Source organism: Nitrococcus sp., from assembly GCF_059432795.1.
Genome location: NZ_JBXWZQ010000116.1, coordinates 1 through 57494 on the forward strand (window position 1 = coordinate 1; position 57494 = coordinate 57494).

Annotated in this window: 55 protein-coding genes and 1 riboswitch (1 of these 56 running past the window's edge); of the genes, 25 read left to right on the forward strand and 30 right to left on the reverse strand. The window is 62.7% G+C overall.

All coding sequences use genetic code 11. The features are described from left to right. Positions 1-65: 65 nt before the first annotated feature. Positions 66-239 (reverse strand): hypothetical protein, encoded by a 174-nt coding sequence (locus AC52Q4_RS08780; protein WP_495536415.1) that lies wholly within the window; start codon positions 237-239, stop codon positions 66-68. Here AC52Q4_RS08780 and AC52Q4_RS08785 point away from each other — a divergent pair. Together AC52Q4_RS08785 and AC52Q4_RS08790 are read left to right on the forward strand one after the other, a co-directional pair. After that, a complete protein-coding gene (locus AC52Q4_RS08785) occupies positions 220-426 on the forward strand; it encodes a hypothetical protein (protein ID WP_495536416.1) in 207 nt (68 codons plus the stop codon). The two genes, AC52Q4_RS08780 and AC52Q4_RS08785, sit on opposite strands and share 20 nt — an antisense overlap. A 258-nt stretch (positions 427-684) precedes the next feature. Then, complete coding sequence (locus tag AC52Q4_RS08790; protein ID WP_495536417.1) at positions 685-972, forward strand: GYD domain-containing protein; 288 nt, start codon at positions 685-687, stop codon at positions 970-972. Positions 973-1020: 48 nt separating this feature from the next. Here AC52Q4_RS08790 and AC52Q4_RS08795 read toward each other — a convergent pair whose 3' ends face one another. Further along, on the reverse strand, positions 1021-2043 hold the full coding sequence (locus AC52Q4_RS08795; RefSeq protein ID WP_495536418.1) for an AIR synthase family protein: 1023 nt from the start codon (positions 2041-2043) through the stop codon (positions 1021-1023). A gap of 225 nt (positions 2044-2268) precedes the next feature. On the opposite strand from AC52Q4_RS08795, the gene AC52Q4_RS08800 reads away from it, so the two are divergent. Continuing rightward, positions 2269-2394 carry a hypothetical protein gene (locus AC52Q4_RS08800; protein ID WP_495536419.1) on the forward strand — a complete coding sequence of 42 codons (126 nt, stop codon included), beginning with the start codon at positions 2269-2271 and terminating at the stop codon, positions 2392-2394. Here the strand turns inward: AC52Q4_RS08800 and AC52Q4_RS08805 are convergent. Next, positions 2383-3402 carry a hypothetical protein gene (locus AC52Q4_RS08805; protein WP_495536420.1) on the reverse strand — a complete coding sequence of 340 codons (1020 nt, stop codon included), beginning with the start codon at positions 3400-3402 and terminating at the stop codon, positions 2383-2385. The genes AC52Q4_RS08800 and AC52Q4_RS08805 overlap by 12 nt on opposite strands. 437 nt (positions 3403-3839) lie before the next feature. On the opposite strand from AC52Q4_RS08805, the gene AC52Q4_RS08810 reads away from it, so the two are divergent. Continuing rightward, complete coding sequence (locus AC52Q4_RS08810; protein ID WP_495536421.1) at positions 3840-4178, forward strand: arsenate reductase; 339 nt, start codon at positions 3840-3842, stop codon at positions 4176-4178. A gap of 180 nt (positions 4179-4358) precedes the next feature. On the opposite strand, the gene AC52Q4_RS08815 is transcribed toward AC52Q4_RS08810, so the two are convergent. Next, entirely contained in the window at positions 4359-4541 is a 183-nt protein-coding gene (locus tag AC52Q4_RS08815; protein ID WP_495536422.1) for a hypothetical protein, read from the reverse strand. A 433-nt stretch (positions 4542-4974) separates the two neighbouring features. On the opposite strand from AC52Q4_RS08815, the gene AC52Q4_RS08820 reads away from it, so the two are divergent. The 7 genes from AC52Q4_RS08820 (at position 4975) to AC52Q4_RS08850 (ending at position 12620) form a co-directional block, all read left to right on the forward strand. Beyond that, positions 4975-8283, forward strand: coding sequence for a M20/M25/M40 family metallo-hydrolase (locus tag AC52Q4_RS08820; RefSeq protein WP_495536423.1), 3309 nt, complete (start codon positions 4975-4977; stop codon positions 8281-8283). Positions 8284-8302: 19 nt separating this feature from the next. Next, positions 8303-9385, forward strand: coding sequence for a TolB family protein (locus AC52Q4_RS08825; protein WP_495536424.1), 1083 nt, complete (start codon positions 8303-8305; stop codon positions 9383-9385). Positions 9386-9397: 12 nt separating this feature from the next. After that, entirely contained in the window at positions 9398-11335 is a 1938-nt protein-coding gene (locus AC52Q4_RS08830) for an OPT family oligopeptide transporter (protein WP_495536425.1), read from the forward strand. Between the two features lie 122 nt (positions 11336-11457). Next, positions 11458-11829, forward strand: coding sequence for a YidH family protein (locus AC52Q4_RS08835; RefSeq protein WP_495536426.1), 372 nt, complete (start codon positions 11458-11460; stop codon positions 11827-11829). A 54-nt stretch (positions 11830-11883) separates the two neighbouring features. Beyond that, positions 11884-12018: a hypothetical protein gene (locus AC52Q4_RS08840; RefSeq protein ID WP_495536427.1), complete on the forward strand. Its 135-nt coding sequence runs from the start codon at positions 11884-11886 to the stop codon at positions 12016-12018. Between the two features lie 49 nt (positions 12019-12067). Further along, a complete protein-coding gene (locus AC52Q4_RS08845; protein ID WP_495536428.1) occupies positions 12068-12454 on the forward strand; it encodes a DUF1264 domain-containing protein in 387 nt (128 codons plus the stop codon). After that, positions 12405-12620: a hypothetical protein gene (locus AC52Q4_RS08850; protein WP_495536429.1), complete on the forward strand. Its 216-nt coding sequence runs from the start codon at positions 12405-12407 to the stop codon at positions 12618-12620. The genes AC52Q4_RS08845 and AC52Q4_RS08850 overlap by 50 nt, the downstream gene beginning before the upstream one ends. Before the next feature lie 179 nt (positions 12621-12799). Here the strand turns inward: AC52Q4_RS08850 and hmpA are convergent, their stop codons facing one another. Continuing rightward, positions 12800-13972, reverse strand: a complete 1173-nt coding sequence (hmpA, locus tag AC52Q4_RS08855) for an NO-inducible flavohemoprotein (RefSeq protein WP_495536430.1) — start codon at positions 13970-13972, stop codon at positions 12800-12802. Positions 13973-14334: 362 nt separating this feature from the next. Between hmpA and AC52Q4_RS08860 the strand changes: the two genes are divergently transcribed. Together AC52Q4_RS08860 and AC52Q4_RS08865 are read left to right on the forward strand one after the other, a co-directional pair. Continuing rightward, positions 14335-15243, forward strand: a complete 909-nt coding sequence (locus tag AC52Q4_RS08860) for a cytochrome c oxidase assembly protein (RefSeq protein ID WP_495536431.1) — start codon at positions 14335-14337, stop codon at positions 15241-15243. A 7-nt stretch (positions 15244-15250) separates the two neighbouring features. Then, positions 15251-15841 carry an SCO family protein gene (locus AC52Q4_RS08865; RefSeq protein WP_495536432.1) on the forward strand — a complete coding sequence of 197 codons (591 nt, stop codon included), beginning with the start codon at positions 15251-15253 and terminating at the stop codon, positions 15839-15841. Between the two features lie 89 nt (positions 15842-15930). Here the strand turns inward: AC52Q4_RS08865 and ilvD are convergent, their stop codons facing one another. The 5 genes from ilvD to AC52Q4_RS08890 all read right to left on the reverse strand — a co-directional run bounded on the left by ilvD (position 15931) and on the right by AC52Q4_RS08890 (position 23207). After that, positions 15931-17622: a dihydroxy-acid dehydratase gene (gene ilvD, locus AC52Q4_RS08870; RefSeq protein WP_495536433.1), complete on the reverse strand. Its 1692-nt coding sequence runs from the start codon at positions 17620-17622 to the stop codon at positions 15931-15933. A 638-nt stretch (positions 17623-18260) separates the two neighbouring features. Then, a complete protein-coding gene (locus AC52Q4_RS08875; RefSeq protein WP_495536434.1) occupies positions 18261-19184 on the reverse strand; it encodes a histone deacetylase family protein in 924 nt (307 codons plus the stop codon). A 107-nt stretch (positions 19185-19291) separates the two neighbouring features. Next, a complete protein-coding gene (gene metW / locus AC52Q4_RS08880) occupies positions 19292-19894 on the reverse strand; it encodes a methionine biosynthesis protein MetW (protein WP_495536435.1) in 603 nt (200 codons plus the stop codon). After that, a complete protein-coding gene (gene metX, locus AC52Q4_RS08885) occupies positions 19891-21045 on the reverse strand; it encodes a homoserine O-succinyltransferase MetX (protein WP_495536436.1) in 1155 nt (384 codons plus the stop codon). The genes metW and metX overlap by 4 nt, the downstream gene beginning before the upstream one ends. A 182-nt stretch (positions 21046-21227) precedes the next feature. Next, positions 21228-23207, reverse strand: coding sequence for a PhoX family protein (locus AC52Q4_RS08890; RefSeq protein ID WP_495536437.1), 1980 nt, complete (start codon positions 23205-23207; stop codon positions 21228-21230). Between AC52Q4_RS08890 and AC52Q4_RS08895 the strand changes: the two genes are divergently transcribed. Beyond that, entirely contained in the window at positions 23206-23391 is a 186-nt protein-coding gene (locus AC52Q4_RS08895; RefSeq protein ID WP_495536438.1) for a hypothetical protein, read from the forward strand. The two genes, AC52Q4_RS08890 and AC52Q4_RS08895, sit on opposite strands and share 2 nt — an antisense overlap. Before the next feature lie 300 nt (positions 23392-23691). Here AC52Q4_RS08895 and AC52Q4_RS08900 read toward each other — a convergent pair whose 3' ends face one another. From AC52Q4_RS08900 to proC, 10 genes are all read right to left on the reverse strand, one after another. Then, a complete protein-coding gene (locus AC52Q4_RS08900) occupies positions 23692-24993 on the reverse strand; it encodes an RNA polymerase sigma factor (protein ID WP_495536439.1) in 1302 nt (433 codons plus the stop codon). Positions 24994-25197: 204 nt separating this feature from the next. After that, entirely contained in the window at positions 25198-25668 is a 471-nt protein-coding gene (locus tag AC52Q4_RS08905; RefSeq protein ID WP_495536440.1) for a VOC family protein, read from the reverse strand. A 91-nt stretch (positions 25669-25759) separates the two neighbouring features. Next, positions 25760-26116, reverse strand: a complete 357-nt coding sequence (locus tag AC52Q4_RS08910; RefSeq protein ID WP_495536441.1) for a YciI family protein — start codon at positions 26114-26116, stop codon at positions 25760-25762. Between the two features lie 45 nt (positions 26117-26161). Continuing rightward, positions 26162-26698, reverse strand: coding sequence for a YciI family protein (locus AC52Q4_RS08915; protein ID WP_495536442.1), 537 nt, complete (start codon positions 26696-26698; stop codon positions 26162-26164). A gap of 43 nt (positions 26699-26741) precedes the next feature. After that, positions 26742-27095, reverse strand: a complete 354-nt coding sequence (locus AC52Q4_RS08920) for a DUF1428 domain-containing protein (protein ID WP_495536443.1) — start codon at positions 27093-27095, stop codon at positions 26742-26744. Positions 27096-27242: 147 nt separating this feature from the next. After that, positions 27243-27812: a VOC family protein gene (locus tag AC52Q4_RS08925; protein WP_495536444.1), complete on the reverse strand. Its 570-nt coding sequence runs from the start codon at positions 27810-27812 to the stop codon at positions 27243-27245. Positions 27813-27926: 114 nt separating this feature from the next. Next, positions 27927-28361 (reverse strand): YybH family protein, encoded by a 435-nt coding sequence (locus AC52Q4_RS08930; protein WP_495536445.1) that lies wholly within the window; start codon positions 28359-28361, stop codon positions 27927-27929. Positions 28362-28810: 449 nt separating this feature from the next. Then, entirely contained in the window at positions 28811-29101 is a 291-nt protein-coding gene (locus tag AC52Q4_RS08935) for a DUF167 domain-containing protein (protein ID WP_495536446.1), read from the reverse strand. Positions 29102-29122: 21 nt separating this feature from the next. After that, complete coding sequence (locus tag AC52Q4_RS08940) at positions 29123-29698, reverse strand: YggT family protein (protein WP_495536447.1); 576 nt, start codon at positions 29696-29698, stop codon at positions 29123-29125. Beyond that, a complete protein-coding gene (gene proC / locus AC52Q4_RS08945; protein WP_495536448.1) occupies positions 29699-30526 on the reverse strand; it encodes a pyrroline-5-carboxylate reductase in 828 nt (275 codons plus the stop codon). It lies immediately after the preceding gene. A gap of 547 nt (positions 30527-31073) precedes the next feature. Between proC and AC52Q4_RS08950 the strand changes: the two genes are divergently transcribed. Together AC52Q4_RS08950 and AC52Q4_RS08955 are read left to right on the forward strand one after the other, a co-directional pair. Then, positions 31074-32111, forward strand: coding sequence for a type IV pilus twitching motility protein PilT (locus AC52Q4_RS08950; RefSeq protein ID WP_495536449.1), 1038 nt, complete (start codon positions 31074-31076; stop codon positions 32109-32111). Positions 32112-32149: 38 nt separating this feature from the next. After that, positions 32150-33277 carry a PilT/PilU family type 4a pilus ATPase gene (locus AC52Q4_RS08955; RefSeq protein WP_495536450.1) on the forward strand — a complete coding sequence of 376 codons (1128 nt, stop codon included), beginning with the start codon at positions 32150-32152 and terminating at the stop codon, positions 33275-33277. 68 nt (positions 33278-33345) lie between these two features. Here AC52Q4_RS08955 and AC52Q4_RS08960 read toward each other — a convergent pair whose 3' ends face one another. The 8 genes from AC52Q4_RS08960 to gshA are packed head-to-tail and all read right to left on the reverse strand — an operon-like array spanning position 33346 to position 40386. Further along, positions 33346-34635, reverse strand: coding sequence for a dihydroorotase (locus AC52Q4_RS08960; protein ID WP_495536451.1), 1290 nt, complete (start codon positions 34633-34635; stop codon positions 33346-33348). Further along, a complete protein-coding gene (locus AC52Q4_RS08965) occupies positions 34632-35600 on the reverse strand; it encodes an aspartate carbamoyltransferase catalytic subunit (protein ID WP_495536452.1) in 969 nt (322 codons plus the stop codon). Before AC52Q4_RS08965 ends, AC52Q4_RS08960 begins: the two co-directional genes overlap by 4 nt. Beyond that, positions 35597-36109 (reverse strand): bifunctional pyr operon transcriptional regulator/uracil phosphoribosyltransferase PyrR, encoded by a 513-nt coding sequence (gene pyrR, locus AC52Q4_RS08970; RefSeq protein WP_495536453.1) that lies wholly within the window; start codon positions 36107-36109, stop codon positions 35597-35599. The genes AC52Q4_RS08965 and pyrR overlap by 4 nt, the downstream gene beginning before the upstream one ends. Then, on the reverse strand, positions 36109-36537 hold the full coding sequence (ruvX, locus tag AC52Q4_RS08975; protein WP_495536454.1) for a Holliday junction resolvase RuvX: 429 nt from the start codon (positions 36535-36537) through the stop codon (positions 36109-36111). The genes pyrR and ruvX overlap by 1 nt, the downstream gene beginning before the upstream one ends. A 13-nt stretch (positions 36538-36550) precedes the next feature. Further along, on the reverse strand, positions 36551-37114 hold the full coding sequence (locus AC52Q4_RS08980; protein ID WP_495536455.1) for a YqgE/AlgH family protein: 564 nt from the start codon (positions 37112-37114) through the stop codon (positions 36551-36553). Positions 37115-37164: 50 nt separating this feature from the next. Then, complete coding sequence (locus AC52Q4_RS08985; RefSeq protein WP_495536456.1) at positions 37165-38103, reverse strand: energy transducer TonB; 939 nt, start codon at positions 38101-38103, stop codon at positions 37165-37167. Between the two features lie 5 nt (positions 38104-38108). Continuing rightward, a complete protein-coding gene (gene gshB / locus AC52Q4_RS08990) occupies positions 38109-39071 on the reverse strand; it encodes a glutathione synthase (protein ID WP_495536457.1) in 963 nt (320 codons plus the stop codon). 4 nt (positions 39072-39075) lie between these two features. Then, on the reverse strand, positions 39076-40386 hold the full coding sequence (gene gshA / locus AC52Q4_RS08995) for a glutamate--cysteine ligase (RefSeq protein WP_495536458.1): 1311 nt from the start codon (positions 40384-40386) through the stop codon (positions 39076-39078). Positions 40387-40637: 251 nt separating this feature from the next. Between gshA and AC52Q4_RS09000 the strand changes: the two genes are divergently transcribed. From AC52Q4_RS09000 to AC52Q4_RS09025, 6 genes are all read left to right on the forward strand, one after another. Then, a complete protein-coding gene (locus AC52Q4_RS09000; RefSeq protein WP_495536488.1) occupies positions 40638-40997 on the forward strand; it encodes a response regulator in 360 nt (119 codons plus the stop codon). Between the two features lie 130 nt (positions 40998-41127). Next, positions 41128-41511: a response regulator transcription factor gene (locus tag AC52Q4_RS09005; protein ID WP_495536459.1), complete on the forward strand. Its 384-nt coding sequence runs from the start codon at positions 41128-41130 to the stop codon at positions 41509-41511. Beyond that, positions 41504-42058: a chemotaxis protein CheW gene (locus AC52Q4_RS09010; RefSeq protein WP_495536460.1), complete on the forward strand. Its 555-nt coding sequence runs from the start codon at positions 41504-41506 to the stop codon at positions 42056-42058. The genes AC52Q4_RS09005 and AC52Q4_RS09010 overlap by 8 nt, the downstream gene beginning before the upstream one ends. 99 nt (positions 42059-42157) lie before the next feature. Continuing rightward, positions 42158-44251: a methyl-accepting chemotaxis protein gene (locus tag AC52Q4_RS09015; protein ID WP_495536461.1), complete on the forward strand. Its 2094-nt coding sequence runs from the start codon at positions 42158-42160 to the stop codon at positions 44249-44251. A gap of 141 nt (positions 44252-44392) precedes the next feature. Beyond that, positions 44393-50173, forward strand: a complete 5781-nt coding sequence (locus AC52Q4_RS09020; RefSeq protein WP_495536462.1) for a hybrid sensor histidine kinase/response regulator — start codon at positions 44393-44395, stop codon at positions 50171-50173. A gap of 19 nt (positions 50174-50192) precedes the next feature. After that, on the forward strand, positions 50193-50666 hold the full coding sequence (locus AC52Q4_RS09025) for a chemotaxis protein CheW (RefSeq protein WP_495536463.1): 474 nt from the start codon (positions 50193-50195) through the stop codon (positions 50664-50666). A gap of 189 nt (positions 50667-50855) precedes the next feature. Here the strand turns inward: AC52Q4_RS09025 and ahcY are convergent, their stop codons facing one another. After that, complete coding sequence (ahcY, locus tag AC52Q4_RS09030) at positions 50856-52277, reverse strand: adenosylhomocysteinase (protein WP_495536464.1); 1422 nt, start codon at positions 52275-52277, stop codon at positions 50856-50858. Positions 52278-52292: 15 nt separating this feature from the next. Continuing rightward, a riboswitch (S-adenosyl-L-homocysteine riboswitch) is annotated at positions 52293-52382 on the reverse strand. Positions 52383-52545: 163 nt separating this feature from the next. After that, the gene (gene metK / locus AC52Q4_RS09035) at positions 52546-53706 is read right to left on the reverse strand and encodes a methionine adenosyltransferase (RefSeq protein WP_495536465.1); all 1161 of its coding nucleotides are present in this window, start codon (positions 53704-53706) and stop codon (positions 52546-52548) included. A 628-nt stretch (positions 53707-54334) separates the two neighbouring features. Here metK and tkt point away from each other — a divergent pair. The 3 genes from tkt to AC52Q4_RS09050 form a co-directional block, all read left to right on the forward strand. Then, complete coding sequence (tkt, locus tag AC52Q4_RS09040) at positions 54335-56329, forward strand: transketolase (protein WP_495536466.1); 1995 nt, start codon at positions 54335-54337, stop codon at positions 56327-56329. A 43-nt stretch (positions 56330-56372) separates the two neighbouring features. Then, entirely contained in the window at positions 56373-57383 is a 1011-nt protein-coding gene (gap, locus tag AC52Q4_RS09045; protein ID WP_495536467.1) for a type I glyceraldehyde-3-phosphate dehydrogenase, read from the forward strand. A 104-nt stretch (positions 57384-57487) separates the two neighbouring features. Then, positions 57488-57494: the start of a phosphoglycerate kinase gene (locus AC52Q4_RS09050; protein WP_495536468.1), read on the forward strand. 1169 nt of this gene lie beyond the right edge of the window; the window shows 7 of its 1176 coding nt (coding positions 1-7); its start codon is at positions 57488-57490; its stop codon lies beyond the right edge, outside the window.

Sequence of the window (57494 nt, forward strand, 5' to 3'; positions counted from 1 at the left end):
GGATTTCCTCTGTCAGGAGGCGTTCCTCCGGCTTGGGCTCTGACTGTGCAGGCTCCCTATCTCATTTAGGCATGGAACCACTGAAGCACAAGAGCGGAGCTTTGCTTGACAAGTGCTGGCTCCCGGCACCGCAGCCAGGTGCTGGGGTTGTAACCCCGGCCGCCGGCGATGCGGCGAATATTATGAATCTGCAGAGGTCTCCCGCTCAGCAGCGCCAGGGTGAGCGAGGAACGCAGCACCTGCCCGCCACCCGAGCTGCGCCTGGGCGATATCCGCCATGAAGCGCCGGCGGGACCATTCCAGCTGGTGCTGTGCCGCTACCTCGCGTTCACCTACTTCGATCGGAGTCTGCAGCAGCGCATACTGGGCCGCATCCGTGAGTGTCTGACGCGGGACGGCGCCCTGGTTGGTCGTGGGCAATCATGAAGCACTGCCGCCGTACGCACAGCCCGACTTTCAGCAGTGGCTGCCGGAGATTCCGACTTATCGCTACACGCCCGGCGGGTTGAGAAGTCGGATCGGTGAACGGCGGACCAGTGAATCTTGTCAACATCTTATCGGCTGTGGTGCTTGAGCCGCGCATCCAAACGGCACCCGATGCTGCGGCGTCTGGTAAGACCTGGTCCCGGGCATCCGGCCGGAGCCCGGCGAGAGAGCTCAGCAGAGCATGCAGGAGGTGACCCCATGGCGACCTATGTAATCCTCAGCCACATTGCACCGGATTCCTTCTCCGACCCGTCGGAGTTTCCGAACATCGCCCATACGGTGTCGCAGAAGATCAAGGAGCAGTGCCCGGGCATCACGTGGAAGGAGAGCTACGCGACCCTGGGTCGCTATGATGTGGTGGACGTGATCGAGGCCAGCGACCCCAAGGAGGCCGAAAAGGCGGCCATGATCATACGCGCCTACGGACGGGCAACGACGGAGACGCTCCTCGCCACCCCGTGGAAGGAGTTCCTGGACGCTTTATAGGCAATGGCCGAGGTGGCATGGGCAAGGCCACACGGGGCTGCCCGCAGCCTAACCGTCCTCGAACAGGCGGGCGATTTCATCCCGCTGGGGCACCACAAGCGCCTCAATTGCGCTTGCATCGGACCGTTCCAGCCGCGGCGTTCCGAGGCAGACCTCACCGATGTCCGCACACGGGATGGACTCTGCCTCGAGCGCCGAACGGATGGCTTTGCTGTCCTCGGGCGCTGCCGTGATCAGGAGTGCCCCGGAGGCCATCGTCGCCAGCGGATCAATGCCAAGCGCGATGCAAAGCCGTGCCGAGACCTCGGGAACGGGAATCGCATCGGGGTCCACCCGCAGGGTGTGGCCGCAGGCCTGTGCCAACTCCCAGAGTGCTGCCAGCACACCTCCTTCAGTCGGATCGTGCATGGCCGTCACACGCCCGGCCGCGAGCGCCACGCGGGCATCCCGCACGACGCTGATTCCCGGCTTCCACAGGAATGCTTTTGCGCTCGCCAGATCTGCCGGGTCGATCACTCCTTGGAGCCGCCCGGCAAGCTCGCTGGCGATGATCGCCGTGCCCTCTATGGGAACACCCTTGGTGATCAGCACACGATCACCGGGGCGCGCTCCTCTGGGGGTGACCAGCTTGTCCCGGCCAACCTGACCCAGCAGGCAAGCCATCGCAATCGGACGGTCGAGTCCGTGGGTGATTTCCGTATGCCCGCCAATCAGCGTGGCTCCGATCCCACGGCAGGCCTGGTCGATCTGCCCCATGATGGAGTCCACCAGTTCACGATCCGCCTGTGCCTGCGGCAACAGCAGGGTGACCAGCAGCCAGCGGGGTGTGGCTCCGGTGGTGGCCAGGTCATTGGCATTCACCTGCACCAGATACTCGCCGAGAGAATCGCTGACGAAGGTGATCGGATCGGATTTGCAAACCAGGAGGCCCGTGCCGGTGTCCACCACGGCGCAGTCCAGGCCGACACCGGGTCCCATCACGACGCTGGGATCCTCCTGCGGGAGACGGGCGAGCAGATCTGCCAGCACCGGCGCCGGCAGCTTTCCGACGGGGAAGCGATCTTTGCTCATCGCTCAGCCATCTCCTGCTAATCAAGCCATTGATTCCGAATGGACGTTGAGTCCTATGAAGGAGGTTGCGGTATCGGCCTGTGTGGTCAAGGTGCAGCGCAACCGCTGAGGGCACACGTGAGCGACGCCGCCGTGATGCGTCCTGCTCTCGTGCCGCGCTACGCCTCGCCTCCTAAGCGCTTCAGGTCATATGCCAGGGCATCCACTCCATCCGAAGAGCGAACCATGAAACGCGCCTTGCCCGCGGCGGTGCGCGACAAGCTGATCCGGCTCGGCGCTGCCTCCCTGTTCGCGCGGGCGATCCGGCGGGTGCATCGCGGCGAGTCGCTGGTGGAGCTGCTAACCCAATAACCGGCTGTATTGCTCGGCTAGATCCAGATATCCCTGGGCGCGGCTGATCCAGCGCGGATGTTCCGAGTCGCCGTGATCCTTCAGGTGCCAGATGGCCAGCTGGGCCCTGAGGGCGGCGCGGCAGGACTTGTAGAAGGCGACCAGCCGTTTCGTGGGCGTATCACCGGTGATCGCTTTATAGGTATCGAAGACGATCGGGCCGATGAAGTGGGCGCCGGCGAATTCGCATTCCATGGCAAGAAAGGCGAGCTCATCGACCGGATCGAGCAGACGGAAGGCGCGGTTGAACTCCAGGCAGTCGATGAACGCGGGTTCCGGCGTCAGGCAGATGTGTTCGGGGCGCAGGTCCCCGTGGGCCTCGATGATGCGCCGCTGCCGGGTGCGCGCCTCCAGCACCTCCGGCGCGCCGTCCAGTAGCTTGAGCTGGGCGGCGATGACGCGCCGCACTTGTTCCTGGGGCAGGCGTGACCCCACGGCGGCGAGTTCCCGTCGATTAGCCTCGATGTCCTGCCGAGAGCGACTGCGGTATGCCGCCAAGTCCATCGGCACCGGTTCGGCCTGACGGTAGAAGCCGGCGAGCACCTGAGTGAAGCGGACCACGTCCGCCGCTTCGACCGTCCCGTCGTGGATGGCATGGTCCAGCATCCGCTCCACCGGTAGGCGTCGCATCCGCACCAGCCATTCAACCGGGATACCGCTGCCATCGAGCTGCAGCTGTCCCTCGCTGTTTAGCCGCAGTGCCTGGATGCCCAGATAGACATCGGGCGACAGCCGCTGGTTTAGCCGCATTTCCTCCAGGCAGTTCCGATGCCGGGCCTCCAGGGTACTGAAATCGAGAAAGCTGAACCGCACCGGCTTCTTCAGCTTATAGACCTCCCGGTCGGTCATGAAGACCCAGGACATATGGGTCTGGATGACCTCCACGCCGGTTGGGCAGTCGGGTCTGCAGTAATTGCGGGGCTGGCTCAGGAAGGCGATCTTGGCGTCGAGCCCGATGTCAAAATTCACAGGTTTGGGACTGTCTTCGAGGGGCGGCCATCAACATATAGAAGATACGACATAGAAGATACGACTGCAGGTGTCCCATTTACACCGTCCACAATTGCAAGGAAACTGCTCCCAGGTTACCAAAATCCGGCAATTCCAGAACGCGGGAAAACCCCAATAGCACCAGCCCATCAACGCGTTAGGCGTTTTTCAGGATCGACTCCATACTCTCAAGGTTTGGAGCCTCCGGGAATCCCGGGGCGGTTCAATTTTCGGGGACGAGGGCGGAGGGGCAAGGACCAGTCGATTGTGTGTGCTGTCCCGCGCCGAAGCGACGTGGGTAGCGGATCTTCTCGCTACACGCCCAATCCACTCGGAGCGGCAGCCGGTGACATAGCCTCACGGCATATACGTTTTTTGAAGAAAAGAGTGAAGTGGAGGGGGCGACCACGCGGTGCATGCTGATTCTCTACGGTCTCAAGAGCTGTGACACTTGCCGTAAGGCGCGCCGGTTGCTGGATAGCCGCGGCGCCGGGTACCGCTTCCACGACCTGCGTGTCGATGGTCTGGCGGAGGCGAGGGTGCGTGCTTGGGCCGATCAAGTCGGCTGGGAAGTCTTGCTTAATCGGCGCAGCACCGCTTGGCGCCGGCTGCCGCAAGCCGACAAGGCGAGCGATGCCGGGGGCGTGATCGCCCTCATGACGCGTCACCCCGAGCTCATCAAACGCCCTGTGCTCGAGGTGGGCAGTCGCCTACTGGTCGGTTTTCACGAGGCGCAGTACCAAAGCCTGCTCTGAAAAGACGCCCTCCCGAATGCGGGTGCGCAGTAGGGTCGAGCGCTGCGTCCATGCCGCTGACTAAGGCTGGAGTTGAGCTTGTGTTTCGTTGCCGGACTCAGGAGGAGGTTGGTCGAAAAGGCCGGTGCAACGCCCGCCCCGACTCAACGCCGAGGCGGTCGCTGCAACGCCTCAGGGCGTCTATTTATAGGTCACCTTGCCTTGCATACCCAAAGTGAACAGTTGCCATTCCGTTATGATAACACGGGTGGGTCCACCGTCGAGGGTACCGACGACGCCGCGAGCGCCGCCGGCAATCGCCGTCCTGGCTTTCCGATCGAGAGTCGTGTCCTGGTGAAGGTCGCGGATTACGATTCTGCGCATGATAGTGCTCCCGGGTTTTCGATTGCGAATAAGATTGGTCACGAGAACGCATGAGAGACATGTTCCGGTGCTTGACCGTCCCGTCTGAACATCGCGCTCACTATTGTACAAAGCAAATAATGGGCCAAATTCCAGGGGCCACCGTTAGGGTCGCGCAATCGGCAGAAAAATAGGCAAATTCTGCGCAGGCTCAGTCGTTGAACGGGTTCGGTTGAAGTGTTGAGAGGCGTTGCCTGGCTGGAAATAAACAACTCCACTCTATGGCTTGGTTGGTGTTTGCACGACAGCGTTTGTGGCGAGAGCGGGGCGCGGCGGTCGTGGCAAGGACCGCGCGTGGAAAAGCCGCTTCAAACATGAATCGCCCCGCCGCCCTGCCTGCCGTTGATCGCGGTTTCGTATAGGATTCATTAATCGCTCAAAGAACGACAACCTCATGAAATCCCTGCTCGGGCCAAAATCGTTGATCGTCGCCCTGGTTTGGCTGCTTGCCGAGTCGGCGGCCGCGCGAATCCATCACGAGTTGCGAATCACGCTGGACCCGGATAGCCATCGCCTCGAGGCCACGGATACGGTCAGCTTACCCGCGCAGCGTTCGTCCGGGGTGACGTTTCACCTGCATGCCGGCCTAGATCCGCACGTTCAGGAATCGGGGATGCAGCTACGCCGGCTTCGGCGGACGGGTATCAGCCAGACCTATGCATTGGAGGCCGAGGAGCCGGTGCGACGCTTCACTTTGTCCTACGGCGGTAAGATCTTCCATCCGATCGCTGCGGAGAGCGGCGAATATGCACGCAGCTTTCGCGGCTCGCCCGGCGTGATCGCCCCGGATGGGGTCTTCTTGGGCGGCGCGAGCGCCTGGTACCCGCAGGTGGATAGTGAGCTCGTCACCTTCTCGCTCGAGGTACGGTTGCCGCCGGGCTGGCGCTCGGTCAGCCAGGGGGCGCGTACGCGGTCTTCGGCCGCCGGCGAGCATCGCGCGGAGGCCTGGTCGATCGATCACCCCCAGGAGGAAATCTATCTGATCGCGGGTGAGTATACGGAATACCGCGAGCGGGCCGGCGAGGTGACGGCGAATGTCTTCTTGCGGCAGCCGGACGCCGCGCTTGCCGGCAAGTACCTCGATGCCACCGCGCGGTATATCGAGATGTACCGCAGGCTGATCGGTGCCTATCCCTATCAGAAGTTCGCATTGGTGGAGAACTTCTGGGAGACCGGCTATGGCATGCCCTCCTTTACCCTGCTCGGGCCCCGCGTCATTCGCTTTCCCTTCATCGTGCATTCCTCCTACCCGCACGAAATCTTGCATAACTGGTGGGGCAACGGGGTTTATGTCGATCCGTCCTCGGGAAACTGGTCCGAAGGGTTGACGAGCTACCTGGCCGATCATCTGCTCAAGGCGCAGCGCGGCGAGAGCGTCGCCTACCGGCGGGAGACGTTGCAGAAGTACACCGATTACGTGCGCGACGGCGGCGACTTCCCGTTGGCCGAGTTCCGCAGCCGCCACGGGGGCCGTTCCGAGGCCGTCGGCTACGGCAAGTCCATGATGCTCTTTCATATGCTGCGCGAGCGGCTCGGTGATGCGACCTTCATCAAGGGGCTGCGGGAATTTTATCGCGAGCACCGCTTTCAGCGTGCTGGCTTCGATGACTGGGCCGCCACGTTCACCAAAGTGAGCGGTCAGCCGTTAGGCTCGTTCTTCGAGCAATGGGTGAGGCGACCGGGCGCTCCCTCGCTGCGGGTCCGTGATGTTCGGGTAACGGCGGCGGACGACGGTTACCGGCTGACTGGGACGATCGAACAGACCCAGCCCGGGCCGGTTTTTCGGCTCGACGTACCGCTTGCCGTGCACCTGGAAGGCCGCGACGAGGCGTTTCAAACCCGTCTCCCCATGGCTGAGAAAACCCACCGGTTCACGTTTCGCTTGCCGGCTCGCCCCCTACGCCTGGACGTCGACTCTCAATTCGATCTCTTTCGCCGGCTCCATCCCGGGGAAGTTCCGCCGGCGCTCAGCCGCGCCTTCGGCGCCGAGCGGGTGCTGGTCGTGCTGCCTGACGACGCCCCCCAGGCGTTGCAGGAGGGGTATGCGGCACTCACCCGCACTTGGCAGCGCGGACGTAAGGAGCCGCTGGAGGTGACCACGGACGCGGCACTGGATGAGCTTCCCACGGATCGCTCGGTATGGCTGTTCGGATGGGAGAACCACTTCCGCCCAGTGCTGGATCGAGCACTCGAACAGGCACCTTTCAGCGCGGATAGCGAGCGTGCGAAGATCGCGGGCACCGAGCTGGAGCGGGACCGGCATTCGGTGGTGGCCGTCGCCCGTCGCGCCCAGCATCCCACTCATGCCTTGGCGTGGCTGGCGACCGAGGATGTCGCGGCCATGCCGGGGTTGGCCCGTAAGCTGCCTCACTATGGGCGGTACAGCTATTTGGGCTTCACGGGCTCGGAGCCCGAGAATATGGTCAAGGGCCGTTGGCCGGTCGTGGACTCGCCCCTCTCGGTTGCGCTCGATAAGGCACGCGGCGCCAGCACTGCCAAGCTGGCGCCGCGCGAGCCGCTCACGAGGCTGCCTTCTCCGTTCGAGCCACAACGCATGATGCGCGACATAAGGTATCTCGCCGATCCGAGCATGGCCGGGCGGGGATTGGGCACGCCGGCCCTCGATCGGGCGGCGCGCTACATCGCCGAACAATTGCAGGACGCCGGGCTCGAACCGGCCGGGCAGAACGAAAGCTATTACCGCCGCTGGACACGCCGGGTGGCTGGGCTCGGGGACAGCGTGACCCTGCGCAACGTTGTGGCTCGCCTGCCAGGTAGCCACCCGGAGCGCCCGAAGGTGATCGTGGGGGCGCATTATGATCATTTGGGGCGGGGTTGGCCGGATGTCCATCAGGGCGACGAGGGCAAGGTGCACCCCGGTGCCGATGACAATGCCAGCGGCATTGCAGTGATGCTGGAGCTTGCCCGCGTCCTGGGGGCTTCATGGCATCCCGCGCGCGACGTCGAATTCGTGGCGTTTACCGGCGAGGAAGCCGGCCAGCTCGGTTCGACTCACTACGTCGACGAACTCTCCGGGAGCCCCGAGAGCCGCCCCATGGCGATGATCAATCTGGATACGGTCGGCAGGCTCGACGGCGGCGAGCTCATCGTGCTCGCCACCGGCTCGGCCAGGGAGTGGTCGCCGATCTTCCAAGGCGCGGGTTTCGTGACGGGGGTCGCCATCAAGACCGTTCCGCACGCCATCGATTCGAGCGATCAAGGCCCTTTTCTGCGGGCCGGTATCCCTGCGGTGCAGCTCTTCACCGGAGCGCATGAGGACTATCATCGTCCCACGGATACCGTCGACAAGATCGATTCGACCGGTTTGCCCCGCATCGCCGCCGTGCTGAAAGAAGTGCTCGCGTATCTCGCCGACCGCGGCGAGTCGCTGCATGCCGGCGGGATATCCGCCACGCACTCGCCGCGCTCCGGCCATGGCAGGCGCGTGCAATTGGGCACCGTGCCGGATTTTGCATGGACAGGGCAAGGCGTGCGATTGTCGGGCATTACGCCCGATACACCGGCCGAAGCGGCGGGGCTGCGCGCCGGCGACATCATTATCCGGCTCAACGACACGGCTATCGAATCCCTGGCGGATTTCGCCCGTGTCCTGGACACCCTTGAACCGGGCAGCTCACTGGTCATTGAGGTGTTGCGCGATGACAGCTCGCGAACGGTCACGGCCCGAGTGGTGGAACGCTGATAAAAGAGGAGGTGGGGGAATGCGGACGATCAACGGCCTGGCGTTACGGCTGCTGGCCGCAGTACTCGGGACAGCCGCAGGCGTGGCCGTTGCCGGGCAAGCCACGGACCGGGATACGCCATCCGGGCAGACACTGCGCTATTCGGGTGAGAGCCGTTTCGAGGACATCCGTCAGCTCACCTTCGGCGGTCAGAATGCCGAGGCTTATTTTTCCTTCGACGGCACCGAGCTCATTTTCCAGTCGACCCGCGATGGCCGCGCCTGCGACGCCATTTATCGCATGGATACCCAAGGTCGCGACGTGCGCATGGTCTCATCCGGTAACGGCGCGACGACGTGCTCGTTCATCGCGCCGGACGGCGAGGCCATCATCTACGCTTCCACGCATCTCGCGGGCAAGCAGTGTCCGGCCGAGCCGGATCGCTCGCAGGGTTATGTATGGCCCTTGTATCCGAGCTACGACATTTTCCGTGCCGGCCCCGAGGGAGGGGATCCGGTCCGCTTGACCGACACGCCGGGCTACGACGCGGAAGGCGTCTATTCCCCCTCGGGGGAGAAGATCGTATTCACCTCGGTGCGCACCGGTGATCTGGAACTCTTCATGATGAATCCCGACGGCAGCGGCGTCGAGCAACTCACCGACCAGCCCGGCTACGATGGCGGGGCCTTTTTCTCCCGGGACGGGCAATGGCTGGTCTGGCGCGCCTCGCGCCCCCAAGGCAAGGCGCTCGAGGATTACCGGGATTTGCTTCAGCAGGGCTTGGTCCGGCCGGGCAAGCTGGAGATTTACGTCATGAAGCTGCACGAGCGCAAGCCGATTCAGCTCACGGACAACGGCGCGGCCAATTTCGCGCCGTATTGGCATCCGGACGGCAAGCACATCGTCTTCTCGTCCAACATGCGCGATCCGCAAGGCCGTAATTTCGACCTCTACCTGATGGATGTGGATACGCGCGACATCGAGCGGCTTACCTACTATCCGGGCTTCGATGGCTTCCCGATGTTTTCGCATGACGGCAAGAAGCTGGTATTCGCCTCGAATCGCAATGGCGAGGTCCCCGGTGAGACCAATGTGTTCATAGCGGATTGGAAGTCGCGGTAAGCAGCGCTGCGCGTGTCGCCCCAGCTTACCCCCAAAGCCGTGATCCTCGGCGTGCTGCTGGCGATGGTGATGGCGGCCGCCAACGCCTATCTCGGATTGTTCGCCGGCATGACCGTCTCCGCGTCCATCCCGGCCGCTGTCGTCTCAATGGGCATCCTGCGTTTGTTTCGCCACTCCAATATCTTGGAGAACAACATCGTACAGACGGGCGCATCCGCTGGAGAGTCGCTTGCCGCAGGCGTGATCTTTACGCTGCCGGCGCTGATCCTGATGCACCACTGGCACGACTTTCCTTACTGGTGGGTCGTCGGGGTCGCCGGTATTGGTGGGCTGCTTGGCGTGCTGTTCACGATTCCGCTGCGGCGCACGTTGATCGTCGATCAGGAATTGGCGTTCCCTGAAGGCGCGGCGACCGCGGAAGTGCTGAAGGTGGGCGACAAGCCGAAGGAAGGCCTGAAGACGCTCACAACCGCCGCGCTGCTCGGTGCAATGGTCAAATTCGCCACGACCGGTTTGCAGCTCTTCCCCGGTGTTGCGGCCGCCGGCGCGTATCTGGGCCGCCGTGCGGTGGGCTACGTCGGCTTTCACATTTCCCCGGCGCTGATTGGCGTGGGTTACATCGTCGGGCTGAATATCGCGGTACTGGTATTCCTCGGTGGCGCACTCTCATGGTTCGTCGCCATTCCGCTGTTCAGCGCGTATTTTCTCGGCACAGATTCGCATCTCGCGACGATGGCGGCAAGGCACCCGGCCGCGGTCGACCTCGCCCATGAAATCTGGTCGACCCAGGTTCGCTATCTCGGGGTCGGCGCCATGCTGCTCGGCGGTATCTGGGCATTGATTTCGCTGCGCGCCTCGCTTTTTGCCGGCATCAGGAGCGGTCTCAGCCAATATCGCGACGAGTGGCAAGCGCTCGCCAACCGGCCGGAAACCGAGAAAGACGTACCGATGAAATGGGTGCTCGTCGGAACCACGGCCTTCGTGGTGCCGGTATTCGTTTTGTTCCAGAAGATTACCGGAGCGCTTGCCGTCAGCCTGCCGATGACCGGCATCATGGTCCTTGCGGCGTTCTTGTTCTCCAGCGTCGGCGGCTACATGGCCGGCATCGTCGGTTCGTCGAACAACCCGATCTCCGGTATCACCATCGCGACGATCCTGTTCGCCGCACTGATGTTGCTGTGGCTGATGGGCGCGCAGTCGGCACTCGGCCCGGCCGCGGCAATCCTGATCGGCGCGGTGGTTTGCTCGGCCGCGGCGATCGCGGGCGATAACCTGCAGGATCTGAAAGCCGGCCATCTGATTGGCGCCACCGCCTGGAAGCTTCAGCTGATGCAGGGCATCGGCGTCATTTCGGCGGTGTTGGTCATGGCACCAATTTTGAATTTGCTGCTGCAGGCCTACGGCTTCGGTGCGGCGACACCCGCGTATCCGCAAGCGCTGCCGGCGCCGCAGGCAACCTTGATGGCTGCCGTGGCAACGGGCGTATTCGGCGCCGGCTTGCCATGGGCGATGGTCGGTATCGGCGCCGTTCTCGGCATGGCTGTCATCTTTTTCGATCAGTGGCTCAAGCACCGCAACTCGAGTTGGCGTGCACCAGTGCTTGCCGTCGCTGTCGGCATCTACCTGCCGTTGGAACTCTCGACAGCGATTTTTCTCGGTGGCCTGATCGCGGATTTTGCTCGTCGCTATGGCGAGAAACGCTATCGGGCCGAGCGCGTTGCAAAGGGGTTGCGTCTCGGCATGCTGTTCGCCGCCGGGCTCATCACCGGCGAAGCGCTGCTCGGCATCATCCTCGCTGTGCCGATCGTCGTCGCTCACGACGCCACCGTTGTTGCGCTGCCGCAGGCGTTTCGCCAGGGCGGTTGGCTGGGATTGATCGTGCTTGCCCTGATCTTGGCGGGGCTGGCGCGAGTTGTAATAGGTGGCGCGGGTAATGACGAGGCGGATTGAAGAAAAGTTCTTGGATTTATCTATTACGAAGGTGCCCTGAGTTCAGGCTTGGACATGCCGGCTATCTTGAACTGTGCTTGCGGGCGCTTCGCAGATAAAGCTCGGATAGGGGCTGGAACGGCATGACGGATTCGGCCGATGACGGCGGCAGGAGCCGCACGCGCGACCATCTGGCGAATGAGCGGACTTACCTCGCATGGCTGCGCACTGCCGCAAACGTCATGATCCTCGGTGTGGCCATCGCAAAGTTCGCCAACGGTACGACGCTGTTTTCCGTTGCCGCCGGCGGCGTTCTCATTTTTGTCGGTGCGGCCGGCCTTATTTATGGCACGCGTCGCTATCGCCGGGTCAACCGCGAGATCGAATCCGGCCGTTATCTTACCGGGAGCCGAGGCCGCGGTCCGGTGATAGCCTCGATAGTGTTAATCATTGCGGTGCTCGCCGCGCTCGCGCTACTGATCGTGCCTGAGGTAATGACGTCCACGTATGGCTAAAAATGAGCGTTCGTATTGTCTAATGAGGTGCATTTTCGGCCTAGGAGCGACGCCATGAGCAAGAATCCGACGATCAAGGACCGGCACAGCCCCGTTCGTGCGGCCGGTGAGGGCAAGGGGGTGTGGCTTGCCGCCTTGGAGCAGGGTGCGGATCTGCTGCAGACAGCTACGCCATTAAAAGAACTTTGACGTCTACGTCGTCGGCTTTCACTGTCCGAAAGGAGAGCCAGCGTCGCAAATGGAGGCTCATCACTTTTGCCAAGTGGTCAACGACGATCTGCTGCAGTGTGTGCTGTTCGACGGCAACACAAAGAATAGCAACCTCATCGGCATAGAGTATATCGTCTCGGAAAAACTGTTTAGCAGCCTGCCGGAGGACGAAAAGCCCTTCTGGCACCCGCATAACTACGAGATACTGTCCGGCCAGCTCGTGGCGCCCGGTTTACCCGACGTGGCGGAGAAGGCTTTTCTCAAGCGGCTGATGAACAGCTACGGCAAGACATGGCATACCTGGCACAGCGGACGGCACGACGGGAAGCCGGGCCATGCGCTCCCCCCTTGGTGCTCCGAAGTTGATGTGGTCGTTCAATCGCGACGGCGAGTGCGACGAAGCGCTCAGGCGTGACCGCGACGCGGTCATGGATATCGATACGGCGAAAAAGCGCACCGAGCGGCGGGCATTCGTCGAGCTTGCCCATCCGCAGCACGGGGTCGATGCAATGGCCGATGCCTTCACTGCAACGACGCCCATCCCGGGTGTCAAAGACGTCCACGACGTCACCGAGCGCTGAGAGGTACAGGAACGGCCTCAGGCTCCCAGGGAGACACCCTCGCTATGACCAGGGGAAAACAGGGGCATGCGGCGGGCTTGCAATACTTCGCGTAAGGCAAGCATCTCGGCAGTCCCGCATGCCTTGCCGCGCGATTCTGCGCTGCCAAGACATGCGGGACGTTGGCCGCTCGGTGCCTGTCATCCCAGGTTTTGAGCGGGGCCGAAGAACTCGAAGTGACGTCGCTGTTGCGGCACACCCATTTCCTTCAGCAAGCGCAGCACCTCACGCATGAACGGCACGGGCCCGAGGAAGTAAACCTCGCTGTCGGACATGAGATGTTGCGAGAGCACTTCCGCGTTCACCTGTCCGTAGACGTCGGCTTCATCGCCGCGATCCGCCTGATCGTAGAGATAGCACCGTTTGATATGGTCGTGTGTCTGAGCCAGCCGATCGACATGATCGCGAAACGCATGATGACTCTGCTTGAGGGCGGCATGCACGAAGCGCACAGGGCGCTGTGAGCCAGCCAGGGCGTTGAGCATGGCGATGGCGGGGGTGATGCCGACGCCGCCGGTCAGCAGGACGACGGGGTGGTCCCCCTCGCGCAGCGTGAAATTGCCGCTCGGCGCGTAGATATCGAGCGTGTCACCGACGGCGACCCGGTCATGCAGATGACCCGAAACCCGGCCGTCCTGCTCGCGCTTCACCGAGATCCGGTAGTACTGGCCATTGGGCGCGTCGGAGAGTGAATAATTGCGCCGCATCGGCTCGCCGTCGACGGTAACATCCACGCCGATGTATTGGCCGGCGGTAAAGTCCATGATCGCTTCGCCGTCCACGGGCTCGAGATAAAAGGAGGTGATGACCGCGCTTTCCGGTTGCTTGCGCACGACCCGGAACGTCCGCAGGCCCCGCCAGCCGCCGGGTTGCTCCTCGCGAGTGCGATAGACGGCTTCCTCGCGTTCGATGAGCAGATTGGCGAGTTGCCAGTATGCGGCTTCCCAGCTTTCAGCCAGTTCCGGCGTGAGCGCATCGCCGAGGACCTCGGCCAGCGCCTGCAGCAAGCAGCTGCCGACGATGGGGTAGTGTTCGGGAAGAATATTCAAGGAGGCATGCTTGTTGACGATCAGATCGATCGTCCCGTTGAGTTCCTCGGGCCGCTCGATGTGGCGTGCGTAGGCCAGAATTGCATCGGCGAGCGCGCGTTGCTGCGCGCCGTCGCTTTGATGGGTCTGATTGAACAGGGCGCGCACCTGGGGGTGGTCGCGAAACAGGATGTGATAGAAATGGCTTGTCACGGCCTGTCCATGCTCGGCCAACGCCGGTATGGACGCTTTGATCAGTTGCCTTTGTTGCTCGCTCAGCGGCATGCCTAAACCCCCCTTTGACGACTTGGTGGATGTCGTGGATGTCAGTGAGTTGCCCATACCGGCGCTGCTGTGCGCATCGCCGACGAAGTTTCAGCCGAGCGCACCATAAAAGAAATATATAATATATCTCTTTAAATGCAAAGCGGTGCGCGGCATCGTCTGGAAACGGCTGAAGCGCCCACGGAACTCACTGGGAGAAGTTAGAAATTATTGCCCAGGATTATGATTTTATGGAAAAAAGTTAATCATTGGCGGCTCTGCTAGGCGAATCGCCAAGTCTATGATATGGTCACGACGGTGATTGGAGCGGCCGCCAGCCGGCGGCATTTTTGCGGGCGATACCCCGAATCGGTATTAGCGCGATGTCCTCAGTAGCCGAGTTTCTCCGCCCTTGGGAGCCCTCCCTCGCGATCCAGCTGTTGTGTGCCCTTGCCATCGGGCTTTATACCGCTGGGCTGGTTCGAGGGGCCCGCAACGGTCAGCGTGAGGGATTCTGGAAGCCGCTCGCGTTTTTGCTCGGCGTCGCGCTGATGTATTTCGTCACGCAGACCCGGTACGATTACCTCTCGCAGCACATGTTCTTCATTCACCGGCTTCAGCACCTGGTGCTGCATCACTGGGGACCGTTCCTGATCGCGTTATCCGCCCCGGCGTTGGTGCTTGGCCGCGGCGTGCCGGATGTCCTGCGACGGCAGACCGCACGCCACGCGGGGTTTTTACGCCCGATGCTGCTCCCGGTGCGGGCAGTCTACCGTATCGTGCAGCAACCTGTAATCGCCACGTTGCTGTTCGTGGGTCTGATTTTCTTCTGGTTGATGCCCGCGATACATTTCGATGCCATGCTGAGCGCAAAGCGCTACGCTCTGATGAACTGGAGCATGGCGGTCGATGGCTTGCTGTTTTGGTGGCTGATCCTCAATCGCTCGCCGCAGGGGCTGACACCGCACCTGAGTTATGGCCGTCGCATCCTGATCCTGGCGCTGATCATGCCGCCGCAAAGCGTTCTCGGTGCCTACATCGCGCTGAGTGAAAAGGACCTTTTCGATGTCTACGCCGTGTGTGGCCGGGCTTGGCCGGTTACTCCGATGCTTGATCAACAGTTGGGCGGGCTGATCACTTGGATCCCCTCCGCCATGATGAGCGTCGTGGCCGGGCTCATTCTGCTCGGCTACATGTTTCGCGAGAACCGGACCCGCGCGGCCGCCAAGAGTGCACCCGTGACCGAGTTCTCGGCGAGCCGTCCCCTTATCGCAGATCAAAACCCTATTTGAATCCATCATGATTCATGAGCGTCGTCATATCCTCTTGAGTCTCTGTCTTTGTCTGCTGCTCGTCGGCTGCTGGGAGGATGGCGACTGGCAGACCAAAGACATTGCCGGGCTGATGCCACCGCTGCATTTTACTCTGACGCAGGACAGCGGCACGGAGGTTCAGGCAACGGACTTCCGGGGCTATATCACGCTGGTCTACTTCGGCTATACCCATTGCCCGGACGTCTGCCCGACTACGCTGGCCAAGCTCAATGCCGCCATTGCGCGCCTTGCGGAGGCTCGCGATGTCCGAGTGCTGTTCGTAAGCGTCGATCCCAAACGCGATGGGATTGAGCGTTTGCGAACTTATACGGCCTCGTTCGGTCCGCAGTTCGTCGGCTTGCGGGGCGATGACGAGGAGCTGAGCGAGCTGACCAAACGCTATCGCATTACCTACGGTTACGGTAAGCCGGATGACAGCGGCGACTATGAGGTCTCCCATAGCAGCGCGGTTTTCATTTTCGACCGGGCGGGAGAGGCACGCCTCATGGTGCGCAGCGGCGATGGCGTGGATGCCATCGCGACGGACCTCAAACGATTGCACGCCGAAGAAGCCTGACCCGACGCCGCTCGCGATCCCGCGGTCGGCCACTGCACAGGCCGGCAAACCCGGTGCAGCCGCATCACAAAAAGAGCCGCAGGTGGCGGTCAGTCGAAGAGATCCTTGTCCGTGACCGCGCCGATGCTCGCCGAGGATACCAGCCTGGCATACTTCGCGAGCACGCCACGCCGGTAACGCGGAGGGGGCGAGCGCCATGCGCTTCGACGCGCCCCCAGTTCCGTCTCGGAGATGTTGAGCGTCAGTCGGTTGTGATCGGCGTCGATTGTGATCTCATCCCCATCCTCCACCAAGGCGATCGTGCCGCCTACCGCCGCTTCGGGGGCGACATGGCCGACCACCATGCCGTAGGTGCCGCCCGAAAAACGCCCGTCAGTGATGAGGCCCACGGCATCGCCCAGCCCCTTGCCGATGATCGCCGAGGTCGGCGCCAGCATTTCTCGCATACCGGGTCCGCCCTTGGGGCCCTCGTATCGGATTACGACGATATCGCCCGCCACGATTCGCTCTGCCAGGATGGCCTCCAGCGCGCTCTCCTCGGAGTCGAAAACGCGCGCCGGCCCCGTGATCCGGCGCTGCTTGATGCCGGTCACCTTGGCGACAGCCCCTTCCTCGGCCAGATTGCCGCGCAGAATGGCCAGATGGCCTTGCGGGTACAGCGGCTTATCGAAAGGCCGGATGATCTCCTGGTCCGCCGGCGGTTCCGTGGGTATGTCGGCCAGCAGCTCCGCAATGGAGTCTCCGGAAATCGTCAGGCAGCTGCCATGCAGCAAGCCGTTGGCTAACAGGATCTTCATGACCTGCGGCGTGCCGCCGACCTCATGAAACTGGCTGGTCACGAAGCGTCCGGAGGGCTTGAGCTCGCACAAAACGGGCACTTGACGCCGGATCGTTTCGACATCGTCGATGCTGAAGTCGACCTCCGCGGCATTGGCAATCGCCAGCAGATGCAACACGGCGTTGGTCGAGCCTCCCAGCGCCATGACCACCGCGAATGCGTTTTCGAACGCTTGGCGGGTCATGATGTGGCGTGGCAGGCGCTGCGCGCGAATCGCCTCGAGCAGGACCTCGCCCGAGCGGCGCGCGCTCTGTGCTTTCCGCGGATCTTCCGCGCACAGGGTGGAGGAGCCCATCAGGCTCATGCCCAACGCCTCGAAAGCGCTGGACATGGTGTTGGCGGTGTACATGCCTCCGCAGGAACCGGCCCCGGGGCAGGCGTTACGCTCCACGCCCTGCAGCTCCTCGGCCGAGAGCTTGCCCGCCGAGTACTGACCAACCGCCTCGAAAGCGCTGACGATGGTCAGTTCCTGTCCCTTGTAGTGGCCCGGCTTGATGGTGCCGCCGTAGACGAAGATCGCCGGGATGTTCATGCGCGCGATGGCGATCATGGCCCCGGGCATGTTCTTGTCGCAGCCGCCGGTGGCGAGCATGCCGTCGAGGCACTGGCCGTTGCCCACCGTTTCGATGGCATCGGCGATGACCTCCCGCGAGACCAGCGAGTATTTCATCCCTTCCGTGCCCATGGATATGCCGTCGGCGACGGTGATGGTGCCGAAGGTGACCGGCATGGCGCCGGCGGCGCGCAGCGCCTGCTCGGCTTCGCCCGCCAATCGGCCGATACCCACGTTGCAGGGTGTAATGGTGCTGTGCGCGTTGCCCACGCCGACGATGGGTTTGTCGAAATCGGCGTCGTCGAAGCCGACGGCGCGAAGCATGGCCCGGTTGGGTGTGCGGGCGACGCCTTGGGTGATCACGCGGCTGCGGCGATTGTCGGCCATCACGTCTCCTTGAGTATCTCGGCTGATCGATCGGGAGCAAAGGCGCAAGCGATAACCTTATCAAGCCATGGTTGCGTCATGTTGCGCGAGAGCCGCACGGCGGAGCGGGGAGGAAGTGCGCTCGGCCCGCCTTCGAGCCATCACGGCAGGCGAGATTCCTACGACGCTCGTTTTTTCGTGCCCGCCGACCCGGCATGCCCGATTGCTGCGGGCTGACCGGTATCGCGAGCCACTCGACCCACGGCTGAGCTGTCATATGTTACTGGTTTTTTCACCCGCGCAGCAGTCGCGCCGGTGCAGTAACCGCCCGACTTCAAATTATGTCGAGTACGTCGAGGCAGCCCGAATGTCTCTCGTGCTTTTCTAAAATTTTTAGCTAACTTGCTTAGCTGCTTCGGAAATCGAGAGTATCCACAGAATCTGTGGATAACCTTGTGGACGTACTGGGGGAACACCGGCCTAAGCGGCACTCTGAAAGGCTTCCCGTTAGTTCGGCCAAAGTTTCATCAATCTGAAAAATACCTTATGAAACAATATCTTGTTTTTACCTCTGGCGCGCGAGGGAGGGTGAGCACCGACCTGACTCGCCACGTCGAGGGGACTGTGCATAACTCGTTTTGTCAAGTTAACCGGAACACAAATCATTGCATCAACGCGCCGACATGGCGAGCGACACAGCGTGCCAGTGCCTGCAGGTTATAGCCGCCCTCCAGGGTGGAAACGATGCGTCCGTTGCAGCATTCATCGGCAAGCGCGACCAACTCCTCGGTTGCCCACTGATAATCCTCATCCGTGAAGGCGAGCTCGCCGAGCGGGTCGGATTGGTGGGCATCGAAGCCCGCCGAGATCAGGATCAGGTCGGGACGAAACGCTGCCAGCGCGGTTAGCACCTCTTCGCGGAAGTGCTTGCGGAACGTCTCGGAGCCCGCTCCTGGGGGCAGAGGAATGTTTAATAGGTTGCCGGGACGATTCTCTTCCCGGAACCCGGTGTTGGGAAACAGCGGATGCTGGTGAGTCGAGGCGTAGAGAAAGCCCTCGCGTCCGGCGAGCATGGCCTGAGTGCCGTTGCCGTGGTGAAGATCGAAGTCGACGACGGCGATATTGCGGGCCGAGTGAATCGCGCGCGCATGCATCGCGCCGACGGCGACGCTGTTGAAAAGGCAAAATCCCATCGCCCGCGCCGGCTCGGCATGGTGGCCGGGTGGGCGCACGGCGCAAAACACTCGCCTGGCTTGGCCACCCATCACCGCATCCACGGCTTGCCTCACTGCTCCGGCCGCCCGTAGCGCCGCTTCACCGGAACCGGGACTGATCATGGTGTCGGGATCGAGGGAGCGCCACCCCGAGTTGGGAATCATGGAGAGTATGAGTTCCACGTAGCGCGGGGTATGGACTCGCGCAATCTCTTCGGTCGTGGCCTTTTCGGCTTCCTGCCGGACCAGCGCGGAAAAATCGGGCGTGTCGAGCGCCGCCGCGATCGCCCGTAGCCGCTCGGCGCATTCGGGGTGACCGTAGCCGGTGTCGTGCTGCAGACAAGCGGGATGGGTGATGAGCCAGGTGGTCATGGCGTCTTTCGCTCCTGCCGGGGCGGATCGCGATTGCCCCGAGCCGTTCGCTGGAAAACCGGGTTTCTTGTCGTCGCCGCGGCGGCCCTCGGACGCGCCGTGAACCCTCAGCCGCGGCAAAAGCGGTAGATTGCGATCTCCGCGAGTAGGTTCGGTAACGCGCCCGCGATGATTGGGCGGCGCAGATCGTGTGACAGGACGGCGCGTTCCAGTATGCGAATGCCCTTTTGCTGACAGAGCTCCTCGAAGTCTCTGATCGAGCACAAGTGGATGTTCGGCGTCTCGTACCAGGTATAGGAAAGGGCTCCGCTCATCGGCATTCGGCCTCGCACGGCCAGGTAATAGCGCAGTCGCCAAAAGGCGAAATTGGGAAAGGTAACGATGCCTATGCGACCGACCCGCAGTATCTCGTCAAGCAGCAGATCGGGGCGGCGCACCGCCTGCAGCGTCTGGGTCATCACCACGTAGTCAAACGACTCGGCATCGAAGTCCGACAGGCCCTGATCGAGGTCGGTCTGAATGACGTTCACGCCGTTGCTGATGCAGCGGACGATTTTTTCGGCATCAATCTCCAATCCATAGCCAGTGACCGAGCGCCCGTCCTGGAGGTGGCGCAGCAACCTGCCGTCGCCGCAGCCGAGGTCGAGCACCCGGGAGTGGGGCTTGATCCAGTTCGCGACGACTTGCAGGTCGGCCCGAAGCCCGCTCACACCCCAAGCTCCGCAGCCACCTTGTTCATGTAAGTGCGGAAAACGTCGATGTACTGAGCCACCGGCATCAGGAACGCGTCGTGCCCGTGATCGGCTTGGATCTCGGCATAACTGACCTCTTTGTTGCCGTCCAGCAAGGCGCGAACGATCTCGCGTGAACGCGCCGGCGAGAAGCGCCAATCGCTCGTGAAGGCAACGACGAGGAAGTGCGCGGTGACGCCGGCCAGCGCCTTGGCCAAATCACCGCCGCAGGCCGCAGTGGGATCGAAATAGTCCAACGCCTTCGTCATCAGCAGGTAGGTGTTGGCGTCGAAGCGATTGACGAATGACTCGCCCTGGTAGCGCAGGTAACTCTCGACCTCGAACTCGACGCCGTAGTGGAAATCGAAATCATCTTTGCCGCGGCGCAATTCACGACCGAACTTCGCCCGCATCGACTCATCCGAGAGGTAGGTGATGTGGCCGAGCATTCGTGCCAGCATCAGTCCCCGGCGGGGTACGGCCTGTTGGCTCTGATAACGCCCGCCATGGAAGTCCGGGTCACAGCGGATGGCCTGCCGGGCCACTTCGTTGAAAGCGATGTTTTGCGCGGACAAGCGCGGTGCGGCAGCAATCAGCACCGCATGGCGCAGCCGCTGCGGATACTCGATGGCCCACTGCAATGCCTGCATGGCGCCGAGACTGCCACCGGCCACCGCCGCCCAAGCCTCGATCCCCAGGTGGTCGGCCAGCCGCGCCTGACTGTGGACCCAATCCTGCACCGTGACGATGGGGAAGTCCGCACCGTATGGTTCCCCGGTTTCCGGATTGATGCTGGTCGGGCCTGTGGAGCCGTGACAACCGCCCAGATTATTACAGCAGACAACGAAGAATCGATTGGTGTCGATCGGCTTTCCCGGACCGATACAAACCTCCCACCAGCCGGGCTTGCGGTCCGTTGGGCTATGGTAACCGGCAGCGTGGTGCGTTCCGGACAGCGCATGGCAGATCAGTATCGCGTTACTGCGATCCGCATTCGGTGTTCCATAGGCCTCGTAGACGAGCTCATAGCCCGGTAGGCTACGCCCGCACTCCAGCGCCAACGCCGTATCGAAGCGGGCGCGTTTCGGCTCGATCAAACCGACCGAATCTGGCGGAATCGATTCCGGCATCGTCTCCGCTGCCATGAGTGAAGGATAGGGAGGAAAACGAGAAATGATAACAGAGCGCCGGGATGACGCAAACGCGAGCCTCGTGCGCGCTCTCTGCGATGCGGCGGTTGGCCATTCGCTTCCGAGCACGGCGTGCGAAGAAAACGCCGAGAGCGCTAATCCGCCATAGGTAACAGTAACGATTAACCGATTTTGCCTCCGCCCTTTTTGGTCACCACCACGACCGCGGGGCGTGGCGGCATGTCCGGACGGAAGTCGGGCCAGCGGGTGGAGGGGTCCTCGAACGTGGACTTGCGAGCGAACGCCGGCCACTCTTCACCGGCCTCGGCCGGGTGCTGAACGGCCAGAAACAACGTTTCATCATCCGGGCTGAATGCCGGGCCACAGAGCTCCGCGCCCACGGGCCCGCGGAAGAAATGCCGCGGCAACCCCCGCCGTTCCCCGTCGGTCTCGATCGCCCAGATGCCGTCGCTGCGCCCGGTCGCCATGGCACTGTTGCCGTCGGTGGCCACCCAGAGGCGACCGCGCGCGTCGACCGCGCAGTTGTCCGGGCCGGCGAACCAGCCATCAGCGCTGATTTTCGGATGCCATCGCGCGCCGCTGTGCGGCTGGGTCGGATCCCCGCAGGCCACCAATAAATCCCATCTGCCGCGAGTGCTCCCGTGATCGCCGTTCTCCGGAATAAGCTCGACGATGTGTCCAGAGAGGTTGGGCCCGCGGGGATTCATGCTATTGGTATCGTCCGGCTCACGCAGTGCATTGTTGGTGAGCATGACGTAGACCGTGCCGGTTTTCGGATTGGCCTCGACATCCTCAGGTCTGTCCATTGGCGTGGCGCTCAATAGGTCGGCGGCACGGCGCGCCTCGATGACCACGTCGGCCTGGCTGTGAAAGCCGTTGCCGGGAGTCAAAGCCTCCGTCCCGAATACCAGGGGCAACCACACGAACGTCCCGTCGTCGCTGAGCTTCGCGACGAAGAGCGTGCCGCTGTCGAGCAGATTGCGGTTGGCCGCGCGGTTGTGCGGATCGAAACGCTCGCGGCTGACGAACTTGTAGACGTACTCGAAGCACTGATCATCGCCCATGTAGACGACGACCCGATTATCCGCATTGAGCACCGTTGCGGCGCCCTCATGCTTGAAGCGCCCCAGTGCCGTGCGTTTGACCGGCGTGGCGCGCGGATCGTAGTGATCCACCTCCACGATCCAGCCGAAGCGGTTGGGCTCATTGGGTTCGTGGCCGACATCGAAGCGTTGGTGGTAGCGATGCCACCCATACGCGCCGCCGGGCACGGCGTAGCGGCTGTGATTGCGCTGCTCGGGGTGTTCCTCCGGTAGGCGCCCGCCAAAATAGTAGTGGAAATTCTCCTCGGCAAGGAGATAGGTGCCCCAAGGGGTAATGCCGCCGCCACAGTTGTGCAATGTCCCCTTTACCTGCCGGGCGCCGGGATCTGCGGTGGTCCTGAGGCGGGCGTGGCCGGCGGCGGGGCCGGATAGCCCGATGGCGGTGCGCCGCGACGAGATCCGACGATTGAAGCGGCTGGTGGACACGCAGCGCCATTTCCCATCCGCGCCACGGCGCACCTCCACGATGCTCGCCCCATGGGCGGCCATCTCGATCTCGACCGTCTCTGCCGTATCTCGCGCGTAGCTTGGGAACATGAGCTCAGCGTTGGTGTACTCATGATTGATGCAGAGCAATCCATGGCGGGCGTTGGCGCTACCGAGCGGCAGTACGAGGTAGCCGATGTAGTCGTTGTTGTAGCCGAATTGCCTTTCCTGGGCGTCGGCGGATTGTCGCATCGGATCGAAAGCCGGCGCGCCGGGCACCACTGGATCGCCCCAGCGGATGAGGACATCGGCGTCATATCCGTCGGCGACGTGGTGAGTCGCATCGACACTTGCCTCGAGCTCCGAAAAGCCGAAGCGCGCCGCCGCGGTATCCGGCTCGCCAGCGCGTGCACGCGCGCACAGCGCCGGGCTTATCTTCAGCGCGCCGGCGGCCGCTGAAACCGCCAGTGTGCCCATGAGGAATTCCCGGCGGCCCATGCGCCGGTTGACGAGATCACCGAAAGTCGGGCGCTCGCTCGGGTTGCTCGGTACGTCCTCCGAGCACTCGAGCCTCTTGTCGCGTCGTTGGGGCTTATTGAGTGAGTTCTTCATGGCTAGTGATCCGGACCGAATGGCGGGCGTCATCGATCTGCCCATCCCATTATCGACCGCAATCATGACACCGATATGGCAGGCAGATGGCGTGAAGGTTGCAGCCTTCGCGGAGACGCGCCGCCTCACGAAATTCACCCCGCTTGCGGATACGCGGCCGGCACCGGATTGTGCCCGTAAATGAGGCAGTATCGATCGCTGTCGATGGGCTTTCCCGAACGGATGCCCGCCTCCGATCGGGCGGGTCCGCGTTGCGCTTTGCCATCATAACCGACGTCACGGTGTGTTGCGGATAACGCGTGACGGACCAATATCGCGTTTCTGCGCTTCCCATTGGGTTTTTCGGTCAGTCACGTCGAAAAGCGCGTAGCCGGGGACGCTGCGCCCGCACCGCCAACGCCTTATCGGAACGGGCGGACTGTGGCCCGACCGACCCGGGCGAGTCTGGCGCAAGCGCTGGGAAAAATCCTCTCAATAGCAGCCGTCAGGGCGTGTCATCGGATGGGCTTTGGCGTGTTGCGCACCTGGCCGCGCGTGCCAGCAGCAACCTGCGCTCGCGGGCGTTACGGGTGAGCGCGGCGGCGCGTTCGAACTCCGCGCGCGCCTCCGGTAGCCGTTCGAGCTTGGTCAGCAGGTCGCCGCGTACGCTTGGCAGCAGGTGGTAGCGCGCCAGAGCGGGTTCCTCCCGCAAGCCATCGACCAGTTCCAACCCGGCGGCGGGTCCGAAGGCCATGCCGACCGCGACGGCGCGGTTGAGCGCGACGACCGGCGATGGCGCGATTGCCGCGAGCGCGTCGTAGAGCGCCGCGATGCGCGCCCAATCGGTGGCATCGGCCGTGGCGGCGCGGGCGTGGCAGGCGGCGATCGCGGCCTGCAGGGCATAGGGTCCGAGTGCGCCGGGCAGCCGCTCGGCCCGCCGGAGCGCGGCCAGGCCGCGACGGATCAGCAGCCGATCCCAGCGGCCACGGTCCTGGTCGAGCAACAGCACGGGCTCACCCTGGGCATCGACGCGGGCGTGCAGGCGCGAAGCCTGGATCTCCATGAGTGCCGCGAGGCCATGAACTTCAGGTTCTTCAGGCAGCAGCCCGGCCAATATTCGGCCCAGTCGCAGCGCCTCATCGCAGAGTTCGGGACGTACCCAGTCGTCACCGGCGGTGGCGGCATAGCCTTCGTTGAAAATCAGGTAAATGACTTCAAGGACCGATGCGAGTCGCGGTGCGAGCTCCGTGCCTCGTGGCACCTCGTAGGGCACGTGCGCCTCGGCTAGTGTTCGCTTGGCGCGCACGATGCGCTGCGCGATCGTCGCTTCGGGCTTGAGGTAGGCCCGGGCGATCGCTTCAGTGCGCAAGCCGCCGACGATCTTCAGCGTCAGCGCCGCGCGCCCCTGCGACGACAATACCGGATGGCATGCCGTGAAGATCAGCCGCAGGACATCGTCGCCGATGTCATCGTCGAGCGCGGCATCGAGCTGCTCGGTGAGCGCCTGCTCGGCCAGGGTGCAGCGGATAGCCAGCTCCCGGGCCAGCTCGGTATGCTTGGGGTCGGCCATCGAGCGGTGGCGCAAGTGATCGAGCGCGCGGCGTTTGGCCGTGGTCGTCAGCCAGGCGCCGGGATTGTCAGGGATGCCGGCGTCCGGCCAACTCTCCAGCGCGGTGACCAGGGCATCCTGGGCGAAATCCTCGGCTTGCCCCAGGTCCCGGGTCAAACGCGCGACAGCAGCCACGACCCTGGCCGACTCGATGTGCCAGATCGCCTCGACGACCGCCGCGACCCGTCGGTCTTTCACGGCCTGCCCACGGACGCTCCCGTGCGGTACGGCGCTTTCCGGGGCGGTCCGGGCCTCACGGAAATTATGGCGGCGACCATGCAGCCGGTGGCCGCGGCGAGGTTGATCTGCGCATCGAAGCGAGGTCCGGCTCGAGTCGCAGAGGCGAGCGCGGCCCGCAGAGCCGTCCGATCGACCAAGAATCGCCCGGCCATGGGAGTTTCCTCAACTCGCCAGGTGGGAGGTCCTGGCGGCCGCCTGGATCTCTTCCGAGCCGACGTCGCGAATGTGGGTGGCCACCGACCACTCATGGCCGAAGGGGTCGACGAGCTTGCCGTAGCGATCGCCCCAGAACATGTCCTCGACCGGCAGGGTGACCCGGGCGCCGGCCGCCACGGCCTGCGCGATCGCGGCGTCGACATCGTCCACGTACAGGTGCACGGTGACTGGCGAGGCGTTCAGCGCGAGCGGGCTCAGCAGGCCCCAGTCCGGATTCTCGTCGACCAGCATCAGCGCCGAATCACCGATGCGCAGGTGCCCGTGCATGAGCTTGCCGTCGGCCGCCTGCACACGCCCGCCCTCGGTGGCTCCGAAGGCACTGATGTAAAAATCCATTGCCGCGTTTGCGTCACGACAAACGAGATGCGGGGTGAGGCTGTGCATCCCCAGCGGGATCGCCTTGACCTTGGCGTTCATGGAACTCTCCTATCCTTCCAGCGATTGTGGTGGCAAGCCCCGCTGGCCGCGCGTGGACCGCACCGGCGAGTTGAGTCGTGCCGGGAAAGCTTCAGTTTACATAGCAGGGGGCGCATTCCCGCACTTCGACACTCGCGAAACGTGCCGCCGGACACTGTCCGGCGATCGCGATGGCCTCCTCCCGGTCGGCGCATTCGATCAGGAAGAAACCCCCGACCATTTCCTTTGATTCGGCGAAGGGACCATCGCGCACTACCGGGCTGCCGTCGCGCTGTTGCAGTCTTACGCTGTGTTTGTCGGGTCGCAACGAGCTACTGGCCAAAAGCTGGCCGCGCGCGGTGAGGTCTTCCCCGAAGCGGACCATTTCGTCATACAGCGCCCGGCCCTCGTCTTCGCTGCGGGACTCGCGCTGATCACGCTCCTCGACGATCATGAGCAGGTAGTTCATCGGCTGCCTCCCTTGTAGTAGTTTGGATCTGCACAGGCAACCGTTTCACCCTCGGGGCGAGGGCTCGCTGCCCACGCCGAGCGACTTGAAGCGATCCACTGCCTCTGATTCGCCGAAGTCCTCGAGCTCAAACAATTGACGGACCTCGATCTCGGCCTCGCCACCGTCCACCGCCGGATTCGGAAAGCGTCGCACCCATTCCACCGCCTCTTCGCGGCTGTTGACCTGAATGAGCGTATAGCCGGCAATGAGCTCCTTGGATTCCATGAATGGGCCGTCGATGACAGTGCGCTCCCCGCCCGCATAGCGCACCCGCCAACCGGTCGCGCTGGGCTTAAGCCCGGAGCCGTCGAGCAATACGCCGGCTTTGGCCAGTGCCTCATGATAGTCGGCCATTTGGGCCAGCAGCGCCCTGCCCGGCATGACACCGGCCTCCGAGTCTTTGGTCGCCTTGACGATGATCATGTACCGCATGCGTTTTTCCTCGAAGCGGCCGGGCGCGATGCCCGGCTTGAGTGTGGCCACGGCTGACGAGGCCGTGAATCGACCATTGAGGCCGGTGCCGTGCTCGAGTCTGCCCATTCGTCTGAGCCCACTCGATGGCCGCGGCCTCTCGGGCGGGCGCTCATCGCTCGACGATGACTTCAAAACCGCCATAGATCAGACGTTTGCCGTCAAATGGCATGGGGTTGGACTCGGGCTGCATCCGCGGGTCGGACATGATTTTCTCCATGCCTTGATTCCTGATTTCGCGTGATGGCCAAGTGATCCAGCCGAAAACCACGGTTTCGTTCGGCTCGCACCTCACCGCCATCGGAAACGAGGTCACCCTACCTTCGGGTACGTCGTCTCCCCAGCACTCGACCACCTGCAACGCGCCATATTCCTTGAACACAGCCGCCGCTTGCTCGGCGTGATCGATAAATTGGGCTTTGTTTTCAATAGGCACCGCAGCAACGATTCCGTCGACGTAAGGCATCCGTTCTCTCCTCATTTGCCTGTACAGGTGGGATATTCCTACGACGAACGACGTCGGCGCGAATCGACAACCGCTTCGGGTTTTTTTCGTCCCGTGGCCATTCAGCTCGATTCATGAGCGAGCCGCCGGGCCGGACGGTGGCCCAGGTCACCTCGCGGGTGCGGTGATGGCGAGCGGGGCGGTGACGGCGGAGAAATTCCCCGCGTTTATCCTCATGCCATCGATCCGCGATCCGCCCGCCGCGCGCTCCAGTGCGGCGATGTCGATTTTTTGCATCGGCATCATGGCCTGCATCACGCGGCCGGCGGTATCCGGATTCGGATCGGATAGCAGCTCGAGCAGCCGTCTCGGCACGATCTGCCAGGAGAGGCCGTAGCGGTCCTTCAGCCAGCCGCATTGCTGCGCTGCCGGATCGCCGCCTTCGCCCAGGCGCTCCCAGTAATAATCGACCTCGTCCTGCGTTGCACAGTCCACGACGAAGGACACCGCCTCGGTGAACTTGAACATCGGCCCACCATTCAGCGCGGTAAACCTCTGACCGTCGAGCTCGAACGCCACGGTCATCACCGTGCCCGGGGGGTGGCCGTGGCGTTCGCTGCCGGCCTCGCTATAACGAAGCACCCGGGTGATACGCGAATTCGGAAACACCGAGACGTAGAACTCCGCGGCTTGCTCGGCCTGACCGTCGAACCACAGAAATGGCGTGATCTTTCGCATAATGCCTCCGGATAGAAAATCGCCTGCCCGTCACGCGGCATATCGGCGCGTTTCGTACGGCGGACCCGGCGGTATTGCCCATCGGATCGACGGTTGGCCCCGTCAGTCTCTGCTTTATGGGCGCAGATCGAGCAATGCCATCTCGCTGCCATCCATTGCGAAAGGCACGGAATTGTGCATGTGGGTGATGCGCCAGTGGCCATTGTCTCGACGAAAACAAGCGCTCGCGCGGTACCAGAGATCGACCTCCCGGCCGTTATTCTTGACCCCGCTCATGTGCTGCAGACCGTAGGCATAGGCGATTTCTTTGCCGACCGCCACGTGCAGATCATGGGACTGGACGATGATCGGCGTCTTCCAGCTGCCGAACCATTCCTGCAGCCCGCCGGGATCGCGGCTCTCGCGCGGCCCCAGCCGCAGCGGAGGCGTGAGCTCGAAAATAACGGCATCGTCGGCAAGCAGAGCAATCACGGCGGTCGCATCCTTGTTGCGGATCGCGCGCACGATGTCATTGACCAGGGCGCGAATCTGCGTTTCCTCTTCGGTCATTTCGATCTCCTTCAAACCAGGTTCGCCCATGGCCGCTTGGGCGGCCGGCCGAGAATGACAGCGACAAAATAGTACGTCGTTTGCAGGGCACACCAATCGACGATGAACGGAGAATCCAAGGACGGATTGCCTGAGTGGGGTCATGCGGCGAAATGGGTCACGGAATACCCGTGCGGTTGCGCCGCAGGCGATGGTTGCGCAAGGCTCGGTGTCGGTTCCGCCGGCAGACGAGCCCGTGGCGATCGGCTCGGCGTGGTTGCGGACTGCGCCTGCGCTCCGAGCGCGGACGCCGAAAACGCCTTCTCGGACACGTGTACGGTGCGGCCTACCATGGATTGGCAGACGCTGCGGGCCGCGAGCGAGATGCGCCGCGGTGAAACGGGCGTGTTGACAGACATAGGCCCCGTTTGAGCGAACTGCGTGTCCGCCGGCTTGTGGCCGTGACGCTCTCAGTCAATCAAGCCCATTGCCAGTACTTTTTCGGGATCTGCACCGTGAACCACGATGCGTTTGTTGCGGCTCCTCTTGCCGCCCGCCACATTTACCTGGGAGCGAGTGACACCGAAAGCGCGGCCAAGGAACACCCGTAAGTGTTCATTGGCCTTGCCGCCCACCGGCGGGGCCGTGATCCGTAGCCGCAGTCGCCCATCCGCTTCCACTTTGAGCTCGTCTCGCGCGGCGCGGGGCTGTACGCGTACGGCCAGGATCAGATCGGTGCCTTGCCAGTGCCAACCGACCATCGATGTAAGCGTCAAAGGACTCTAGAAATAAGGTGGAGCGAGCTGGTTGAGCGGCGGCAGAATCAGCATCTTGAGGACTTGTATCGTGATCAAAGCGGCCAGGGGAGAGAGATCGATGCCGCCGATTACCGGGACGACCTGACGAAACGGTCTGAGCACCGGCTCGGTCAGGCTGTAGAGCAGGGTCATGGCGGGATGATAGGCGTCGGGCTGAACCCACGAGAGCAATGCCTGAACGATGATCGCCACCAGATAGAGATTGAGCAGCATGCTGATCAGCTCGGCGGGGGTGCGGACCACCAGATACAAGAACTTGGGCGTGACACCGTAGAGGGCCATGATCAAGGCGAGCGAGACCATTTGCAGGACCACCATCAGCACCACGCTGGACAGATCGATCCCGGCGAAGCCCGGGATGGTTCGGCGCAGAGGCTTCAAGACCGGTTGGGTAATGCGGACCAGGAATTGCGAGATGGGATTGTAGAAGTCGGCGCGGACCCACTGCAGTAGAAAGCGCAGCATCACTACCAGGATGTAGAGGCTGAAGAGGGTGTCAATCAAAAAAGCGATCGGGTTCGATACGTAGCTACTCGGCATTTACTGCTCTCCTAGAAGCCGCCCCAACTCACCGGCACGGTTCGTAGCCGCCTGCAAGGCGCGCCTGAAAAGCTCCGGCACGCCACCGTTTTCCAGAACGCGCGTTGCCGCCTCCGTCGTGCCGCCGGCGGAGGTTACGCGTTGACGCAGACGCCCAGGGTCCTCATCGCTCTCCAGCGCCATTCGTGCCGCTCCGAGGGCCGTTTCCAACGTCAGCAGGCGCGCCGTCTGCCTGGGGAGACCGAGTTCGGCAGCCGCGGACTCGAGGATCTCCATCAACAAGAAAAAGTACGCCGGGCCGCTGCCGGATAACGCCGTGACAACATCCAACAGCGCCTCCTCGTTCAGCCACTGAGTGATGCCCACCGCGCGCAGCAGGGATTCGGCAAAGTCCCTTTGTTCCTGCGAGACATGCGCATTGGCGAACAGCGCAGTCGCTCCGGCGCGCACCAGCGCGGGTGTATTGGGCATGGTCCGGACCACCGGGATGTGGCCGCCTAGCCAACGGCTGATGTCCGGTTCACGTACACCCGCGGCGACGGAGATTACCAGGCTTTGTTGCTCGCGCAAGAGGGGGCCGAGCGGCTCCAGGACGGATTTGATCATCTGCGGTTTGACGGCGAACACGACGGCGCTCGCGTGTAGGACGGCCTGCCGGTTGTCCTCGTGGACGTGGACGCGGAAACGCTTGGCCAAGTCCATGCGGCTGGCCGCGTCGGGATCGGCGATGTGCAAACGATCGGCCGGGTATCCGTCAGCAATGAGCCCGCCGATCAGGCTACACGCCATGTTGCCGCCCCCGATGAAAGTGACTCTCTGCTCGGACATCATGCCTCCTGAGACCCATGCTCGGTCGTTATCAGACAATGTAGTGATTGTACCAACCCGCCCCCGCGATGGATGCAGCGCCAGCTCACGCGCTCGGCGATACAAAGCAGGCGAGCCGCCGCCGTCGTGCGAGACATCCTGCTACGCGCGGAAAAGCCTCCCGGCCGTGTGGCCAAGCGATTCGCCGAGTCGATCAACACTGTGAAGTCAATCAAAGTTATCTGTCGCCGTCTCTGTTGTAGTTTGCGGCGTGCAGTGGAGCAATGAGATCTCATGGGCGGACGAGTCGGCACACCCCTGGAACGCTGATCCGCAAGGCGATGAGAGTTGCGCCGAGGCGTTCCGCGCGGTGGCTGGGCGCCGCCAAGAGTTTTGGTCCTGCGCAAGGCGATTTGCGGTGAAACGGCAGTGATCCGCCGCGCGGCGGTTGCTGTCCCACCCGCTCCAGGCACCAAGGTTAATGGTGATGGCGGTTATTCATTTGCCAGGCGCGGCGCCGCAGATATCTTGCACTCATTGAAACTGTCCATTGGGAGAGGGCCCCGACGTGGATATCGCTGACCTGCTCGCCTTTTCTGTCAAGAACAATGCCTCCGATCTGCATATTTCCGCGGGGCTGCCGCCCATGATACGCGTGGATGGCGATGTGCGTCGCATCAATCTTCCGGCGATGGAACACAGGGAAGTTCATCGCCTGATCTACGACATCATGAGCGACCGCCAGAGGAAGGATTTCGAAGAATTCTGGGAAACGGATTTCTCCTTTCAGATCAAGGGTCTTGCCCGCTTCCGCATCAACGCCTTCAATCACAACCGGGGTGCCGGGGCCGTCTTCCGCACCATTCCTTCCAATGTGCTCACGCTCGAGGAGCTCGGGGCGCCGGATATCTTCAAGTCCATCGCCGATAATCCACGCGGCCTGGTCTTGGTCACGGGGCCGACGGGCTCGGGTAAATCGACTACTCTGGCGGCGATGATCGACTATAAGAACGACAATTATCATGAACATATTCTGACGATCGAAGACCCCATCGAGTTCGTGCACGACTCTAAGAAATGCCTGGTCAATCAGCGCGAGGTGCACCGGGATACGCTCGGTTTCAACGAGGCGTTGCGCTCTGCGCTGCGTGAGGACCCGGACGTGATCCTGGTGGGCGAGCTTCGCGATCTGGAAACCATCCGCCTGGCGCTGACCGCGGCGGAGACCGGACATCTCGTCTTCGGAACCCTGCATACGAGCTCCGCGGCCAAGACCATCGACCGGATCATCGATGTCTTCCCAGCGGCGGAGAAGTCAATGGTGCGTTCGATGCTCTCCGAGTCCTTGCGCGCCGTGATATCGCAGTCGCTGCTGAAGAAAATCGGCGGCGGTCGAATCGCGGCCCACGAGATCATGATCGGAACTCCGGCAATCCGTAACCTGGTCCGCGAGGATAAGATCGCGCAGATGTATTCGGCCATCCAGACCGGCCAGGCAGCCGGCATGCAAACGCTGGATCAATGCTTGCAGCAGCTGGTACGCAAAAACTTGGTGAGCAAGCAGGATGCACGGTCCAAGGCAGTCAGCAAGGATATCTTCGCCTGAATGATTTGCTTGCCCGGTGAGTGGGCAGAGGTAAAGCCATGGATTTCAATGCTCTGCTCGAGCTGATGGTGGATAAGAAGGGCTCGGATCTTTTCATCACGGCGGGTGTGGCGCCCAGCATGAAGGTTGCGGGGCGAATCATGCCCGTAATCAAGACGGCGCTGAACGCCGAACAGGCACGCCAGCTCGTGTTATCGGTAATGACCGAACGTCAGCGTGCCGAGTTCGAGGAGACTCGGGAATGCAATTTTGCGCTGAGCGCCAAGGGGCTCGGCCGCTTTCGTGTCAGCGCCTTTTATCAGCGCAGCAATGCCGGCATGGTTCTCCGGCGGATCGAGACACGGATTCCCACCATAGAGGAGCTGCGCCTGCCGCCGATATTGCGTGAGCTCGCCATGACCAAGCGCGGCATGATCATGTTCGTCGGTGCCACCGGCACCGGCAAGTCCACCTCGCTCGCCTCGATGATCGGCTATCGCAACGAAAACAGCACGGGTCATATCGTAACCATAGAAGATCCGATCGAGTACATGCATCAGCACGGTAGCTGCATCGTCACGCAGCGCGAGGTCGGTATGGATACGGCCTCGTTCGAGGTGGCGCTGAAGAACACATTACGTCAGGCACCGGATGTCATCCTCATCGGCGAGATCCGCACCCGTGAGACGATGGATTATGCGATCGCCTTCGCCGAGACCGGTCATCTGTGTCTGGCGACGCTGCACGCCAACAACGCCAATCAGGCGATGGACCGAATGATCAACTTCTTCCCGGCAGACCGCCATCGGCAGCTGTTTACCGATCTCTCGCTCAACCTCAAGGGGGTGATCGCGCAGCAGTTGGTGCCGACGCCCGACGGTAGAGGGCGCGTGCCGGCCGTCGAGGTGCTCATTGGCACGCCGCTTGTCTCAGACAAGATTGCGCAAGGCGAGGTCCATGAGCTCAAGGAGATTATGAAACGCTCTCGCGAGCAAGGCATGCAAACCTTCGATCAGCATCTCTACGAGCTTTATAGCGAGGGACATATCAGCTACGAGGATGCGCTGCGCTACGCAGATTCCGCCAACGAGGTGCGTTTGATGGCGAAACTCGCCGAGAGCAGCAGCCGGGCAAAGATGGATCAATCGACGCGGGGCATGCGCTTGCTGAGCGACGACGACGTTTAAGTGCCGGTCGGGCACCTTCGGTCTTGCGCAAGCCACGCATGGGGGTCGGCTCGACCGGCTGCCGGGGGCTACGGTGGTGCATCGCGGCAGTGGACCACACGTCCGTTGACCAGCGTGTAGCTTACCCGGCCCGGAAGCTCCCAGCCGAGAAAAGGGGAGTTTTTGGCGCGACTGCGCAGGGTCTCCGGCATGCACCACCACACTGCGTCGGGATCGAAAACGCAGATATCGGCCGGTGCCCCCGGCGCGAGCCGTCCACTCTCCAGGCCCAGTGCCCGTGCCGGGTTGATGGTCACGCAAGCCAGGCCCTGGCAGAGGCTGAAGACCTCCTCCTCCACCAGCCGCAGCAGCAGCGAGAGCAGCGTGTCGAGGCCGCACGCACCGGAGGCCGTGCTGGTGAAAGGCCCGTCTTTGGCATCCGGATCGTGCGGCTGGTGATCCGAGCAGATGACGCCGATCGTCCCCTCGATCAGTGCATTGCGAAGCGCCTTGCGATCGACGATGCCGCGCAGCGGTGGCTGCAGATGAAAGCGCGCATCGAACTCCGCGCAGTCGGTCTCCGTGAGGAAGAGCTGATGAATCGCAACGTCCGCCGTCACCGGCAAACCGTTGCTCTGAGCGCGCGCGATCAGCTCTACGCCGTGACGGGATGAGAGCCGGCCGAAATGGGTCCGGCCTTGTATGTCGGCTACCAGAGCGAGGCTGCGACCGAGTTCCGCCACCTCGGCGGCGGCCGGGATTCCCGGTATGCCGAGCCGAGTGGCCACGATCCCGTCATGCAGATAGCCCGCCCGGGAGAGCCAGGCATCGGCGGGCGTGAGCAGCACGGGGATATCGAACGTTGCCGCGTACTCGAGCGCCCGCTGCAGCACGAGCGTATCGCGTACCGGGTGACCGGCGTCGGTCATGGCGGCGCAGCCGGCCTGATGCAGCGCGACCATTTCGCTGAGGCGCTCGCCGCCGAGGCCGAGGGTCAGCGCACCCAGGGGCGCGACGCGGGCGCTGGCGGCGTCCTCCGCCCGGCGGTGCATCAGCTCAACGACCGATGGGGAGTCCATCACCGGGTTGGTATCGGGCAGGCAAGCCAGGGTCGTAATGCCGCCGGCCGCGCCGGCGCGGGTCTCGCTTGCGATGGTTGCCTTATGTTCGGCGCCCGGTTCCCCCAGACGCGTGGCAAGGTCGATCAAGCCGGGACAGACGATTTGCCCCGTGGCGTCGATTTCCAGGTCCACCGTGAGATTGGCCGGCGGCTCGCCGACGGCGAGAATCCGCCCGTCGGCGACAAGCACCTCGGCCGGGCCGTCGTGGCCGGAATCCGGGTCGATCACGCGGCCGCCGTGGATACGGATACGGCTCATGTCGGCTCCCGAGGAATTTCCCGATAGGCCCCCAGGCTCATGGCCATGACGGCCATACGCACCGCGATGCCATTAGCGACCTGTTCGAGGATGACCGAACGCGGTCCCTCGGCGACGCGCGAGTCGATCTCCACGCCCCGGTTGATGGGCCCGGGGTGCATGACGATGGCGTCCGGTTTGGCAACGCTGAGCTTATCTTCGGTCAGTCCGTAAAGTCGGAAGTATTCGGGCTCGCTCGGCAATAGTGCGCCCTGCATACGTTCGCGCTGGAGGCGCAGCATCATGACGACATCAGCATCCTGCAGGCCGGCCTCCATATCGTAAAAAACCCGCACGCCCAGGCTTTCGATATCGCGAGGCAGGAGCGTGCGCGGCGCGATTACGCGTATTTCTCCGACGCCGAGCCCACTGAGGGCGTGAATTTGCGAGCGCGCGACACGAGAGTGCATCACATCGCCCACGATCGCGATCACGAGAGGCTCGAACTCGCCCTTGCAACGGCGAATGGTGAAGGCATCCAGCATGGCCTGAGTGGGATGGGCGTGGCGACCGTCGCCGGCGTTCAACACGCTGACCTTCTCGCCGACGTGACGCGCCACGTAATCGGCGGTGCCGCTCTCGGCGTGACGGACTACGAACATATCGGACTGCATCGCCTCGAGATTACGCAGCATGTCGAGCAGGCTCTCGCCCTTCACCGTCGTGGTGGCCACGTTCACGTTGAGCACATCGGCGGAGAGCCGTTTGGCGGCGAGCTCAAAGGTGAGTCGGGTCCGTGTGCTCGCCTCGAAGAACAGATTGATCACCGTGCGTCCGCGCAGCAGCGGCACCTTCTTGACCGATTTGTCGATCACACCGGCAAAGGACTCCGCTGTGTCGAGGATCTGCAGCAATATCGGGCGGGGCATGCCCTCCGTGGTCAGGAAGTGCCGCAGTCGCCCCTCTGCGCCGAGCTGCGTGGTCATGAGTGTTCCCGTTTGATACTGAGCGTGAGCGGCGAGGGCCCCGTCAGCTTGATCTGTTCGCCCGGTTGCAAATCGACTCGCGTGCCCACGACGTCCGCGGCAATGGGAAGCTCGCGGGCCCCGCGGTCCACGAGTACGGCCAAACGTACCGCAGCCGGCCGCCCGTAGTCGAAAATTTCGTTGAGCGCTGCGCGCACGGTACGGCCGCTGTAGAGTACGTCATCGACCAGAATGATCACACAGCCGTCGACCTCAAAGGGCAGATGGGAGGGTTGCACGCGCGGATGCATGCCGATGCGGCCGTAGTCGTCGCGGTGGAAATGGATATTGAGCGCACCGAGCGGAGTCGCGAGGGCCAGCCTCGCATGGAGGCGTTCGGCGAGCCAGGCTCCGCCGGTGTGAATGCCGATCATGGCAACCGGGCGCTGCGGAGCCTGTTGCTCGACGAGCGCACTGAGCTTCTCGCTCATCGGCGCGAGCAGATCGTTCACCTCGGGCAGCGTGTTCATTACGGCTTGTTCTCGCTGAGCCAGGTTTCCAGGATGATTTGCGCGGCCAGACCATCGATGAGTGCCTTGGCGGAGCCGCCTCGGTTCCGCTGCCCGGCGGCTTGCAGCCGCGCTCGCGCCTCGTGCGAGGACAGTCTTTCGTCCACTTGGTGGACGGGCAATCCGCTACGTTGCTCCAAGCGCTTGGCGAAGGCGATGGCCTGCAGCGTGGTCTTCGATGCCGAACCGTCGGCATGGCGGGGAATGCCCACCACCAGTGCGGTAGGGTGCCAAGCGGTGATGAGCTCTAGCAATGCCCCCCAATCCGGCTGCCCTTGCCGGCAGCGAAAGGTGGCGATGGGGCGCGCGCCTGCGGTGACATTCTCCCCGACCGCGATGCCCAAGCGGTGCCAGCCGTAGTCGAAGCCCAAGTAGGTCTGTGCACGCACCGACTATCGCCAGTCAGGCATGCCCGGTATCCGAAGAGAGCAGGGTCAGATCCACCCCCAGCAAGCGGGCGGCCGCCTGCCAACGCTCGTGGCCGTTTCGCTCGAAAATGATGGCGGGGTCGGGCGGGCCGCTTAACCAGGCATTCTGCGCCATTTCACGTTCCAGTTGACCGGTGCTCCATCCGGCGTAACCAAGGGCAACCAGGTATTGGTGCGGTCCCTCGCCCCGCGCCAGCGCCTCCAGAATATCGCGGGAGGTGGTGATGGTGACGTCCTCGGAGACTCGCAGTGAGGAATCCCAGTTGCCGTGCGGTGAGTGCAGCACAAAGCCTCGTTCGCGTTGCACCGGCCCGCCCACATAAACCGGGCGCTGACCGATCGTGCTCGCAACGTCGCCAAACCCCATATGGGCGAACAGCTCGGCGAGCGTCAGATCCGAGGGACGGTTGATAACGATGCCCAGCGCCCCGTCGGCATTATGCTCGCAAATGTACGCGACCGTCTGGGCGAAGTTCGGGTCCGCGAGTGTCGGCATCGCGATCAGGAAATGATTGGTCAGATCGCTGTGCTTCTCCATGGTATGAGTATCCGCCAGTCCCCCCGTTTCTTACAAGCGCTTGAGCCGAGTCACTGCGGGTTGAAGTGGCTTGCCTCGTCAAACTCCCAGCTGCGCGTAATAACCAGGAGATCGCGGCCCTGAAGGACTGCCTTGGGGATCCTCGCGTAGGGTTCTGCCAGTTTCACGATACGCTCTGCCGCCTCGTTGAGAACGTGGAACGGTGAGGGTACCAGCACGTTGACCGAATACACGCTGCCGTCCGGGCGTAATGCGACCTCCAAAATCAGACGCCCCGACAGGCGCCGCCTCCGCGCCTCGCGCGGGTAATTGAGGTTTCCGATGCGCTCGACCTTCTCGACCCACTGGCGCATGTATTCCGCCGCGGCATGGGAATGGGTCCGCGCATCGATTCGCTGCTCGCTCGGGTAGTCGGCGCTGACGCTTTGCATGATGTGTGAGAGCTCCCGGCGGGCCGCCACACGAGCGCTGGTATCCACGATGTCCGCCATCGCCGGGTATGAGCTCGTCTTGGGTGAGGGCGGAGGCTTGACGGTCTTCACGGGCGCCGGTTTTTGCGGTTCGGCGGACGGTTTCGGTTTGGGCGGTGATTCGGGCGCCGACGGTGGCGGTGTCGGCGCTTTCGGCGGGTGCTGAGGCGCTGTCGGCTTGGTCCGGCTTTCGCCGCCGCCGTTTTGATTGGCCTGAGCCAGGTAATCGAACTGCTGCGGAGGTGTTTCCTGAGGCCGTTGAGCGAGGGTGACCTCGATGGGAGGCGGTATGCGGTGCGTATGCCCGACCCGCCAGGAAAAACCGAGTGCGAGGAGGACCACCACGTGCACGGCCAGCGAGAGCAAAAAAATAATTGTCAGGCGCGTATGGTAGCCGGAGAGGGCCGCGCCGTCGGTCATGGCTGGATCATCCCTATTTGCCTGCTGAACGATGCGCTCTTGCGGGTCAGCTTGTGCGAGCGCGTAGCGTATCACAGCCCAATGGATTGCCTTCGCCACCCAATTCACACATCCGATCGACCGCCCTGGAGATGCCGCTCGATCACATCGAAGAGCTTGCCGCAGATATTGATGCCATAGACGGCGTCGAGCTCGCGTACGCAGGTCGGGCTGGTGACGTTGATTTCGGTGAGGTAGTCACCGATGACGTCAATGCCCACAAACAGCAGTCCGCGATCGCGCAAGGCGGGTGCCACCTGCTCGCAGATCCACCGATCACGCGCGCTGAGTGCCACGCCTTCGGTGCGCGCGCCGGCGGCGATGTTGCCGCGGGTCTCGCCTTGGGCGGGAATTCGCGCGAGCGCATAAGAAATAGGCTCGCCCGCTACGAGGAGAATGCGCTTGTCGCCGGCTTGGATCTCCTCGATATAGCGCTGGGCCATGACCTGACGCGTGCCCTGCCCGCTGAGCGTCTCGATGATCACGCTGGTATTCGGATCGCCCTGCTCGAGCACGAATACCGCCTCACCGCCCATGCCGTGCAACGGTTTGAGAACCACCTTGCCTTGCTCTCGGATGAAACGGCGAAGTTCATCAGCCGCCATGCTCACCAGAGCGGGTGCGCAGCACTGTGGAAATTGCGTGGCGAAGAGCTTTTCCTGTGCATCCCGCAGTGCCTGCGGGCGATTGACCACCAACGTCCCGGCACGCTCCGCCGCCTCCAGGATATAGGTCGCATAGAGGTATTCAGTGCTCACGGGCGGATCCTTGCGCATGAGGATCACGTCCAGCTCGGCAAGCGGATGCCGCTCGCGCTCGCCGGCCTCGTACCAGCGGGTACGATCATCGCGGACACGCAACGCGGTGCTGCAGCCCCAGGCCTGCCCGTCCCGCAGCGAGAGATCGCCGAGCTCCATGTAGCGAATCGCCCAGCCGCGGCGCTCGGCCTCCAGAAGCATGGCGAGCGTCGTATCTTTGTAGGGCTTGATGGAGCCGATGGGGTCCATCACGACACCCAGGGTGACCATTGACTCAGGCCTTCCCTGCGCTGACGGCATCGGCTTGCTCGCGAGCGGCGGCCAGCAGCGCCAGGCGAGCAATTACCCCGTAGGCATAGAAGCGGTTGGGCTCGGCGTCCGGCGCGCGGGAGCGATCCGGATTGATGCAGCTCTCCACGAAGGCCAGAGACTGGAAGCGCATGCCCGGTGAGTTCAGATTCTCATCCCGCGCCCGCGCGGAGTGGACGCGGTAGAAGCCGCCGACCACATAGCGGTCGATCAGATAGACCACCGGCTCGGCGCTCGCCTGATCTTCTCCCCATGTCTCCGAGGTGTAGACTCCCTCCTGAATCAGTACCCGGGTGACCGCGAGCCCTTCCTTGGTGGCGCTCATACGGTTTCGTTCCTTGCGGTTGAGCTGCTGCATATCGTCCAGGTTACGTACCGTCATGATTCCCATGCCGTACGTGCCGGAATCGGCCTTCACCACGACAAACGGCTGACGGTCGATGCCATTGGCCTCGTATTTGGCGCCAATCTCCGCGAGCAGCGCACGAACGTTGTTCGTCAGACATTCCTCGCCCTCGCGCCGCTTGAAATTGATCTCCCCGCAATAGCGGTGCAGCGGTGTAATCAGCCATGGATCAATATGGATCAGTTCACAGAATTCCTCTGCTACGCGGCGATAATGATCGAAGTGATCGCTTTTGCGCCGTCTTGTCCAGCCTAAAGCGAGCGGTGGCAGCAGGGTCTGCTCGAGATCCTCGAGCACGGCCGGATGGCCGCCGGAGAGATCATTGTTGAGCAGGACGAGGCACGGCTCGAAACCCGCCACCCCCAGCCGCGCGCCGGTGCGCACCAAGGGTTCCAGTATCAGACGGCGTCCGCTGGGCAGATCGAAAGAGGTCGCTGCGCTAATGGTGGGCAACAAGGAGCCGATACGTACAGTGTAGCCGGCGTTGACCAATAGCTCGTGCAGCGTGGCGAGGCTTTCCAGATAGAACAGGTTGCGGGTATGGCTCTCGGGCACGATCAGTATGCTTTGCGCGGTCGGGCAAATCCGCTCCATGGCGGACTGGATGGCATGCACGCAAAGGGGCTGGAATTCAGGATTGAGGTTGTTGAAGCCCGCCGGGAAGAGGTTGGTGTCGACTGGGGCCAGCTTGAAACCGGCATTGCGCAGATCGACCGAGCCATAGAATGGCGCCGGCGTGCAGTGCCATTGGCGGCGCAGCCAACTCTCGATGGTGCTCTGATTAGCGAGCAGCAACGATTCGATTCGGTGGAGCGGGCCGGTTAGAGCAGTGGTGAGATGCGGGACCGCCGGTGTGGGGGTGGCTACCATGTTTGCCTCGGTATGCGGTCTTCAGCGCAGCGCCGACTTGCGCGCCGCGCTCCTGGCCGCGGGGCCAATTATTGGGCATCGAGGTCCGCTGAAGTGGACTGTGGCCAGATGCTACTTGAACTCGGATTCGTCGCGCAAACGCGCTGATAGGGCAATTTCAACCATGCGATCGCCGTCGCGCCAGACTAAGAGGTAGGGGGCAGCGGGTGGACCAGGATATCAACGAACCCGATTTGGCTGGGCTCAAGGTGATGGTCATCGATGACAGCAAGACCATCCGACGCACGGCCGAGTCCCTCCTCAAGCGGGAGGGTTGCGAGGTGATCACAGCGACGGACGGTTTCGAGGCGCTGGGTAAAATCGCCGATCACCATCCGAGCATCATTTTCATCGACATCATGATGCCGCGGCTCGATGGCTATCAGACCTGCGCGCTAATCAAGCACAACCGCATCTACAAGAGCACCCCAGTGATCATGCTTTCCAGCAAGGACGGTCTTTTCGATCGGGCCCGCGGACGCATCGTCGGCTCCGACCAGTATTTGACCAAACCGTTTACTCGGGAGGAGTTGCTGGCCGCGATACGCCACCACCGAGACAAGGCTGCTTGAGCGTGGGCGCCGCTGCGCCGATCAGAGACTGCCGCTGTCACGCGATGGCGTTTTGGGTGACCCGACTGTCAGGAGGACTCTAGGTGGGACCCAATACGTGTTTAACGCCTATGCAAAGGGAGAACTGCGAATGACCCGGATACTCGTTGTGGACGATTCGCCCACGGAGACGCACGTCCTCAAGACCATGCTGCAAAAGCATGGTTTTGTGGTCAGTGTCGCGATGGACGGGGATCAGGGGATGACCAAGGCACGTGCCGAGCAGCCGGACTTGATCCTCATGGACATCGTAATGCCCGGAGTGAATGGTTTCCAGGCCACACGCAAGCTCTCCAAAGACTCAGCAACCGCCGCGATTCCCATCGTGGTGATCTCGACCAAGGACCAGGACACCGACCAGCTTTGGGCCAAGCGCCAAGGCGCGTTGGATTATATCGTCAAACCGGTGACCGAGGACGAGTTGCTGGAGAAAATCAGCAGCGTGCTGAAACGGCGAGGTCGTACGGATGGCTGACGCGCAGAGCGCATCCCCGCACCCCTTTGAGTTTCTCCTCGGGCTCGAGCGAAGGGCCCGTGCGCATGGCGCCGAGGTGCCGGGAAGAGAAGAAAGGCGGGATGAGTGGCGCGGTGTGGGGTTTCGCCTCGGCGGGCAGCGTTTTGTCGCGCCGCTCGGCGAGGTTGTCGAGATCCTCAATCCGCCCCGCGTCGCGCGGGTTCCTCATTCCAAAGGTTGGGTGCACGGGGTCGCCAATGTGCGCGGCAACCTCCTGCCGATCATGGACCTCAACAACTACCTCGGTAAGGGGCCGATTGCTTTGAATCGGCTCTCACGGGTGTTGGTCGTCGAACGGCAGCTGGTTTTCACGGGTTTGTTGGTCGATGAGGTATTGGGGATGTGTCACTTCCTCTTCCCGGAGCAATGGCGGCCCGTTGTCGACGACGGCAAGGAGTCGGCGGCGCCGTATTTGAATGGCGTGTTGCAGCGCGAGGGCAGCGATTGGCTGGTTTTCAGCCCGGCGCGGCTGGTGAATCACCCGCAGTTTCTCAAGGTGGCGGCTTGAATCCGGCGCAGCAGCCGGTTGTGTCAAGGCGACTGATTACGAATTTGGCCATAACGTGACCGCACCGCGGAGCCAGGGCCTTCCACGGAGGGGAAAGACATGAAGGCGTCTCTACAACCACGGCAGGCAAGGACTCTGCGCAGGACGGCAACCGTTCTCACCGTCCTGGGCATTGTCGCGACTTTGCTGATGACCGCAGCGCTCGGCTACGTGGTTTATTACGAAAGCTTCGCCCGAGAGTCCATGTCAGGGGCCGAAGCGATTGGGGTGCAATCGCAGCATATCGCCCAGAGCACGGCCAAGGCCGTCGAGGGAAGTGCAGAGGCCTTCGGGCGGCTGCAGGAGGCGAGGGGCCAGATCGAAGCCAGTATCGCCGCGCTGACCAGCGAGGACTCGGCGGGCGAGGGAGAGGCTTCGAGCCGGGCGCAAAAGGCGTTGCAAGATGTGGTGCAGCGTTGGCGGCAGATGCGCGGCGAAGTCGACAGTGTTCTTGAGCGTCGCGATCCAGTCCTTGCTGCCGCGAGCCGTGTGAAGGAGACGGCGCAACGTTTTGGCTCCTCTGCGCCGCGCCTGGAAGAGCTCGCGCGCAACCTGGTCGAGCGGCTTACACAGATCAATTCGCAGCGTCGTCAGATTTACTCCGCCTCCCAGCTGACGCTCTCTGCCGAGCACATGGGGCGTGCCGTCAGCGAGATGCGCCAGGGTGGAATCGCCAGCGCGCAGACGTTCCCGCAACTCGAGGAAGCGACCGAGCAGTTCGGCGAGCATTTGCAGGGGTTGCTAGAGGGATCCAGAGAGCTCGCTATCTCCGCGGTCGATGATGCCACGGCGCGGGGCTATCTCAACGAGTTGGCCAACCTTTATACCGAGATGACCCAGGGGCTGAATTTATCCCAGCGGGCAAGGAATGCCGCGGCGCGGGCCGCCGCCCTCGCTGAAGTGAGCCAAGCTGCCGATGCGATCGCCGTCGGTTCCGACAAGCTTCTCGAGCGCGCCAATACGCTTGCTGGCATCTATCGCAATCTCGAGGACGCGCGGCCGGTCAAGAGTTGGCACGGCGCGGTCTTCGGTATGCTGGCTTTGATTCTGCTCGCCTCGCGCAGCGTCATTTCCTGGCGCCTGACGCAGGCGGAACTGCGGGAGGCCGAGGCGGCTCGGGCGCGCGCCGATGAGCAGAGTAAAAAGTCGCAGGAGGCCATTGTCGTCCTCCTTGATGAAATCCAGGGTCTGCGAGATGGTGACCTTACAGTGCAGGCCTCGGTAGGAGAGGCATTCACCGGTGCCATCGGCGATGCTTTCAACGACGCGATCGAAGAGCTGCGCAGCTTGGTGTCCGCCATCAACGAGATCTCCGGTCAAGTCTCCTCGGCCGCTCAACATACCCAGGCCACCGCCATGCGTCTCGCCGAGGCCTCCGACCATCAGGCGCACCAGATTACCGGGGCCTCGACGGCGGTCAACGACATGGCGGTATCAATCGAACAGGTCTCGCGCAATGCCGAGGAATCCTCCCGCGTCGCGCAGCAGGCGGTGGACATTGCGCTCAAGGGCGCGGCCACGGTCAAGCGCACCATCGCCCAGATGGATAGCATCCGCGAGCAGATCCAGGAGACCTCCAAGCGGATAAAGCGATTGGGTGAGAGCTCTCAGGAGATCGGCAACATCGTCGAGCTGATCAACGACATCGCTGATCAGACCAATATCCTCGCGCTCAACGCCTCGATTCAGGCCGCCATGGCCGGCGAATCGGGCCGCGGTTTCGCCGTGGTCGCCGATGAGGTCCAGCGGCTCGCCGAGCGCTCCGGCAATGCGACCAAGCAGATAGAAAACTTGGTGAAAACCATCCAGACGGATACCAATGAAGCGGCGATCTCCATGGAGGAGAGCACCACCGGTGTGGTCGCCGGCGCCCGCCAAGCCGAGGAGGCCGGGGTGGCGCTGCACGAAATCGAAAGCGTCTCTCAGCACCTGGCTGGGCTGATCCGAAGCATCTCGGAGGCATCGCGTCAACAGGCCAACGTTGCCGGCAACATCTCCGATTCGATGAATGTCATTCAGGAGATTACCTCTCAGACCTCGGCAGGAACCAACGAGACGGCGACCTCGATCGGTAACTTGGCGGACCTGGCCGTCGACCTGCGCGGGTCCGTGGCCGGCTTTAAGCTGCCTCAGCCGCGTGAGGCGCAAGGTTGAGTGACGCTCTCGGAGAAGCTCGCGTATCGGGGCGAAAGGGCCAGGTAGCAGGGGGTGGGTTCCACCCCCGCGCCGTGAAGAGCGAAATACCTGCCGCCGCGACGATCGCCGAAAGGGTCAACAGGCCCGGGTGATGTGATCATGAATGAACAGACAGGTCTGGATTACAGCGCCCTTGGGTGGGTCAAGAGCGAGCTCGATGCAACTTTGCGCCAAGCGGCCGAGGCGCTCGAGTCGTGTGCCGCGGACTCGGCGGATCCGGCCCGATCGCAACTGTGCGTCACCACTGTGCATCAGGTGCACGGCATTCTGCAGATGTTGGAGCTCTATGGCGCTGCGGTGCTCGCCGAGGAGATGGAGCGAGTCGCCGAGGCGTTGCTGAGTGACTCCACGAGTGGCCGGGGTACGGCTCAGGAAGTCCTGATGCGGGCCATTTTGCACCTCAAGGACTATCTCGAGCGGGTAGAGGATGGTCATCAGGATGCCGCCATTCTGCTGTTGCCGCTGATCAACGAGCTTAGGGCCGCGCGAGACGCCCCCGTCATCGCCGAAAGCGCGTTGTTTGCGCCGGATCTGGATCTGCGCCGCGAGCAGCCGCAGTGGCCCAAGGACGGCACCGATGCGGTGGCGGTGGCGGCGCGGCGCACGCGCCCGCTCTACCAGCGTGGCCTGCTGGCGTATCTCCGGGGGCTGAATCCAGCGGACGGCCTCGCACAGATGCGTGAGGCGCTCCTCGCTATGGATCGATCCGGCCCCGATGACCGCAGCGGGACGCTTTGGTGGCTTACCGCCGGTCTGATCGACGTGTTGGATGCGGGGGATCTCGGCCACCATGCCTCGGCGACACGCCGTCTGCTCAGTCAAGTGGAGCACCAGTTCAAAGCGGCGATAGAGACCGGTGCCGGGACCGCCGCGCCGGAGGATTTATTACGTGGCTTGCTCTACTACCTGGCGCACGCCGGTCCCGTCACGGAGCGCGTGAGGGCGATTCAGGGTTTCTACGACCTTCCGGCTCTGGTAGCCGAACAAGCCCGCATCGAGCAGAGCCGAGAGCATGCGCTCGGTCCGGGCCGCGATGCGCTCAGTGGTCTCGTCCAGGCCGTCCGCGAGGATCTCGCGCATGTAAAGGATACGCTCGACCTCCAGGCCCGCGGCAGCGTTCGCAATCCGCAGGAGGTCCTGGCCACGGCGGATTCGCTGAGCCGGATCGCCGATACCTTGGCGGTTGTCGGTTTGCCGAACGCCTGCGTTCTGCTGCAGCAGCAAGTGAAGCAGGTGCGTACACTGTGCGCCGATGGCGCGATGGATGACCACCGCGCGCTGCAGGTGGCCGAGGCATTACTCTACGTTGAGTCATCGCTCGTCAATCTCGTGGACGGTCGTCAGGGAACGCCGACGGATGACGACGCGGCGGGCACCATCGAGGCCTCTTTCGCGGAAACCGAATACCGCAACGTGTTTGCCCACGCCATCGGTGAGGCAATCACTGAGCTCGGCTATCTCAAAGAGGCGATCGCTCAGTTCGTCGAGAGCGGCGAGCGGCAGCGCCTGGCGGGGGTCGATCGGCGCTTTGAGGCGGTGCGGGGCAGCCTGGCTCTAATGGAGTTGGCCCGGGCTCCGGCTCTTCTCGCGGCAACGGAGCGTTTCCTGCGCGAGCGTGTGTTGGGCTCTGCAGAGCTTCCTTCGCCAGAGGCGCTCGAGGCGCTCGCCGATGCCATCACGGGCATCGAATATTACCTCGAGGCATTGCGGGACGGGCGCTCGTACGGCGAGCGCGGCCTGGATGTGAGCGAGGAAGGTCTGCGTCGCCTGGATTCCTTGGGTCCACCGTCTGTGGGGGCGGCGGGCGAGCAATCGCCCGTTGTGCCGGAAGAGATGGACGACGTACGCGTGCCGTCTGCGGGTGCCGATGAGCGCGACGCCGCGACGAGCGCCGGCAGTGACATCGCGAGCAAGCGCAGGCGAGTCGATCCGGACGTGCCTGCTACTGGCGAGGGAATCGATCCGGAGATATTGGAGATATTCGTCGAGGAAGCCGACGAGCTCCAGGCTAGCCTTCGAGAGGTGTTCCCGCGCTGGCAGCGGGACGCCGACGACGCTGAAGCGCTGCTCACCACGCGGCGCATATTCCATACGCTCAAGGGCAGTGGTCGGCTGGCGGGCGCGTTGCTGCTCGGCGAGCTCGCCTGGGCCGTGGAAAATCTGCTCAACCGGGTCCTCGATCATACGCTGGAGCCGATGCCGCAGGTGCACGGGGTCGTCACCGATGCGCTGGATTCGATCCCAGAGCTCATCGAAGAGCTGCGCGGGGGCACCCCGGCGAGTGGCGATGCTCGGGGTCTGATTCGCAAGGCGTCGATACTAAGTGAGCCCGCTCGGCATCACGAGCTTGAAGAGTTGCCTTGCGCCGCCGCCGTCGCGGAACGCGAGTCGTCGGTGGCATCGCAGCAGGAGCCGATCAAGGAAGAGGAGCCAGTCACGCCGGTGGCGCTGGAACCGGAGCTGGCGGCACGCACGCAGGATGATCTCGAGGCACGCCGGCGCGCGGTGACGGGGGAGGCGAAACCGGCGGCCGAAGCGGGCGGGAAAGCGCATGGCTCGCGTATGGATGCGCTTCTCTATGAGATCTTCAGCAAGGAAACCGGTGATCACCTGGCCTGCATCGAGACGTTCTTGGCGGAGTGCAAGCATGCGGAGAACGGCCGCTGTCGGGTCGCGGAGCGTCTTGTACGCTCGCTACACACGCTCGCAGGCAGCGCCCGGATGGCCCTCGTCGAACCCATCGCTTTGGTGGGCCGCGAGCTCGAAGAGCTGGCAGCGAGCCGTTGTGCCGAAGGCCGGTTGCTGGATGCGCATGATCAAGATGTGCTCAAACGCGGCGCGCAGGTTATACGGGCTGTCGTCGAAGCCTTGGGCCGGGATGGCGCGGATTTGCCGGATGTCTCGGAACTGGTTCGCGACATCGAGTTTCGCCGGGCGGCGCTGCCCGATGCGGTCATTGAGTCCGAGGACCGGGCGAACTCGCCGCACAGCAGTGCCTCTTCCTGGCCCCCGGCGAGTTCGCCGGAGATTTGGCCGGCGGAATCCGACGAACCGCCGCTCGAGCTTCTACCGCAACCGAACCCATCCCCCACGGCGCATAGTCGCCCGGAGGCCGCACATGCCGCGAGCCGGCCATCCGGTTCCGCCAACCTCACGGCAGAGGACGAGGATTTGGTGCAGGTCTTCCTCGAGGAGGCCGACGATATCCTGGGTTTCCTCGAGGGCGTCGTGGAGCGTTGGGAAGCCGCCCCGGACGATGAGACGCAGGTAGCCGAGCTGCACCGCCCTTTGCATACCTTGAAGGGGGGCGCGCGTCTGGCTGGCTTCGAAGGCATCGGTCATCTCTGCCATGCGCTGGAGAGTTTGGTCGATGACGTGGGTGCCCAGCGGGTGCCCGCCGATGATCGGTTTTTCGATCTGCTTCACGCGAGCCTGGACCGCCTCACCGACCTCATGGAACGCGTCCGTGGTGGCGAGTCTGCCTCGACATCGCCCGCTCTCGTAGCACGGATCGAGGAGCTGCGTGGCGCCCGCGCGCCTGTGCCGGCTCCTCAGGGTGATCCCAATCGCGAGCTGGTCGAGGTCTTTTTGCAGGAATCAGCCGATATCCTGACCAACACCGAAGCCCTGCTTTACGACTGGCGTCAGCAGCCGAGCGCTTTTACACGTGTGCCCGAACTGCAACGTGCCCTGCATACGCTGAAGGGGGGAGCGCGGATGGCAGGGTTCAAACCGATTGCGGATCTCAGTCATGGCGTGGAGACTCTGCTCAAGGCGATCGAGGAGGGCGAAATCGAATTCGACGAGGCGCTGCTCGATGGATTGGAGAGCGCCAATGACCACTTAATGAGCCTGCGTGAAACGGCCGCTAACGATGCGCCTTTGCCTGACGTGCGCGAAGCGCTGGAGAACCTCTCCCGGCTGCATCCGGGCGAGCGTAGCCTCGCCGCGGCCGTCGTCGAACCGGAAGAAGCGCGTGCACCCGCGGCGGCCATTGCGGAGGCCGAGCAGGAGGGTCCCCCGTCGCTGCAGCGCCAGCCCGATCAGGTGCGCGTCCAATCCCAGTTGCTGGACAACCTCGTCAACCTCGCCGGCGAGGTCAGTATCTATCGCAGCCGCTTGGAGCAGCAAGGCGGCGACATCGTCTTCAATTTGACCGAACTCGGGCAAACGGTGAGTCGTCTGCGGGAGCAGCTTCGCGCTTTGGAGATCGAGACCGAGGCGCAGATAATCTACCGCTTCGAGCGCGAGCACGGTCCGATGGAGCGGGAGGGTTTCGACCCGCTGGAGTTGGATCGGTTTTCGCGGATCCAAGAACTCTCCCGGGCCTTGAGCGAGAGTGCGAACGACCTGACGAACATCCAGGACGTTCTGAACGATCTCAATCGCGAGAGCGAGACGCTATTGCTGCAGCAGTCGCGCGTGAACACCGAGCTGCAGGACGGGCTCATGCGCACGCGAATGGTCCCGTTCGCAAATCTGGTGCCGCGCATGCGCCGAGTGGTGCGCCAAGCTTGCGAAGAGCTTGGCAAGCGAGCTCAATTGCAGGTCCTCGGTGCCCAGGGGGAGATGGACCGAAGCGTACTCGAGCGCCTGATTCCGCCGTTGGAGCACATGCTGCGCAATGCCGTGGCGCATGGGATCGAACTGCCGAGCGTACGCGCGGAGCTCGGCAAAGCCGAGGTCGGTACGATCTGCATGGCTTGGGAACGCGAAGGAGCCGATGTCACGATCCGAGTCCAGGACGATGGCGCTGGCATGAAGCTGGAGGCTATCCGTGCCAAGGCGATCAGCCGGGGGCTGATGAGCGAAGATTCGGTCCTCTCCGATAAGGAGATCATGCAGTTCGTGCTTGAACCCGGTTTCAGCACGGCTGAGCAGGTGACTCAGATCGCCGGGCGAGGCGTCGGCCTGGACGTCGTCAACGCCGAGATCAAGCAGCTCGGCCGCAGCCTCGAGATCGACTCCGAGCAGGGCGTGGGAACGCAGTTCGTCGCGCGACTGCCGTTCACTCTGGCGCTCAACCAGGCGCTGCTTTGCCAGACGGGGGAAGAAGTTTACGCGATTCCGCTGTCAAGCATCGAAGGCGTCGTTCGCCTGGGAGAAGACGAACTACGCGAGATCCACGAACGCGAGGACGGCGGGTTCTATTCCTATGCCGGCGAGCGTTATGAGGTGCGCAGCCTCGCGGGCATGCTGGGCAGTGGTGACGGCCAGGCGTTGACCGAAAAGCCGAGGGTGCCGCTGATTTTGGTACAAGCGGGCGAGCACCGACTTGCGATGCAGGTCGATGGGTTGCTCGGTCGCCGCGAGATCGTGGTCAAATCCGCCGGTCCGCAAATCAGCAGTGTGCCCGGCATGCTGGGTGCAACGATTCTGGCCGATGGGCGCGTGGTTTTCATCCTCGATATCGGCGCACTGGTTCGCTATGAGAGCGGTTCAAGCGACGAGGGCGAGGCTGAGGAGCGCCCCGCCCTGGCCGTGAGGTCGCGGCGCAAGCGCCCGCGGGTAATGGTGGTCGACGATTCGATCACCATGCGCAAGGTGGCGACTCGGCTCCTGCAGCGCAATGAGATCGACGTGATTACCGCCAAGGACGGCGTCGATGCCGTGGCGGCGCTGCAGGACCTTGTTCCGGATGCGATGCTGCTCGATATCGAAATGCCGCGCATGGACGGTTACGAGCTCGCGACCCATGTCCGCAATGACGTTCGTCTGCGATCGGTGCCGATTATCGTCATCACTTCCCGCACCGGCGAAAAACACCGTCAAAAGGCCATGGAGATCGGCGTCGACCGGTATCTCGGCAAACCCTATCAGGAAAGCGAGCTGCTGGCGGCCGTTCAGGATCTGCTGGCGGCCAACCAGCCACGCTCGTAGGGCTGGCGAGGAGCAGCAAATGGCACATTCCCAGTCCGAGAGTATTCGCTGCCTGCTGATTCCAGTTGTCGATCACAATCTGGTATTGCCAGTGGCGGCGGTGGCTGAGGTCGTTGCTTATCAGGAGCCGGAGCCGTTGCCGGAGCGTATCGCCGAGCAGCAATGGCTGCTTGGTTTCGCGGGCTGGCGTGACCGGAAGATACCGTTGGTCTCCATGGAAGCGGTTTTGTCCGGCGAGCAAGCCGCTGCGGGCGTCCGTGCTCGGATTGTCGTCCTGAAAGGGACGGGTGAGCGAACTCAGCTGCCTTACTTCGGTGTTCTGGCTCAGCGATTGCCGCGGCTGATGACCATCGCCGAACCGAGCGTCGAGCGCTTGGATGAGTTCGAGCCAATGCCGGGAGTTCACTGCCAAGTGCTTGCCGGGGGCGAGCCGGCCTTGCTTCCGGACCTTGAGGAGCTCGAATCGCAGATGTACGCAGTTTTGTTCGGCTAGGCAAGCGGTGATTTTCACGGTGGGCTGTGCCATCGGCCGGCCCAATCTGTCGCTACGGCAGCTGGCGTACCTTCTCGATGACACCATCGGCCCGAGCATTTTCGGCCGATCCGTTCGCTCCGCGTGGCACAGCCCGGCAGCGTCTCATGGCGCGCGCGCAAAGACGCTACCAGGGCTGCGCGAAGGAGCTCAGTAGCGGTAGTGGTCGGGCTTATACGGGCCCGTCACAGGTACCCCGATGTAGCGCGCCTGCTCTTCGCTCAGCGGCGTGAGCTGGGCACCGATCTTTGCCAGATGCAATCTGGCCACTTCCTCGTCCAGATGCTTTGGCAGCACATAGACCTTTTTCTCGTAGCCTTGCTCGTCACGGAACAGCTCGATCTGGGCGAGCACCTGGTTGGTGAAGCTGTTGGACATCACAAAGCTGGGATGGCCGGTGGCACAGCCCAGATTAACCAAACGTCCCTCCGCGAGCAGAATGATCCGCTTGCCGTCCGGGAAGATCACGTGATCCACCTGGGGCTTGATGTTTTCCCAGGTGTATTGCCTCAGGCTCGTCACATCGAGCTCGCTGTCGAAATGGCCGATATTGCATAGGATGACCTGATTCTTCATGCGCGCCATGTGCTCGTGATTGATTACATGGTAGTTGCCCGTGGCCGTGACGAAGATATCCGCTTGTTCCACAATGCCTGGCTGCTCCAGATTAACCACCCGGTAGCCTTCCATGGCGGCCTGCAATGCGCAGATGGGATCGATCTCGGTTATCCAGACAGTAGCGCCTAGGCCGCGCAGCGATTGGGCGCAGCCTTTGCCGACATCGCCGTAGCCACAGACGATGGCAATCTTGCCGGCAACCATGACATCCGTTGCTCGCTTGATGCCATCGACCAGCGATTCGCGGCAGCCATATAGGTTGTCAAATTTGGATTTCGTCACCGCGTCGTTGACATTGATGGCCGCAAAGGGGAGCCGCCCTTCCCGTTCCATTTGATACAATCGGTGAACGCCCGTGGTCGTCTCTTCGGTTACGCCGCGAATGCTCTCGATCAACCCCCGGTAAAATCCCGGCCGGTCCTTGAGTCGCTGGCGGATGGCAGCGAACGCGGCCCGCTCTTCCTCGTTGCCGGGATTATCCAGTAGGCTCGGATCCACCTCCGCCCGAGCGCCGAGCGTCGCAACCAGGGTGGCGTCTCCGCCGTCGTCGAGCACCATATTGGGTCGGAGCCCGTCCGGCCAGTCCAGAATCCGATGGGTGAATTCCCAGTACTCTTCCAGGCTCTCGCCCTTGTAGGCGAATACCGGAATGCCCTGCTGGGCGATGGCCGCGGCGGCATGGTCCTGCGTCGAGTAGATATTGCAAGACGCCCAGCGAACCTCGGCGCCGAGCTCGATCAGCGTCTCGATCAGTACCGCGGTCTGGATTGTCATATGCAGACTACCGGCAATGCGGGCACCTTTGAGCGGTTTCTCGACGCCGTATTTCTCCCGCAGCGCCATCAGGCCGGGCATTTCCGTCTCGGCAATGGCGATTTCCTTGCGGCCCCAATCGGCGAGTGAGAGGTCTGCAACGTGATGATCGGTTCGGGTGCTTTCCACGACTGCGTTCATGGCGTTTCTCCATACCTGAACCGAGCGCCGTTGGTTTAAGATTCCGCTGCTCGCCGAGCCTGGCAGGATCCCATGAGATGTCCTGTTGCAGCGCTCCTCGGCGACCACGGCTATTCGTCGTAGACGGACGTAGGAAAATCTGACGTGCTTCAGCTTGTGCTGAGTCGTTCGGATTCGAAAAATTCCTGCCGGCGGCCGTGGTGGCCGGGAGACCACCCTGCGTCTGTGGCGTTTTTGCCCCGGCCGCCCGCAAGTATTGGTCCGTCGATCACAATCCGGAGGCCACGCGCAGCGCCTCGGCCTTGTCCGTTTTCTCCCAGGTGAAGTTCTCTTCCTCGCGGCCGAAGTGACCGTACGCGGCGGTTTGCTGGTAAATCGGCCGGACCAGATCGAGCATTTTCAGAATTGCGTAGGGCCGCAGATCGAAAAACTCGCGCACGAGTTCCACCAGTCGGCCCTCGGCCAACCGGCCCGTGCCGAAGGTCTCGATACTGATCGAGGTGGGTTCGGCAACGCCGATGGCATAGGAGACCTGAATCTCGCAGCGCTCGGCCAAGCCGGCTGCAACGAGGTTCTTGGCGACGTAACGACAGGCGTAGGCCGCAGAGCGATCCACCTTGGAGGGATCCTTGCCGGAAAAGGCGCCGCCACCGTGACGCGCCATGCCGCCGTAAGTATCGACGATGATCTTGCGCCCGGTCAGACCGCAATCTCCTACCGGCCCGCCGATGACGAACTTGCCCGTCGGATTGATGAGGTACTTGGTGTGGCGGTCCACCCATTCGCTGGGAAGAACCGGCTTTATGATCTCTTCTATCACCGCCTCATGCACGTCGGACTCTTTGATATCCGGGGCATGCTGAGTGGAGAGTACCACGGCCTCTATCCCGACCGGCCGATTGTTCTCGTAACGGAAGGTGATCTGACTTTTGGCGTCCGGGCGCAGCCACGGCAGCCGCCCGCTCTGGCGCACGTCGGATTGGCGTTTGACCAGTCGGTGCGCATAGGTGATCGGAGCGGGCATCAGGACGTCCGTTTCATTGGAGGCATAACCGAACATAAGGCCCTGGTCGCCGGCACCTTGCTCTTCGGGGTGCTGGCGATTGACGCCTTGGGCGATATCCGGTGACTGCTTGCCGATGGCATTGAGCACGGCACAGGCATCGCCATCAAAGCCCATGTCGCCATGGTCATAACCGATGTCTCTGACCGTGCGCCGGGTCAGCTCCTCGAGGTCCACCCAGGCGCTGGTGGTGATTTCGCCGGCGATGATGACCATGCCGGTCTTCACCAGGGCCTCACAGGCGACGCGTGCCTGTTGATCTTGGGCGAGAATGGCGTCCAGGACGGCGTCGGAGATCTGATCCGCCACCTTGTCCGGGTGGCCCGCCGATACGGACTCGGATGTAAACAGATACTGATTGATCATTATCTCGACTCTCTTCGCATAGGCCGATCGAGCATGGGGACCCCGCCCGCTGGCCAGGAACCGACTCAAGCCAGGTATTTCCAACCGGTATTGCTAAAGGAAGGAGATAGCTACGCGTGAGCATCGACACGGGCGAAGCAGCCCGCTCCTGCTCCGATTGAACCCGTTCGCTAGCTACGTCTCGACAATTCGATCAGGTGAACCCCTTGCGACGGTGCAAGGCCCTTTCACTCTTGGCAGCCGAGCCGTACTGCATGCATTGCTGGAACCTCCTTCCGTGACCGATTGCAAACGATCGTTTGTTTCGTTCGTTGGCAAGCGGCCCAACAAAAAAGGACCGGGCAGCCCCAATGCGTGGGTGTCATTGTAATGTATTGTGCGCACACACGGGATTTAACCGTGCGGCCACGAGCGAGTAGGTGAAGGCTCTACTAGTTCGGCGGTAATTTCAAGTCGGGCGCTGGGCTCACGGAATTGCCATCTTGCCTGATTCCGGCATCTCGGCGAGAATTATGCGCTGCCAACTGCGGGCCATACCGGCCATGCCTGCTCATGACATCACCTGCTGCCATACCGGTGGCGCCTTCGCGGCCCCTGACGGAGCCGAAAATTGGATCGGGAGCAAATAATGCCATCGCGCCGCGAACTTGCCAACGCCGTCCGTGCCCTGAGCATGGATGCTGTGCAACGTGCCAAATCGGGCCATCCGGGTGCCCCGATGGGCATGGCCGATATCGCCGAGGTGCTCTGGAACGACTTCCTGCGCCATAATCCCGGCAATCCGCACTGGTTCAATCGGGACCGTTTCGTCCTGTCCAACGGACACGGCTCGATGCTGCTGTATTCGCTCCTGCATTTGAGCGGATACGGTCTGACAATCAGCGACCTGCAGCAGTTTCGGCAGCTGCATTCCAAAACGCCGGGTCACCCCGAGTACGGGTACACCCTTGGAGTGGAGACGACCACCGGTCCGCTCGGGCAGGGTTTGGCCAATGCCGTGGGCATGGCGATTGCCGAGAAGGTGCTGGCGGCTCAATTCAACCGGCCGGGGCATACGATCGTCGATCACTACACGTATGTTTTTCTCGGCGATGGCTGCCTGATGGAAGGGATATCCCATGAGGCCTGCTCGATTGCCGGCACCTTGGGGCTCGGTAAGCTCATCGCCATCTACGACGATAATGGCATCTCCATCGACGGTAAGGTGGCGGGCTGGTTCACTGACGACACACCGCGTCGCTTCGAGGCATACGGCTGGCACGTGATCCCGGAGGTCGACGGCCACGACGCGGAGGCCGTGAAGGCGGCCTTGGAAGGGGCGCGCGCCGTTACCCAACAACCCACCCTCATCTGTGCCAAGACCATCATCGGCTTCGGCGCGCCGAATGTCTGCGGCAGCCATGGGGTGCACGGTGCCCCGCTGGGCGATGAGGAGATACGCGCGACGCGGGAGTTTCTTGACTGGCCGCACCCGCCGTTTCATATCCCCGAGGCGATCTATACGGGCTGGGAGGCGCGCAAGCGCGGCGCGAGTTGGGAGAAAGAGTGGAATGACGCTTTCGCCCACTATCGCGAAGCCCATCCGGAACTCGCGCGGACCTTCGAGCGGCGCATCCTGGGGGAGTTGCCGGCATCATGGCAGTCACTGGCGAGGGAGTTGCTGGAGCAAGCCGACGAGCAGAAGCGAACGGTGGCCACGCGGAAAGCCTCGCAGATGGCATTGAACGGATTCGGGCCTTATTTACCCGAACTCCTTGGCGGCTCCGCTGATCTCACCGAATCCAATAACACCTGGTGGGATGACTGCACTGCCGTAAGTCGCGAGGACGGCGATGGCAACTACATCTACTACGGCGTGCGTGAATTCGGCATGTCGGCGATTGTCAACGGCATTGCATTGCATGGCGGTTTTGCGCCCTATGCCGGCACCTTTTTGGTATTCTCCGACTATGCGCGCAATGCCGTGCGCATGGCGGCTCTGATGAAGATTCGCAGCATTTTCGTCTACACGCACGATTCCATCGGCTTGGGGGAAGACGGGCCAACGCATCAGCCGGTCGAGCATTTGGCCACCCTGCGCCTGATCCCGAACAACAGTCTGTGGCGGCCGTGTGACGTCGCGGAGACGGTGGTGGCCTGGCAAGCGGCGCTGGAGCGCGGCACCGGGCCTACCTGTCTGAGTTTGTCGCGACAGAACCTGCCCCACCAACTTCGCAGCGCCGAGCAGCTCGCGCGGATCCGCCGGGGAGGCTACGTGCTCCGCGAGGGCAGTGCCGAGCCACAGGCAATCATTATAGCGACCGGCTCTGAGGTCGCGCTTGCCGTGGACGCCGAGGAACGCCTGGCTGGCGACGGGTATCGCGTGCGCGTGGTTTCCATGCCCTCGATCGATACATTCCTCGCGCAAGAGGCCGCGTACCAGGAGTCGGTGTTGCCGCCTGCCGTAACGGCGCGACTCGCCATCGAGGCGGCGGTGCCCGATCCCTGGCTGCGCTTCGTCGGCCCGCAAGGCCGGATCCTCGGATTGTCCACCTTCGGCGAGTCGGCTCCGGGGCCGGATGTGTATCGCCAGTTCGGTCTGACTGCGGACAACGTGGTCGAGACGGTCAAGACCCTGCTCTGAGCCTTCAACGCAAACCGATCATCTAGTTAGCTGGGAGAAAACCATGGCCATAAAGGTTGGTATCAACGGTTACGGCCGTATTGGCCGCAACATTCTGCGTGCCCTCTACGAGTCGGGCCGCACCGACGAGATTCAAGTTGCTGCAATCAATGATCTTGGCGATGCCGAGACGAATGCGCATTTGACGCGCTATGACTCGGCGCACGGCAAGTTTCCGGGCACCGTAGAGGTGAGCGAAAACAATCTGGTCGTCAATGGTGATTCCATTCGCGTGCTATCCGAGCGCGATCCGAGCAAGCTGCCTTGGGGGGACCTCGGTGTCGACGTGGTGCTCGAGTGCACGGGGTTGTTCACCAACAAAGAGAAGGCCGCGGCGCACCTGGAAGGAGGCGCCAAAAAAGTGGTGATTTCGGCGCCGGCCAAAGGTGTCGATGCCACCGTTGTTTATGGCGTCAATGAAGAGACCTTGGCTTCCAGCCACACCGTGATCTCCTGTGCTTCGTGCACGACGAACTGTCTGGCTCCGCTGGTTAAGGTGCTACACAGCGCCGTCGGGGTGGAGCACGGTCTGATGACCACGATCCACTCCTTTACCAACGATCAGGTCTTGAACGACGTCTATCATAAGGATCTACGCCGCGCCCGCAGCGCCGTGATGTCGCAGATTCCGACCCAGACCGGGGCTGCAGCAGCCGTCGGCTTGGTGCTGCCCGATCTCAACGGCAAACTCGACGGATTCGCCGTGCGCGTTCCGACCATCAATGTCTCGCTCGTCGATTTGACGTTCACCGCGCGTCGCGACACGTCGGTCGAAGAGATCAACAGTGCGCTCAAACAAGCCGCGCAGGGTCCTCTGCAAGGCGTGCTGGCTTACAATGACGCTCCGCTCGTATCGATCGATTTCAACCACGATCCGCATTCCTCGATTTTCGAGGCGACGCTTACCAAGGTCATCGGTGACCGGCTGGTCAAGGTCTGCTCTTGGTACGACAACGAGTGGGGATTCTCCAACCGGATGCTGGATGTTGCGCTCAGCCTGATGAAGGCGAAGTAACAGCGGCAGGCCGTCATCACAGTGTCGCATCGATCGCAGACGCGCCGAGAGCGCGTCTGCGCCTACCTTCGGGTATCGAATTGGCGAGGAGGAGAGCAAGGCTTATGGGCC

Bases quoted from the DNA above. Each gene is read 5' to 3' on its own strand.
- AC52Q4_RS08905 (WP_495536440.1), bottom strand. From the start codon at position 25,668: ATGAACGCCAAGGTCAAGGCGATCCCGCTGGGGATGCACAGCCTCACC.
- AC52Q4_RS08915 (WP_495536442.1), bottom strand. From the start codon at position 26,698: ATGGGCAGACTCGAGCACGGCACCGGCCTCAATGGTCGATTCACGGCC.
- AC52Q4_RS08800 (WP_495536419.1), top strand. From the start codon at position 2,269: ATGAAACGCGCCTTGCCCGCGGCGGTGCGCGACAAGCTGATCCGGCTC.
- AC52Q4_RS08960 (WP_495536451.1), bottom strand. From the start codon at position 34,635: ATGAGCCGTATCCGTATCCACGGCGGCCGCGTGATCGACCCGGATTCC.
- tkt (WP_495536466.1), top strand. From the start codon at position 54,335: ATGCCATCGCGCCGCGAACTTGCCAACGCCGTCCGTGCCCTGAGCATG.
- AC52Q4_RS09025 (WP_495536463.1), top strand. From the start codon at position 50,193: ATGGCACATTCCCAGTCCGAGAGTATTCGCTGCCTGCTGATTCCAGTT.
- AC52Q4_RS08965 (WP_495536452.1), bottom strand. From the start codon at position 35,600: ATGACCACGCAGCTCGGCGCAGAGGGGCGACTGCGGCACTTCCTGACC.
- ahcY (WP_495536464.1), bottom strand. From the start codon at position 52,277: ATGAACGCAGTCGTGGAAAGCACCCGAACCGATCATCACGTTGCAGAC.
- AC52Q4_RS08810 (WP_495536421.1), top strand. From the start codon at position 3,840: ATGCTGATTCTCTACGGTCTCAAGAGCTGTGACACTTGCCGTAAGGCG.
- AC52Q4_RS08790 (WP_495536417.1), top strand. From the start codon at position 685: ATGGCGACCTATGTAATCCTCAGCCACATTGCACCGGATTCCTTCTCC.
- metK (WP_495536465.1), bottom strand. From the start codon at position 53,706: ATGATCAATCAGTATCTGTTTACATCCGAGTCCGTATCGGCGGGCCAC.
- AC52Q4_RS08835 (WP_495536426.1), top strand. From the start codon at position 11,458: ATGACGGATTCGGCCGATGACGGCGGCAGGAGCCGCACGCGCGACCAT.
- AC52Q4_RS09005 (WP_495536459.1), top strand. From the start codon at position 41,128: ATGACCCGGATACTCGTTGTGGACGATTCGCCCACGGAGACGCACGTC.
- AC52Q4_RS08955 (WP_495536450.1), top strand. From the start codon at position 32,150: ATGGATTTCAATGCTCTGCTCGAGCTGATGGTGGATAAGAAGGGCTCG.
- gshB (WP_495536457.1), bottom strand. From the start codon at position 39,071: ATGGTCACCCTGGGTGTCGTGATGGACCCCATCGGCTCCATCAAGCCC.
- AC52Q4_RS08890 (WP_495536437.1), bottom strand. From the start codon at position 23,207: ATGAAGAACTCACTCAATAAGCCCCAACGACGCGACAAGAGGCTCGAG.
- AC52Q4_RS08910 (WP_495536441.1), bottom strand. From the start codon at position 26,116: ATGAACTACCTGCTCATGATCGTCGAGGAGCGTGATCAGCGCGAGTCC.
- AC52Q4_RS08845 (WP_495536428.1), top strand. From the start codon at position 12,068: ATGGAGGCTCATCACTTTTGCCAAGTGGTCAACGACGATCTGCTGCAG.
- AC52Q4_RS08825 (WP_495536424.1), top strand. From the start codon at position 8,303: ATGCGGACGATCAACGGCCTGGCGTTACGGCTGCTGGCCGCAGTACTC.
- AC52Q4_RS08875 (WP_495536434.1), bottom strand. From the start codon at position 19,184: ATGACCACCTGGCTCATCACCCATCCCGCTTGTCTGCAGCACGACACC.
- AC52Q4_RS08840 (WP_495536427.1), top strand. From the start codon at position 11,884: ATGAGCAAGAATCCGACGATCAAGGACCGGCACAGCCCCGTTCGTGCG.
- AC52Q4_RS08935 (WP_495536446.1), bottom strand. From the start codon at position 29,101: ATGGTCGGTTGGCACTGGCAAGGCACCGATCTGATCCTGGCCGTACGC.
- AC52Q4_RS08860 (WP_495536431.1), top strand. From the start codon at position 14,335: ATGTCCTCAGTAGCCGAGTTTCTCCGCCCTTGGGAGCCCTCCCTCGCG.
- AC52Q4_RS08850 (WP_495536429.1), top strand. From the start codon at position 12,405: ATGTGGTCGTTCAATCGCGACGGCGAGTGCGACGAAGCGCTCAGGCGT.
- gap (WP_495536467.1), top strand. From the start codon at position 56,373: ATGGCCATAAAGGTTGGTATCAACGGTTACGGCCGTATTGGCCGCAAC.
- pyrR (WP_495536453.1), bottom strand. From the start codon at position 36,109: ATGAACACGCTGCCCGAGGTGAACGATCTGCTCGCGCCGATGAGCGAG.
- AC52Q4_RS08940 (WP_495536447.1), bottom strand. From the start codon at position 29,698: ATGCCGAGTAGCTACGTATCGAACCCGATCGCTTTTTTGATTGACACC.
- AC52Q4_RS09000 (WP_495536488.1), top strand. From the start codon at position 40,638: ATGGTCATCGATGACAGCAAGACCATCCGACGCACGGCCGAGTCCCTC.
- AC52Q4_RS08930 (WP_495536445.1), bottom strand. From the start codon at position 28,361: ATGACCGAAGAGGAAACGCAGATTCGCGCCCTGGTCAATGACATCGTG.
- AC52Q4_RS08815 (WP_495536422.1), bottom strand. From the start codon at position 4,541: ATGCGCAGAATCGTAATCCGCGACCTTCACCAGGACACGACTCTCGAT.
- AC52Q4_RS08865 (WP_495536432.1), top strand. From the start codon at position 15,251: ATGATTCATGAGCGTCGTCATATCCTCTTGAGTCTCTGTCTTTGTCTG.
- AC52Q4_RS09020 (WP_495536462.1), top strand. From the start codon at position 44,393: ATGAATGAACAGACAGGTCTGGATTACAGCGCCCTTGGGTGGGTCAAG.
- AC52Q4_RS08925 (WP_495536444.1), bottom strand. From the start codon at position 27,812: ATGCGAAAGATCACGCCATTTCTGTGGTTCGACGGTCAGGCCGAGCAA.
- AC52Q4_RS09010 (WP_495536460.1), top strand. From the start codon at position 41,504: ATGGCTGACGCGCAGAGCGCATCCCCGCACCCCTTTGAGTTTCTCCTC.
- AC52Q4_RS09015 (WP_495536461.1), top strand. From the start codon at position 42,158: ATGAAGGCGTCTCTACAACCACGGCAGGCAAGGACTCTGCGCAGGACG.
- proC (WP_495536448.1), bottom strand. From the start codon at position 30,526: ATGTCCGAGCAGAGAGTCACTTTCATCGGGGGCGGCAACATGGCGTGT.
- AC52Q4_RS08980 (WP_495536455.1), bottom strand. From the start codon at position 37,114: ATGGAGAAGCACAGCGATCTGACCAATCATTTCCTGATCGCGATGCCG.
- AC52Q4_RS08920 (WP_495536443.1), bottom strand. From the start codon at position 27,095: ATGCCTTACGTCGACGGAATCGTTGCTGCGGTGCCTATTGAAAACAAA.
- metX (WP_495536436.1), bottom strand. From the start codon at position 21,045: ATGCCGGAATCGATTCCGCCAGATTCGGTCGGTTTGATCGAGCCGAAA.
- hmpA (WP_495536430.1), bottom strand. From the start codon at position 13,972: ATGCCGCTGAGCGAGCAACAAAGGCAACTGATCAAAGCGTCCATACCG.
- AC52Q4_RS08820 (WP_495536423.1), top strand. From the start codon at position 4,975: ATGAAATCCCTGCTCGGGCCAAAATCGTTGATCGTCGCCCTGGTTTGG.
- AC52Q4_RS08895 (WP_495536438.1), top strand. From the start codon at position 23,206: ATGGCTAGTGATCCGGACCGAATGGCGGGCGTCATCGATCTGCCCATC.
- gshA (WP_495536458.1), bottom strand. From the start codon at position 40,386: ATGGTAGCCACCCCCACACCGGCGGTCCCGCATCTCACCACTGCTCTA.
- AC52Q4_RS08795 (WP_495536418.1), bottom strand. From the start codon at position 2,043: ATGAGCAAAGATCGCTTCCCCGTCGGAAAGCTGCCGGCGCCGGTGCTG.